51 protein-coding genes (2 of these 51 running past the window's edge) are annotated in these 56,140 nt (G+C 68.1%); 24 read left to right on the top strand and 27 right to left on the bottom strand.

Annotation, left to right across the window (positions count from 1 at the left end; translation table 11 throughout):
- Both ACT9AS_RS07985 and ACT9AS_RS07980 read right to left on the bottom strand, forming a co-directional pair.
- Window positions 1–339: the 5' portion of a GNAT family N-acetyltransferase gene (locus tag ACT9AS_RS07985; RefSeq protein WP_445099587.1), read on the bottom strand. The gene continues 225 nt to the left of window position 1, outside the view; 339 of the gene's 564 nt are visible here — the first part of the coding sequence; it begins with the start codon at window positions 337–339; the stop codon falls past the left edge of the window.
- 209 nt (window positions 340–548) lie between these two features.
- Entirely contained in the window at window positions 549–1,712 is a 1,164-nt protein-coding gene (locus ACT9AS_RS07980) for an acyl-CoA dehydrogenase family protein (protein ID WP_445099586.1), read from the bottom strand.
- 174 nt (window positions 1,713–1,886) lie between these two features.
- On the opposite strand from ACT9AS_RS07980, the gene ACT9AS_RS07975 reads away from it, so the two are divergent.
- Window positions 1,887–3,716: a DUF885 family protein gene (locus ACT9AS_RS07975; RefSeq protein ID WP_445099585.1), complete on the top strand. Its 1,830-nt coding sequence runs from the start codon at window positions 1,887–1,889 to the stop codon at window positions 3,714–3,716.
- A gap of 66 nt (window positions 3,717–3,782) precedes the next feature.
- On the opposite strand, the gene ACT9AS_RS07970 is transcribed toward ACT9AS_RS07975, so the two are convergent.
- Window positions 3,783–4,589 carry a glycine zipper 2TM domain-containing protein gene (locus tag ACT9AS_RS07970; RefSeq protein ID WP_445099584.1) on the bottom strand — a complete coding sequence of 269 codons (807 nt, stop codon included), beginning with the start codon at window positions 4,587–4,589 and terminating at the stop codon, window positions 3,783–3,785.
- A 212-nt stretch (window positions 4,590–4,801) separates the two neighbouring features.
- Here ACT9AS_RS07970 and ACT9AS_RS07965 point away from each other — a divergent pair, with 212 nt between their 5' ends.
- Both ACT9AS_RS07965 and ACT9AS_RS07960 read left to right on the top strand, forming a co-directional pair.
- Window positions 4,802–5,041, top strand: coding sequence for a DUF6116 family protein (locus ACT9AS_RS07965; RefSeq protein ID WP_445099583.1), 240 nt, complete (start codon window positions 4,802–4,804; stop codon window positions 5,039–5,041).
- Between the two features lie 31 nt (window positions 5,042–5,072).
- The gene (locus ACT9AS_RS07960; protein WP_445099793.1) at window positions 5,073–5,840 is read left to right on the top strand and encodes a TatD family hydrolase; all 768 of its coding nucleotides are present in this window, start codon (window positions 5,073–5,075) and stop codon (window positions 5,838–5,840) included.
- A 201-nt stretch (window positions 5,841–6,041) separates the two neighbouring features.
- On the opposite strand, the gene ACT9AS_RS07955 is transcribed toward ACT9AS_RS07960, so the two are convergent.
- A complete protein-coding gene (locus ACT9AS_RS07955) occupies window positions 6,042–6,875 on the bottom strand; it encodes a ThiF family adenylyltransferase (RefSeq protein WP_445099582.1) in 834 nt (277 codons plus the stop codon).
- Between the two features lie 92 nt (window positions 6,876–6,967).
- On the opposite strand from ACT9AS_RS07955, the gene ACT9AS_RS07950 reads away from it, so the two are divergent.
- The 6 genes from ACT9AS_RS07950 to ACT9AS_RS07925 all read left to right on the top strand — a co-directional run bounded on the left by ACT9AS_RS07950 (window position 6,968) and on the right by ACT9AS_RS07925 (window position 12,154).
- On the top strand, window positions 6,968–7,414 hold the full coding sequence (locus ACT9AS_RS07950) for a hypothetical protein (RefSeq protein WP_445099581.1): 447 nt from the start codon (window positions 6,968–6,970) through the stop codon (window positions 7,412–7,414).
- A gap of 95 nt (window positions 7,415–7,509) precedes the next feature.
- Entirely contained in the window at window positions 7,510–7,995 is a 486-nt protein-coding gene (locus ACT9AS_RS07945; RefSeq protein ID WP_445099580.1) for a glycine zipper 2TM domain-containing protein, read from the top strand.
- Window positions 7,996–8,094: 99 nt separating this feature from the next.
- Entirely contained in the window at window positions 8,095–8,580 is a 486-nt protein-coding gene (locus ACT9AS_RS07940) for a DUF456 family protein (protein WP_445099579.1), read from the top strand.
- A gap of 91 nt (window positions 8,581–8,671) precedes the next feature.
- On the top strand, window positions 8,672–9,937 hold the full coding sequence (locus tag ACT9AS_RS07935) for a phospholipase D-like domain-containing protein (protein WP_445099578.1): 1,266 nt from the start codon (window positions 8,672–8,674) through the stop codon (window positions 9,935–9,937).
- Between the two features lie 9 nt (window positions 9,938–9,946).
- The gene (locus ACT9AS_RS07930) at window positions 9,947–11,128 is read left to right on the top strand and encodes a phospholipase A (protein WP_445099577.1); all 1,182 of its coding nucleotides are present in this window, start codon (window positions 9,947–9,949) and stop codon (window positions 11,126–11,128) included.
- A gap of 69 nt (window positions 11,129–11,197) precedes the next feature.
- Window positions 11,198–12,154, top strand: a complete 957-nt coding sequence (locus ACT9AS_RS07925) for a patatin-like phospholipase family protein (protein ID WP_445099576.1) — start codon at window positions 11,198–11,200, stop codon at window positions 12,152–12,154.
- Window positions 12,155–12,292: 138 nt separating this feature from the next.
- Here the strand turns inward: ACT9AS_RS07925 and ACT9AS_RS07920 are convergent, their stop codons facing one another.
- The 5 genes from ACT9AS_RS07920 to ACT9AS_RS07900 all read right to left on the bottom strand — a co-directional run bounded on the left by ACT9AS_RS07920 (window position 12,293) and on the right by ACT9AS_RS07900 (window position 16,570).
- The gene (locus ACT9AS_RS07920; RefSeq protein ID WP_445099575.1) at window positions 12,293–13,846 is read right to left on the bottom strand and encodes a FumA C-terminus/TtdB family hydratase beta subunit; all 1,554 of its coding nucleotides are present in this window, start codon (window positions 13,844–13,846) and stop codon (window positions 12,293–12,295) included.
- Between the two features lie 123 nt (window positions 13,847–13,969).
- Window positions 13,970–14,209: a cation transporter gene (locus tag ACT9AS_RS07915; protein ID WP_445099574.1), complete on the bottom strand. Its 240-nt coding sequence runs from the start codon at window positions 14,207–14,209 to the stop codon at window positions 13,970–13,972.
- A gap of 110 nt (window positions 14,210–14,319) precedes the next feature.
- A complete protein-coding gene (locus ACT9AS_RS07910; RefSeq protein WP_445099573.1) occupies window positions 14,320–15,132 on the bottom strand; it encodes an alpha/beta fold hydrolase in 813 nt (270 codons plus the stop codon).
- Between the two features lie 29 nt (window positions 15,133–15,161).
- The gene (locus ACT9AS_RS07905; protein WP_445099572.1) at window positions 15,162–16,286 is read right to left on the bottom strand and encodes a DUF3182 family protein; all 1,125 of its coding nucleotides are present in this window, start codon (window positions 16,284–16,286) and stop codon (window positions 15,162–15,164) included.
- 104 nt (window positions 16,287–16,390) lie between these two features.
- Window positions 16,391–16,570 carry a hypothetical protein gene (locus ACT9AS_RS07900; RefSeq protein WP_445099571.1) on the bottom strand — a complete coding sequence of 60 codons (180 nt, stop codon included), beginning with the start codon at window positions 16,568–16,570 and terminating at the stop codon, window positions 16,391–16,393.
- A gap of 255 nt (window positions 16,571–16,825) precedes the next feature.
- Between ACT9AS_RS07900 and ACT9AS_RS07895 the strand changes: the two genes are divergently transcribed.
- Window positions 16,826–17,554, top strand: a complete 729-nt coding sequence (locus tag ACT9AS_RS07895) for a BON domain-containing protein (RefSeq protein ID WP_445099570.1) — start codon at window positions 16,826–16,828, stop codon at window positions 17,552–17,554.
- An 18-nt stretch (window positions 17,555–17,572) separates the two neighbouring features.
- On the opposite strand, the gene ACT9AS_RS07890 is transcribed toward ACT9AS_RS07895, so the two are convergent.
- The 3 genes from ACT9AS_RS07890 to ACT9AS_RS07880 all read right to left on the bottom strand — a co-directional run bounded on the left by ACT9AS_RS07890 (window position 17,573) and on the right by ACT9AS_RS07880 (window position 20,914).
- Window positions 17,573–18,445, bottom strand: coding sequence for a universal stress protein (locus ACT9AS_RS07890; protein WP_445099569.1), 873 nt, complete (start codon window positions 18,443–18,445; stop codon window positions 17,573–17,575).
- 10 nt (window positions 18,446–18,455) lie between these two features.
- Complete coding sequence (locus tag ACT9AS_RS07885; RefSeq protein ID WP_445099792.1) at window positions 18,456–19,922, bottom strand: SulP family inorganic anion transporter; 1,467 nt, start codon at window positions 19,920–19,922, stop codon at window positions 18,456–18,458.
- Between the two features lie 428 nt (window positions 19,923–20,350).
- A complete protein-coding gene (locus ACT9AS_RS07880; protein WP_445099568.1) occupies window positions 20,351–20,914 on the bottom strand; it encodes a DUF488 family protein in 564 nt (187 codons plus the stop codon).
- 178 nt (window positions 20,915–21,092) lie between these two features.
- Between ACT9AS_RS07880 and ACT9AS_RS07875 the strand changes: the two genes are divergently transcribed.
- From ACT9AS_RS07875 to ACT9AS_RS07865, 3 genes are all read left to right on the top strand, one after another.
- The gene (locus ACT9AS_RS07875; protein WP_445099791.1) at window positions 21,093–22,766 is read left to right on the top strand and encodes an AarF/UbiB family protein; all 1,674 of its coding nucleotides are present in this window, start codon (window positions 21,093–21,095) and stop codon (window positions 22,764–22,766) included.
- A 99-nt stretch (window positions 22,767–22,865) separates the two neighbouring features.
- Complete coding sequence (locus ACT9AS_RS07870) at window positions 22,866–23,675, top strand: ferredoxin--NADP reductase (protein ID WP_445099567.1); 810 nt, start codon at window positions 22,866–22,868, stop codon at window positions 23,673–23,675.
- Between the two features lie 97 nt (window positions 23,676–23,772).
- Window positions 23,773–26,166: a helix-hairpin-helix domain-containing protein gene (locus ACT9AS_RS07865; protein ID WP_445099566.1), complete on the top strand. Its 2,394-nt coding sequence runs from the start codon at window positions 23,773–23,775 to the stop codon at window positions 26,164–26,166.
- Between the two features lie 142 nt (window positions 26,167–26,308).
- Here the strand turns inward: ACT9AS_RS07865 and ACT9AS_RS07860 are convergent, their stop codons facing one another.
- Both ACT9AS_RS07860 and ACT9AS_RS07855 read right to left on the bottom strand, forming a co-directional pair.
- Window positions 26,309–26,806, bottom strand: a complete 498-nt coding sequence (locus ACT9AS_RS07860) for a glutathione peroxidase (RefSeq protein WP_445099565.1) — start codon at window positions 26,804–26,806, stop codon at window positions 26,309–26,311.
- Between the two features lie 9 nt (window positions 26,807–26,815).
- Window positions 26,816–27,253, bottom strand: coding sequence for a CBS domain-containing protein (locus ACT9AS_RS07855; RefSeq protein ID WP_445099564.1), 438 nt, complete (start codon window positions 27,251–27,253; stop codon window positions 26,816–26,818).
- Window positions 27,254–27,417: 164 nt separating this feature from the next.
- Here ACT9AS_RS07855 and ACT9AS_RS07850 point away from each other — a divergent pair, with 164 nt between their 5' ends.
- Window positions 27,418–29,655 (top strand): M3 family metallopeptidase, encoded by a 2,238-nt coding sequence (locus ACT9AS_RS07850; RefSeq protein WP_445099563.1) that lies wholly within the window; start codon window positions 27,418–27,420, stop codon window positions 29,653–29,655.
- A 117-nt stretch (window positions 29,656–29,772) separates the two neighbouring features.
- On the opposite strand, the gene ACT9AS_RS07845 is transcribed toward ACT9AS_RS07850, so the two are convergent.
- The 4 genes from ACT9AS_RS07845 to ACT9AS_RS07830 all read right to left on the bottom strand — a co-directional run bounded on the left by ACT9AS_RS07845 (window position 29,773) and on the right by ACT9AS_RS07830 (window position 32,565).
- Window positions 29,773–30,675, bottom strand: coding sequence for a PdaC/SigV domain-containing protein (locus tag ACT9AS_RS07845; protein WP_445099562.1), 903 nt, complete (start codon window positions 30,673–30,675; stop codon window positions 29,773–29,775).
- A 69-nt stretch (window positions 30,676–30,744) separates the two neighbouring features.
- The gene (locus tag ACT9AS_RS07840) at window positions 30,745–31,458 is read right to left on the bottom strand and encodes a pseudouridine synthase (RefSeq protein ID WP_445099561.1); all 714 of its coding nucleotides are present in this window, start codon (window positions 31,456–31,458) and stop codon (window positions 30,745–30,747) included.
- Window positions 31,459–31,554: 96 nt separating this feature from the next.
- Entirely contained in the window at window positions 31,555–31,836 is a 282-nt protein-coding gene (locus tag ACT9AS_RS07835; protein ID WP_445099560.1) for an N-acetyltransferase, read from the bottom strand.
- Window positions 31,837–31,863: 27 nt separating this feature from the next.
- Window positions 31,864–32,565 carry a histone H1-like repetitive region-containing protein gene (locus ACT9AS_RS07830; protein ID WP_445099559.1) on the bottom strand — a complete coding sequence of 234 codons (702 nt, stop codon included), beginning with the start codon at window positions 32,563–32,565 and terminating at the stop codon, window positions 31,864–31,866.
- Between the two features lie 289 nt (window positions 32,566–32,854).
- Between ACT9AS_RS07830 and ACT9AS_RS07825 the strand changes: the two genes are divergently transcribed.
- Complete coding sequence (locus tag ACT9AS_RS07825) at window positions 32,855–33,028, top strand: hypothetical protein (protein ID WP_445099558.1); 174 nt, start codon at window positions 32,855–32,857, stop codon at window positions 33,026–33,028.
- A gap of 24 nt (window positions 33,029–33,052) precedes the next feature.
- Here the strand turns inward: ACT9AS_RS07825 and ACT9AS_RS07820 are convergent, their stop codons facing one another.
- The 3 genes from ACT9AS_RS07820 to ACT9AS_RS07810 form a co-directional block, all read right to left on the bottom strand.
- The gene (locus ACT9AS_RS07820) at window positions 33,053–33,658 is read right to left on the bottom strand and encodes a rhomboid family intramembrane serine protease (RefSeq protein WP_445099557.1); all 606 of its coding nucleotides are present in this window, start codon (window positions 33,656–33,658) and stop codon (window positions 33,053–33,055) included.
- A 3-nt stretch (window positions 33,659–33,661) separates the two neighbouring features.
- On the bottom strand, window positions 33,662–35,293 hold the full coding sequence (locus ACT9AS_RS07815) for a POT-type proton-dependent oligopeptide transporter (RefSeq protein WP_445099556.1): 1,632 nt from the start codon (window positions 35,291–35,293) through the stop codon (window positions 33,662–33,664).
- 67 nt (window positions 35,294–35,360) lie between these two features.
- On the bottom strand, window positions 35,361–35,993 hold the full coding sequence (locus tag ACT9AS_RS07810) for a glutathione S-transferase N-terminal domain-containing protein (RefSeq protein WP_445099555.1): 633 nt from the start codon (window positions 35,991–35,993) through the stop codon (window positions 35,361–35,363).
- Between the two features lie 163 nt (window positions 35,994–36,156).
- Between ACT9AS_RS07810 and ACT9AS_RS07805 the strand changes: the two genes are divergently transcribed.
- Complete coding sequence (locus ACT9AS_RS07805) at window positions 36,157–37,953, top strand: M14 family zinc carboxypeptidase (RefSeq protein ID WP_445099554.1); 1,797 nt, start codon at window positions 36,157–36,159, stop codon at window positions 37,951–37,953.
- An 11-nt stretch (window positions 37,954–37,964) separates the two neighbouring features.
- A complete protein-coding gene (locus ACT9AS_RS07800; RefSeq protein WP_445099553.1) occupies window positions 37,965–38,708 on the top strand; it encodes an MliC family protein in 744 nt (247 codons plus the stop codon).
- Here the strand turns inward: ACT9AS_RS07800 and ACT9AS_RS07795 are convergent.
- The 4 genes from ACT9AS_RS07795 to ACT9AS_RS07780 are packed head-to-tail and all read right to left on the bottom strand — an operon-like array spanning window position 38,678 to window position 44,018.
- On the bottom strand, window positions 38,678–40,765 hold the full coding sequence (locus ACT9AS_RS07795; RefSeq protein WP_445099552.1) for a prolyl oligopeptidase family serine peptidase: 2,088 nt from the start codon (window positions 40,763–40,765) through the stop codon (window positions 38,678–38,680). The two genes, ACT9AS_RS07800 and ACT9AS_RS07795, sit on opposite strands and share 31 nt — an antisense overlap.
- A gap of 31 nt (window positions 40,766–40,796) precedes the next feature.
- Window positions 40,797–42,617 (bottom strand): hypothetical protein, encoded by a 1,821-nt coding sequence (locus ACT9AS_RS07790; RefSeq protein WP_445099551.1) that lies wholly within the window; start codon window positions 42,615–42,617, stop codon window positions 40,797–40,799.
- Between the two features lie 36 nt (window positions 42,618–42,653).
- Window positions 42,654–43,574, bottom strand: coding sequence for an ATP-binding cassette domain-containing protein (locus ACT9AS_RS07785; RefSeq protein WP_445099550.1), 921 nt, complete (start codon window positions 43,572–43,574; stop codon window positions 42,654–42,656).
- Window positions 43,575–43,607: 33 nt separating this feature from the next.
- The gene (locus ACT9AS_RS07780; protein WP_445099549.1) at window positions 43,608–44,018 is read right to left on the bottom strand and encodes a GntR family transcriptional regulator; all 411 of its coding nucleotides are present in this window, start codon (window positions 44,016–44,018) and stop codon (window positions 43,608–43,610) included.
- A gap of 236 nt (window positions 44,019–44,254) precedes the next feature.
- Between ACT9AS_RS07780 and ada the strand changes: the two genes are divergently transcribed.
- A complete protein-coding gene (gene ada, locus ACT9AS_RS07775; RefSeq protein WP_445099548.1) occupies window positions 44,255–45,352 on the top strand; it encodes a bifunctional DNA-binding transcriptional regulator/O6-methylguanine-DNA methyltransferase Ada in 1,098 nt (365 codons plus the stop codon).
- A complete protein-coding gene (locus tag ACT9AS_RS07770) occupies window positions 45,349–46,077 on the top strand; it encodes a 2OG-Fe(II) oxygenase (RefSeq protein ID WP_445099547.1) in 729 nt (242 codons plus the stop codon). The genes ada and ACT9AS_RS07770 overlap by 4 nt, the downstream gene beginning before the upstream one ends.
- A 12-nt stretch (window positions 46,078–46,089) precedes the next feature.
- Here the strand turns inward: ACT9AS_RS07770 and ACT9AS_RS07765 are convergent, their stop codons facing one another.
- Window positions 46,090–48,627, bottom strand: a complete 2,538-nt coding sequence (locus tag ACT9AS_RS07765; RefSeq protein ID WP_445099546.1) for an excinuclease ABC subunit A — start codon at window positions 48,625–48,627, stop codon at window positions 46,090–46,092.
- Window positions 48,628–48,842: 215 nt separating this feature from the next.
- On the opposite strand from ACT9AS_RS07765, the gene ACT9AS_RS07760 reads away from it, so the two are divergent.
- The 5 genes from ACT9AS_RS07760 to ACT9AS_RS07740 are packed head-to-tail and all read left to right on the top strand — an operon-like array spanning window position 48,843 to window position 55,948.
- Entirely contained in the window at window positions 48,843–50,114 is a 1,272-nt protein-coding gene (locus ACT9AS_RS07760) for an efflux RND transporter periplasmic adaptor subunit (protein ID WP_445099545.1), read from the top strand.
- 12 nt (window positions 50,115–50,126) lie between these two features.
- Entirely contained in the window at window positions 50,127–53,282 is a 3,156-nt protein-coding gene (locus tag ACT9AS_RS07755; RefSeq protein ID WP_445099544.1) for an efflux RND transporter permease subunit, read from the top strand.
- Window positions 53,275–54,684 (top strand): efflux transporter outer membrane subunit, encoded by a 1,410-nt coding sequence (locus tag ACT9AS_RS07750; RefSeq protein ID WP_445099543.1) that lies wholly within the window; start codon window positions 53,275–53,277, stop codon window positions 54,682–54,684. The genes ACT9AS_RS07755 and ACT9AS_RS07750 overlap by 8 nt, the downstream gene beginning before the upstream one ends.
- The gene (locus ACT9AS_RS07745; protein WP_445099542.1) at window positions 54,681–55,289 is read left to right on the top strand and encodes a TetR family transcriptional regulator; all 609 of its coding nucleotides are present in this window, start codon (window positions 54,681–54,683) and stop codon (window positions 55,287–55,289) included. The genes ACT9AS_RS07750 and ACT9AS_RS07745 overlap by 4 nt, the downstream gene beginning before the upstream one ends.
- Before the next feature lie 17 nt (window positions 55,290–55,306).
- Window positions 55,307–55,948 (top strand): TetR/AcrR family transcriptional regulator C-terminal domain-containing protein, encoded by a 642-nt coding sequence (locus ACT9AS_RS07740; RefSeq protein WP_445099541.1) that lies wholly within the window; start codon window positions 55,307–55,309, stop codon window positions 55,946–55,948.
- 18 nt (window positions 55,949–55,966) lie between these two features.
- Here ACT9AS_RS07740 and thpR read toward each other — a convergent pair whose 3' ends face one another.
- Window positions 55,967–56,140: the final stretch of an RNA 2',3'-cyclic phosphodiesterase gene (gene thpR / locus ACT9AS_RS07735; RefSeq protein ID WP_445099540.1), read on the bottom strand. The gene runs 405 nt beyond the window's last position; 174 of the gene's 579 nt are visible here — the last part of the coding sequence; its start codon lies off the right edge, out of view; its stop codon occupies window positions 55,967–55,969.

Here is a 56,140-nt window from a genome sequence, read left to right as displayed (position 1 = left end):
TTCCATCGCGTAACCGCGGCCCCACGCCGAGCGCTTGAACGACCAGCCCACTTCCGGGCCCGGCCAGCCTTCCGGCTGCCACGGACCGGCCTGGCCGATCCACTCGCCGCTGGCTTTGTCGATCACCGAAAACATCGCGAACCCCTGCACCACCCAGGCCCCGGGCATCTGCAGGAACCTGCGCCACGCGGCGGGGCGCGGCGTCTGGCCGCCGATGTAGCGCGCCGCCTCCTCGTCGCCAACCAGTTCGGCGAAGCCATCGAAGTCCGAGCGCTGCTGCGGGCGCAGGATCAGGCGTTCGGTTTCGAGCGTCGGGCCGAGTTGGGGTGCGTCAGTCATCGGCAACTCCGTCTGTGGGCTCCCTCTGCCGCTTGCGGGAGGGCGCTGGGGTGAGGGTGCGTGAAACCGGGTTGTATCGCGGGCGGAGTGTCGCTTGCCCTCATCCGCCCTGCGGGCACCTTCTCCCGCAGGCGGGAGAAGGGAAAGGCGCGAACTCCGGCTTGTGGGAGAAGGGAAACTGCTTCTCTCCTGAAACCGGTGCGGACTCTCTAGAAGGCGTTGATGCCGGTCAGCTCGCGGCCGACCACGAGTTGGTGCACGGTCTCGGTGCCCTCGTAGGTGATCACCGACTCCAGGTTGAGCGCGTGGCGGATCGCGACGTGTTCGGTGGTGATGCCGGCGCCGCCGAGCAGGTCGCGGCACTGGCGGGCGATGTCGATCGCCATCCGGCAGTTGTTCCACTTGGCCAGCGACACCTGGGTCGGTGCCATCGTGCCGGCGTCCTTCAGGCGGCCGAGCTGCACCACCAGCAACTGCGCCATGGTGATCCGCCGCGCCATGTCGGCCAGCTTCAACTGTGCCGATTGCGTCGCCGCCACCGGGCGGTCGAACAGGATGCGTTCCTTTGAATAGTTCAGCGCTTCGTCGAGGCAGGCGACCGCGGCGCCGATCGGGCCCCAGGTGATGCCGTAGCGGGCCTGGGTCAGGCAACCGAGCGGCCCCTTGAGGCCCTTCACGTTCGGCAGGCGGTTGGCCTCAGGCACGCGGACGTTGTCGAAGAACAGCGACGAGGTCACCGACGCGCGCAGCGACATCTTGTGCTTGATCTCCTGCGCGGCGAAACCGGCCATGCCCTTCTCGACCACGAAGCCCTGGATGCCGTCGTCGGTCTGCGCCCAGACGATCGCGATGTCGGCCAGGTTGCCGTTGGTGATCCACATCTTGGAGCCGTTGAGGACCCAGTCGCCGTCGTCCTTCCTGGCGTTGGTCTTCATGTTGGCCGGGTCGGAGCCGCCGTGCGCCTCGGTCAGGCCGAAGCAGCCGATGACCTTGCCGGCGGCCATGTCGGGCAGCCAGCGCTTCTTCTGCTCTTCGCTTCCGTAGGCAAAGATCGGGTACATGCACAGCGACGACTGCACGCTGACGAAGCTGCGGATGCCGCTGTCGCCGCGCTCCAGTTCCTGGCAGATCAGGCCGTAGGACACCGAGTTGAGCCCACCACCGCCGTATTCCTCCGGCAGCGACGAGCCGAGCAGGCCGAGTTCGGCGATCTCGGCGATCAGCTCCTTCGGGAACCGGCCCTGGTCGAACGCATCGCCGATGATCGGCAGCACGCGCTCGTCGGTGAACCGCGCTACCGTGTCCTGCACCGCGCGCTCCTCTTCGCTGAGCAGGGAGCGGACGTCGTACAGATCGTAGGGGTGCAGGGCCATGGTCGACTCGAACGTTGGAAAGCGGCCATTGTAAGACTGTCCTCGGGACGAAGGCACCCGCCGCACGGCGCCACGGCGCGACGGCGGCAGGAACGGCGGGAACCGCCAATTCCGGCAGTGCCCGCGGTGTGCCGGGAATGCGAAGATGCGGCAACTCCATCTGCCGAGACGCCCGTGAAGACTGTCCTGTCCGTCCTGATCGCCGCCCACCTCGCCCTCGTCGCCGCGCCGGCCGCCGCCTCCGGCCAGGCCACGCCGTCCGCCACGACCACCGGGGCCGGGACCACCGGGGCGATACTCTCCGAAGCCGACCGCCGCTTCCAGGCCATCCACGAACGCGAATGGGCCTGGCGCGAACAGCAGTTCGGCATGGCCGACGAGGACAGCGATGCGCCGCCGCTGCACCACCTGCCCGCGGTCGACGCCGAAAGCCAGGCCGCGCGACTGGCGATGTGGGACAGCGTGCTTGCCGACCTCGACACGATCGACCCGGCCGAACTGTCGCCGGAAAACCGCATCCACCTCGCGGTGTACCGCCCGCAACTGCAGAACCTCGCCGCCGAGGTGCGCTTCCGCAGCTACGAGATGCCGTTCAACTCGGATTCCTCGTTCTGGTCGAACCTGTCGTTCATGGCGCGCGGCGACTTCGAGTCGACCGAGGAGTACCGCGCCTACATCGACCGCCTGGCCGATGTGCCGCGCTACTTCGACGAACAGATCGCCAACATGCGCGCCGGCCTGGCAAGGGGCTTCAGCGTGCCGCGCGCGGTGCTGGACGGGCGCGACGTCTCGATCGCGACGGTCGCCGAGCTCGACGACCCGACCGCCTCGGAGTTGTACGCACCGTTCAAGAAGCTGCCGGCGACGATCCCGGCGGATGTACGGGAACAGTTGCAGGCCGACGCCCGCAACGCGATCGCCGACCACGTCATCCCCGCCCACCAGGAACTGCTGACCTTCTTCCGCGAGGAATACGTGCCGCAGGCGCGCACCACCCTGGGCGCCTCGGAGATGCCCGACGGCGAGGCCTGGTACCGCCAGCAGATCCGCGAGTACACCACCTTGGACCTCGGCCCCGACGAGATCCACCGGATCGGCCTGGACGAGGTCGCGCGCATCCGCGCCGAGATGGACGAGGTGATCGAGCAGACCGGCTTCGAGGGCAGCTTCCCCGAGTTCCTGCACTTCCTGCGCACCGACCCGCAGTTCTACGCCAAGACCCCGCAGGAACTGCTCAACCACGCCGCCTGGATCGCCAAGCGCATCGACGCGGTGGTCGGCGACTACATCGGCACCCTGCCCCGCGCCCGTTTCACCATCGTCCCGGTGCCGCCGTCGATCGCGCCGTTCTGGACCGCCGGCCGTGGCGGCAGCAACACCTACTGGCTCAACACCTACGACCTGCCGTCGCGGCCGCTCTACAACCTGCCGGCGCTGACCCTGCACGAGGCCTCGCCGGGCCACGCGCTGCAGGGCGCGCTGGCGGAGGAGCAGGACGCGCTGCCGGCCTTCCGCCGCAATACCTACATCTCCGCGTTCGGCGAAGGCTGGGGCCTGTACGTCGAGAAGCTCGGCGAGGAAATGGGCATCTACGAGACGCCCTACCAGCAGTTCGGCCGCCTGACCTACGAGATGTGGCGCGCCTGCCGGCTGGTGATCGACACCGGCGTGCACGCCAAGGGCTGGACCCGCGAGCAGGCGCTGGCCTACCTGCGCGACCACACCGCGTTGAGCGAGCATGAGGTCACCACCGAGGTCGACCGCTACATCTCGTGGCCGGCGCAGGCGCTGAGCTACAAGCTCGGTGAACTCGCGATCGTGCGCCTGCGTGGCGAGGCGGAGCAGGCCCTGGGCGCCGACTTCGACATCAAGGCCTTCCACGACATGGTGCTGGCGCTCGGCTCGGTACCGTTGCCGGTGCTGGAGACGCAGGTGCGGGCCTTCATCGCCGACTCGGAGGCCACGGCCGCGCAGGCGAAGAAGGTCGCGGACACCGCCGGCTGACATCGCGGCGACAGACAAAAAAAGGGGCGGGATAAACCCGCCCCTCCTGGTACATCAGCTGATGGCTCAGCCCTTGGTCGTCGCGTCGGCGTCGGCCGAAGCGGTCTGCGTGACCACTTCACCATTGATCACCGGCAGGCGGTCGCCGCTCGGACGCTCGTCAAGACGCACGGTCTGCTCCTCGCCCTTGTAGCTGTAGGTCACGTCGTAACCGACCACCTGGTCCTCGGTGCCCAGCGAGATGCGCTCGCCCGGCTTGCTATCGGTGCGCATGGTGCCCGTGGTGCCATCCGGGTTGCGGTAGGTCACGTCGTAGCCGACCACGGTGGACGACTCGGAGGTATCCGAGACGGTGCGGCAGTTGGTCTCGACCCGCTCGACCACCTGGCCGCCGACATGGCGCTTGTCGATCTTGTTGCCGACATAGCCACCGGCGATCGCGCCGGCCACGGTCGCGGCCTTCTTGCCGTTGCCGCCACCGACCTGGTTGCCCAGCGCGCCGCCGACCAGGGCACCGACCACGGTACCGCCCACGTTGCCGTCACGCTCCGGCAGCCGCTCCTGCACGACCACGTCCTCGCAGACCTGGCGCGGGGTCGAGGTGGTGCTGGTCTCGCGCACCGCGTCGGTACCGATCACGGCGGCGTAAAGCTCCTGCTTCTCCTTGACCGGCTCGACACCGACCACGTCGGCGAATTCGACGCCACCGATGCTGCCATCGGCGGCGAAGTCGCCATCAAGGCCGGCAGCCAGCTCCGGGTTGCCGGCCAGTGCGGCGTCCTGCGGGTCGTCCTGGAAGCCCTGGTACGCGGCCACTGCCACGCCGCCAACAACCAGCGACGCCAGTGCCACAGCAATCATGTTCTTGTTCATGGGTAGCCTCCTCGGCGGAATTGCCCGGCTTTCGGTTGGCAGCATTGCACCACCGCCAACCTGAACGGGTTGCCAATTTTTTAACGAACACTGTCGCCCGAGTAAACAAACCTGCCGTGGTAGCGTGATTGGCGTACCACTAATGCCTGATCGACATCGCAATTGTCGGACCTTTCCGATCGCATTTACCGATCGCACCTGGAGGATCGCCCATGGCCAACCCGATGTTGCTCCCGCTGCTCGGCTGGGCGCGCAAGTTGCGCTACCCCACCCTGTTCAAGATCACCGCGCTGGTGTTCGCGGTCGACGTGTTCGTGCCCGACATGATTCCGTTCGTCGACGAGATCCTGCTCGGCTTGGGCACCCTGTTGCTGGCCAATCTCAAGGACCGCAAGGGAGCCGACCGCGAGCCGATCGAGGGCGAGGCCAGCCGGCCCGGACCGCGGCGCTGACATCGTGTCGAGGGATGCGGGGCGGGTCGATCTGCTAGTGGACAGCCACTGCCACCTCGATGCCGGCGAGTTCGATGCCGACCGGTCGATGGTGGTCGAACGTGCGCGTGATGCCGGGGTGCGCCGCCAGGTCGTCCCGGCCGTCACCGCCGCGTCCTGGCCGAAGCTGCGTGATGTCTGCGCCGCCCACGACGGCCTGTTCCCGGCCTATGGTCTGCACCCGATGTTCCTCGACGACCACCGCGAGGCGCACCTCGACGACCTGCGCGAATGGCTGGAGCGCGAACGCCCGGTCGCGGTCGGCGAATGCGGCCTCGACCATTTCATCGACGGCCTCGACCCCGCCGCACAGACGATCTATTTCGAAGGGCAACTGCGGCTCGCCCGCGAGTTCGACCTGCCGGTGATCGTGCACGCACGCCGCGCGGTGGATGCGGTGACCGCCGCGATCCGCAAGGTCGGCCAGCTGCGCGGCGTGGTCCACAGCTTCTCCGGCAGCCGCCAGCAGGCGGAGCAGTTGTGGGACCAGGGCTTCATGCTCGGGCTGGGTGGCCCGGTGACCTACGAACGCGCCAGCCGCCTGCGCGAACTTGCGGCGACGATGCCGCTGGAATGGCTTCTGCTGGAAACCGACGCCCCCGACCAGCCCGACGCCGCGATCCGCGGCCAGCGCAACGAGCCCGCGCGGCTGCCCGTGGTGCTGGAAACCATCGCCCGACTGCGCGGGGTCACGCCGTCGGAAGTGGCCGCTGCCACCTCCGAGAATGCCGAACGCCTGTTTGCCCTGCCAAGGCTTTGAGCTGCCCGCTGGACTGCTTTGACCTGTCGCAGCTACCGCTCCGAACCGTACGTCGCTCCCGGTCTGGATGTAGGAGCGACGTAAGTCGCGACCGCACGGCGAATCCGGGATTCAACGCAGTCGCCCCGCGTATTGCCAACTGGGAAGGCCGGGTCTTCCTGCAATCGGCCAGCGCTATCGCGACTTACGTCGCTCCTACAGTCAGGACTCCGGCGTGGGTTCCACGGGCGCCTTGGGCGGCTTCAGCAACAACTCCAGCGCCTTGCCCGCCATGACGAACGCGAATGCGCCGGTGATATGCGTCGCAGCCCCCAGTCCGCCGCCGCAATCGAGCTTCAACGCCGCGTCGCCCGCCACCTGCGGGCGCACGCCACAAACGCTGCCGTCGGCCTGCGGGTAGCGCACATTCTCCAGCGAGTACACCGCCGGCACGCCGAAGTAGCGCTGCGGGCTCTTGGGAAAGTTGAACTCGCCGCGCAGCTTCTTGCGGACCAGCGCCAGCATCGCGTCGTGCTCGGTGCGCGACAGGTCGCGCACGCGGACCAGGGTCGGGTCGATCCGCCCGCCCGCCGAGCCGCACACCACCAACGGCTGCTTGCGGCGCCGACACCAGGCGATCAGCTCGACCTTGCTGCGGAAACTGTCGCAGGCGTCCAGCACCAGGTCGTATCCCGGCCCCAGCAGTTCACCGAGGTTGCCGGCGACCAGGAAGCTCGGCACCGCCACCACGTCGACCAGCGGATTGATCGCGCGGCAGCGCTCGGCCATCGCCTCGACCTTGGCCCGGCCGAACTGGCCTTCATGGGCGGGCAACTGGCGGTTGCTGTTGGACACGCAGATGTCGTCCGCATCGATCAACGCCAGATGGCCGACGCCGCTGCGCACCAGCGCCTCGACCACCCACGAGCCCACTCCGCCCATGCCGACCACCGCGACCCGCGAGCCGGCCAGCCGCGCCAGCGATCCCGCGCCATAGAGGCGGTCGATGCCGGCGAAACGCGCTTGCAGGATGGGGTCGAGGGCGGCGGTATCCATGCCGTCCATTGTAAGCGTCGCGCTCGTTCCCGGCCGCCGTGGTGTCGCGGATCGCATGCTATGTTTCGGCCAACTTCGACGGAGTCCCGACCATGAGCGATCCCCAGCCCCACGGTTCCCAGGCACACGGCAACGGCGCCAAGTACATCGCCCTGCTGCTGCTCGGGCTGGTCATCGGCGCGATCTGCACGGTCATGGCGCTGCGTGCGATCGAGGCCCGCAAGGACCACTTCCACGGGAGCGTGATGCACGTGCAGGCGTGGCACCTGGGCCAGATCAGGGCCGGGATCGAGCAGAACCGCTGCGGCGCGACCGACAGCCTGCCGCACCTGCAGACATTGCGGACGATGGCCAACGACCTCGAGCCGGCCTTCCCCGAGCTGCGCGACGACGAGCGCTTCGTCAAATATTCCAGCCAGATGCGCGCCACGCTCGACGCCGCACTGGCACAACCGCCGCTCAACTGCGAAAGCCTGGGCGCCACCGCCAAGAAGATCGGCGAGGACTGCAAGGCCTGCCATCAGGATTTCCGCGGCTGAACGGACCGCTCCGCGATTGATCGATTGTTCACGGGGCAACGCCTAGCGTTCGGCGCATGGCACCCACGCCACTCGCGCCCCGACAGGAGACCCGCATGAACATGACCCACCGCTTCAACAAGCTGGCCATCGCCTCCACCGCCGCCGGCGTGCTTGCGCTGGCCGGTTGCGCCACCGGCGGCTACGGTTCCACCGGCGCCGGTTACGGCACCAGCAACTCCTACGGCAGCACCACGGCCAGTTGCTACGACTGTGGCGTGATCACCAGCATCCAGCCGTTCGACACCCAGGGCCGTGCGCCCAACGCGACCGGCGCCGTGCTCGGCGGCCTGGTCGGTGCCGCCGCCGGCCGCGAACTGGCCGACGACAAGAGCGACGGTCGCCAGAACACCGCAACGGTGGCAGGTGCCGTGGCTGGCGCGGTCGCCGGCAACGCGATCCAGAACGCCAACCAGCGCAAGTACAACGTGCAGGTACGCATGGACAACGGCCGCACTACCACGGTCACCATGAACAACGTCAACGGCTTACAGGTCGGCTCCGCTGTCCGCGTCTCCAACGGCCGGGTGATCGCCCGCTGAGTGCAGGCGACCTGACCGACCACAGGACCGGCCCGTCATTGCGGGCCGGTTTTTTATTGCGGATAGGATTGCCGAACCGCCCTTCAACGGACCCGCCCCTTGGACATCCAGACCCTGTACTACGTACTCGCCGGCATCCTGATCCTGGTCGGCGTGGCCGGCACCGTGCTGCCCGCCCTGCCCGGCGTGCCGCTGGTGTTCGTCGGCATGTTGCTGGCGGCCTGGGCCGGTGGTTTCGAGCAGGTTGGCGGCTGGATGCTGCTGTTGCTCGGCGTGCTGACGGTGTTGTCGATCGGCATCGACCTGCTGGCCACCGCGATGGGCGCCAAGCGCGTCGGCGCGAGCAAGCTGGCCCTGGTCGGCGCCGTGGTCGGAACGTTCGCGGGATTGTTCTTCGGACCGGTCGGCCTGTTGGCCGGCCCCTTCATCGGCGCACTGGCCGGTGAACTGATCCACGGCCGCGAGGTGCGCAAGGCCACCCGGGTCGGATTCGGCACGTGGCTCGGGATACTGGTCGGCACGGTGCTGAAGATCGGGCTGGCGTTCGCGATGCTGGGGCTGTTCGCGTTCGCCTGGTTCGTCTAGCGGGGCGCTTTCACACCGCTGTCGTGCCGCCGCGGCGAAAGTATCGGGCCTGAACGGGGGAAATCCCATGCCACGCTGGAGCCGGAAGCGCATGACCTGGATCATCGTAGGGACCATCCTCGCCACCATCGTGGTGGTGGTGGTCGCGATCAACTTCGCCACGCCCGAGAAAAAGCTCGAACGCACCGTCACCCACCATTACGCGATCGGCGACCCGCAGTTCCGGCGCGAGATGTCGGTGATGATGGGGCCGTCGGTGCTGCCCGGGAACGAGGTGACCGCGCTGGACAACGGCGACGAGATCTTCCCGGCGATGCTGGAGGCGATCCGCGGCGCGCAGGTGTCGATCACCTTCGAGACCTACATCTACTGGTCCGGCGAGATCGGCGAGGAGTTCACCGAGGCACTGTCCGAACGCGCCCGCGCCGGCATCCCGGTGCACGTCACCGTCGACTGGGTCGGCAGCATCAAGATGGACCAGGAGCTGCTGGACCGGATGGAGGACGCCGGCGTCGAGCTGGAGCGTTACCGCCCGCTGCACTGGTACAACCTGGGCCGCATGAACAACCGCACCCATCGCAAGCTGCTGGTGGTGGATGGCCGGATCGGCTTCACCGGCGGCGTCGGCATCGCCGACCTGTGGAGCGGCGACGCGCAGGATCCCGAACACTGGCGCGACATGCATTTCCGCATCGAGGGGCCGGTCGTGGCGCAGATCCAGGCCGCGTTCAACGACAACTGGATCAAGACCACCGGCGAGGTCCTCAACGGCCCGAAGTACTTCCCGCCGCTGCAGCCCGTGGGCGAAATGGACGCCCACCTGTTCATCGCCTCGCCCGCCGGTGGCAGCGAAAGCATGCACCTGATGTACCTGATGGCGATCGCCGCGTCGGAAGAGTCCATCGACCTGGCGGCGGCCTACTTCGTGCCCGACGAACTGATCATGCATGCCCTGCTCGCGGCGCGGAAACGCGGCGTCCGGATCCGGGTGCTGTTGCCGGGCAAGCACATCGATTCCGATGCCGTGCGGATGTCGTCCAAGGCGACCTGGGGGCCGCTGTTGCGCAACGATGTCGAGATCTACGAGTACCAGCCGACGATGATGCATACCAAGCTGCTGATCATCGACCAGGAACTGGTGTCGGTCGGTTCGACCAACTTCGACATTCGCTCGTTCCGGCTCAACGACGAGGCCAGCCTCAACATCTACGACCACGCGTTTGCCGCGCGGATGACCGACGTGTTCAACCGCGACCTCGAGTCCGCCAGACGCTACACCTACGAAACGTGGGGCGACCGGCCATGGACCGAGAAAGTCGCCGAGCGGGTGCTGTTGCCAATCAAATCGCAGCTGTAAGGTGGGCGCATGACACGACTTCCGCGCTCCGGCGCCGACGCATTCCGATTGCTTCCGATCGCCGCCGCGCTGGTGCTGGCGTCCGTGCCGGCGCATGGACAGGAAGCCGCGCCCGCCACCGTCGAGGCCTGCACCGCGGTCGAGGTCGATGCCGCGCGACTGGCCTGCTACGACGCCGCGATGAAGCGCGAGGGCACCAGCCCCCAACAGGCCGATGCCCAGGCCGCCGATGCCCGCGAGTTCAAGCAGGCCGTCGCCGAGTACCGGAAGCTCGACCGCAAGGCCCTGCCCGCGGGCGAGCGCGCCCGCCGCGTGGTCAGCGACCTGTTCGGTTCCGAACATGGCGCGGCCTCGCTCAACGCCAGCATCGCCAACGCCGGCAAGGGTGGCCTGCTCGACAGCCGCTGGGAGCTGGCCAGGGACTCCAAGCTCGGCACGTTCAACTTCCGTGCCTACAAGCCGGTGTACCTGATGCCGGCCTTCTGGAGCAGCGACCCCAACGAGCAGCCCACGTCCTCCAATCCGGAGATGCCGCCGCAAAGCGGGGAGCTCAGCGACGTCGAGGCCAAGTTCCAGCTGAGCTTCAAGACCAAGGCGGTGGAAAACCTGTTCGGCGACAACGGCGACATCTGGATGGGCTACACCCAGACCTCGCGCTGGCAGGTCTACAACAGCGAGAACTCCCGGCCGTTCCGCGAGACCAACTACGAGCCGGAAGTCATGCTCGTGTTCCGCAACGGCTACAGCCTGGGCGGCTGGCGCGGCCGCATGCTCGGCATCGGCATCAACCACCAGTCCAACGGCCGCGCCGATCCGCTGTCGCGCAGCTGGAACCGGGTGGTGGTGAACGTCGGCCTGGACCGCGACAACTGGGCGCTGATGCTGCGCCCGTGGTGGCGCCTTTCCGATGGCGACGAGGACGAGAATCCCGGCATCGAGAACTACATCGGTCGCGGCGACGCCACCCTGGTCTACACCCGCGGCGGCCACGAATTCTCGCTGATGGCGCGGCATTCGCTGCGTGGCGGCGAGGACTCGCGCGGCGCGGTGCAACTGGACTGGGGCTTCCCGCTCACCCGCACCCTGCGCGGCCACCTGCAGGTGTTCGACGGTTACGGCGAGAGCCTGATCGACTACGACCACCGGGCCACCTACATCGGCCTGGGCGTGTCGTTGCTGGAGTGGTTCTAGGCTGCACGTCCCGGCATCCGCGACGCGCCCGCGCTAGGCTCGGGACATCCCCGGCACGGAGAGGCGGCCATGCAGGCACGACGCATCCTTTCGCTCGACGGCGGCGGCATCCGCGGCCTGGTCAGCTGCATCTGGCTGGGCGGGGTCGAGGACGCCCTGCTCGCGGCCGGCAAGCCCGGCCTGCTGAAGAACTTCGACCTGGTATCGGGCAGCTCCACCGGCGCCATCGTCGCCTGCGGGCTCGGCATGGGCCTGTCGCCCGCGAGCATCTGCGAGCTCTACCGTGCCCAGCGCCACGAGATATTCCCCGGCATGGCCGGACGCCTGTGGTCACGCGCCGGGCGGTTCTTCAGCGCAGGACCGTCGGCGCCCCGCTACGACGCCAAGGGCCTGGAGAAGGTGCTGAAGAAGGTCTTCGGCAAGACCACCTTCGGCCAGTTGCAGGTGCCGACGCTGGTCACCAGCTACGACACGATTTCGCGCAAGCCGGTGATGTTCAAGAATTTCAACCCTGCGCACCGCGACCTGCCGGTGTGGGAAATCTGCCGCGCCTCGAGCGCCGCGCCAACCTACTTCCCCGCCCACGCCATGAAGATCGGCGGCAAGGTGCATTCCTTGATCGACGGCGGCGTGGTCGCCAACAACCCGACCGCCTGCGCGATCGCCGAGGCGATGCGCAAGGACCGCCGCGTCGACAACAGCCGCAACCTCGTCGTGCTGTCGGTCGGCACCGGCGAGCGCACCCGCCCGATCAGCCTTGAGGCCGCCCGCGAGTGGGGTGCGCTGGAGTGGGCGGTGCCGATCATCGACGTGCTGTTCGATGGCAACACGGATTCGGTCGACTACATCGCCCGGCAACTGGTGGGCGACGGCTACTTCCGGATGCAGGCCGAATTGCTGGCCGGGCTGGATGACCTCGACGATGTCAGCGCGACCAACATCGCCGCGCTGGAGAAGCTGGCGTCGGATTACCTGCAGGCCGCAGCGACGCGCAAGAAGCTGAAGGACCTGGCGAAGCGCCTCTAGCGCCGGGCAGCTTCGTTGTAGGAGCGATGTAAGTCGCGATTTCACTGATACCCGGGATCGCCGTGCAATCGCGACTTACGTCGCTCCTACATCAAAGCCAATCCCACGGCGCCGATCGACTCAAGCGCCAACCGCGCCTCAGGCCACCACCACCGGAATCTTCCCGATCCGTGCCTGCCACTCCCGCGGCCCGCTCTCGTGCACCGACGCGCCGGTGCTGTCGACCGCCACCGTCACCGGCATGTCCTGCACGGTGAACTCGTAGATCGCCTCCATCCCGAGGTCCTCGAACGCCACCACCCGCGCCGCCTTGATCGCCTTCGACACCAGGTACGCCGCGCCGCCCACCGCCATCAGGTAGGCCGACTGGTGCTCGCGGATCGCCTCGCGCGCGATCGGGCCGCGCTCGGCCTTGCCGACCATGCCGAGCAATCCGGTCTGCGCCAGCACCTGCCCGGTGAACTTGTCCATGCGGGTCGCCGTGGTCGGGCCGGCCGGGCCGACGACTTCGTCGCGCACCGGGTCGACCGGGCCGACGTAATAGATGAAGCGGCCAGCGAGGTCCACCGGCAGCGGCTCGCCCTTGTCCAGCATGCCGACGATGCGCTTGTGCGCGGCATCGCGGCCGGTCAGCAGCTTGCCGTTGAGCAGCAGGGTCTCGCCGGGTTTCCACGAGGCGACGTCGTCCCGCGTGATCGAATCCAGGTCGACGCGGCGCGCGTTCTGCGGGCTGTAGGTCAGTTTCGGCCAGTCCTCCAGCGACGGCGGTTCGAGCATCACCGGGCCGCTGCCATCCAGCGTGAAGTGCGCGTGCCGGGTCGCCGCGCAGTTCGGGATCATCGCCACCGGCAGGTTGGCCGCGTGGGTCGGATAATCCTTGACCTTGATGTCGAGCACCGTGGTCAGCCCGCCCAGCCCCTGCGCGCCGATGCCGAGCGCATTGACCTTGTCGTACAGCTCCAGTCGCAGCTCCTCGGCGCGGTTGGACGGTCCGCGGGCCTGCAACTCGGTGATGTCGATCGGCTCCATCAGCGATTCCTTGGCCAGCAGCATCGCCTTCTCGGCGGTGCCGCCGATGCCGATGCCGAGCATGCCCGGCGGGCACCAGCCGGCGCCCATCGTCGGCACGGTCTTCAACACCCAGTCGACGATAGAGTCGGACGGGTTGAGCATCGCGAACTTCGACTTGGCCTCCGAGCCGCCGCCCTTGGCCGCGACGATGACGTCGACCGTGTTGCCCGGCACTACCTTGACGTTGACCACGCCGGGCGTGTTGTCCTTCGTGTTGACGCGCTTGCCGGCCGGGTCGGCCAGCACCGAGGCGCGCAGCTTGTTGTCGGGGTGCGCGTAGGCGCGGCGTACGCCCTCGTGGACCATGTCCTCGACGCCCATCGTGGCATCGTCCCAGCGCACGTCCATGCCGATCTCGAGGAACACGGTGACGATGCCGGTGTCCTGGCAGATCGGCCGGTGGCCTTCGGCGCACATGCGCGAGTTGATCAGGATCTGCGCGATCGCGTCCTTCGCCGCGATCGATTCCTCGCGCTCGTACGCCGCCGCGAGGCTCTTGATGTAGTCGACCGGGTGGTAGTACGAGATGTACTGCAGTGCGTCGGCGATGGACTGGATCAGGTCCTCCTGCCGGATGGTGACGGGCTGGCGGACGGCGGACGGGCTTGCAGTGTGGCTCACGGCTGGCTTCGGTCTGGCGGTGGGGCCGCCATTCTACCGGCGCGCCCGGCCCGGGGCATTGCGCCCCGGGGAACACTATGTCCGGCTGGCGTACGGCCAGCCGCGACCGTCAACTCCGCAGCCTCATGAGCAGCCGCCGCAGCAGTCACTGCCCTCGCCGCTGTGCGGTGCGGCTTCCGACGCCGGGTAGCCCGCCGCCGCCAACGCCGCCATCGCCTGCGCGGCGGTCAGCACCCCTTCCACCCGCACCCGCTTCTCGTCGGTTTTGACGGTGACCTGCGCGGTCGGGTCGGCGGCGCGGATGGCCTGCTCGATCTTGTCGCTGCACTTGTCGCAGCTGATGTCTTCCACTTCAAACAGCATGGCGTGCCTCCTGTGGGCGTCCGGCCGGTGCCGGGGTGGAGACAGCTTCGACCAGCCGGGCTGGCGTCGCCTTGATCGAGATCAGGCGCGGTGGGTTCGGGACGCCCGCCTCAACCCTGCCCGCCCCGCTCCGGCGGCGGCGGGGTCGACTGCCGGTGCCGTTCCACCTGCGACGCCGCGTCACCAGCGCGGGCGCCGACGATCATCTCGGTCAGCCACTTCAGCAATACGGCGTTGTAATCGCTCTGGAAGTTCTTCTCGCTCAGGCCGTGGTCGGCGCCCGCGAGCTTGCGCGAGGTCAGCGACTGCGGCTGGCGGAAGGCGGCGACGTAGTTCTGGATCACCTGCGCCGGTATGACTTCGTCCTTTTCGGCCTCGACGATCAGCGTGTCGCCGGTGAACTCCGCGGCCGCGCGCAGGGCGCGGTTGTCGCGCCACTTGATGCGGCTGCGACGGTAGGCGCCGAGGTCGGTTTCCTCATGCAGCTGGCGCTTGGGCAGCTCCCAGCCTTCGTCCTGGTACAGCGCGGGCGAGCGCAGCACCAGCCAGCGCACCTTGCGCATGGCGGTCAGGATCGACGCGAGGTAGCCGCCGTAGCTGATGCCCACCACCGCGATGGCACTGGCATCGACGTTGGGCTCGGCGGCCAGCCAGTCGTAGGCGGCGCACAGGTCGGCGAGGTTCTGCGCGCGGTTCACCGTCTCCCACTGCCGGGCATTCTGCTCGTGGCCGCGCAGGTCGAATGTCAGGCAGACCGCACCAAGGCCCGCCACCTCACGCGCGCGGCTGAGATCGTGTTCCTGGCAACCGCCCCAGCCGTGCACGAACAGCACGCCGGGAAAGTGGGTGGTCGGCGACAGCACGGTGCCTTCCACGTGCTGGCCGTCGACCGGGATCTCGATGGTGTCGAGACGGATGCTCACGGCTCGCGTCGTTCTTCGGTCATGTCGGGCTACTCGACCAGGCTGTACTTGCACAGCATGCCGGCGCGGGCGTCATGGCCGCGAAAATGCACGGTGGCGCCGGCCGGTGGTGGTTCGTCCGAATAGGTCTCGTGGCAGGACGCGCGTACGTGCTGCAGGGCGGGGTCGGCGCGCAAGGCCATCAGCGCCGCGAGTTCGGCGGGACTGGCGCCGCCGATGCGCCAGGACTGCTCGAGCACGCCGCAGCGCCGCGCGCCGGAGCCGTCGTACCCGGCCACCACGTCGTAGTTGCGACGCGATGCGAAAAACCCCGGGTAGACCTCCGCCACCGCCTCGTCATAGCGGCAGGCGTGTTCGATCGCGGTGCGTTGCTCGGGCGGCAGCGGCAGCTTCAGCAGCGCATCGAAACCGCCGCGCACGACGGTCAGTTCCGAGCCACCGTAGACCTCCCGCCCCTGGTGGTCGGCGGTCACCCGCTGGGTGCCGTGGTACGCCAGCGTCCAGTCGCCCACCCGCAGGCAGCCGATGCTGTAGGTCACCGGGTCGGCCAGGTTCTGCTCGACCACCACCCCGTGCCGGAGTATGTCGGCAGGCACCAGCGCGGCGACGACCTCGCCCAGTTGCCGGTGGTCGGACACGGCAACCTGGCCGGTGCCGCCGATACCGTCGCCGTTCTTGATGCGGATGTCGCCCAGGTCCAGCAGCAACTCACCGGCGCGCTGCACGTCCGCCGGAGTGAACGCCGAGTAGCCCGGCAGCACCGCGTTGCCGATCCGTTCGCCGAGCGCATGCGACCAACCTTCGGGAACGCGGGCGGCGGAATCGACCGCCGGATGGCTGATGGTCTTGGTGGTGAGGAACGCATGCGGCACCACACCACCGAACAGATCGCGCTCGTCGCGGATGCCCAGCGCGCGTGCCTCGCCGTCGAGCAGGGTGTCGGCGGGAATGAAATAGACCGGGCCGTGCGTTGGCTCGCCGGGCCGATGATCACCGCCGAAGGTGTAGCCCAGCAGCGTGGCCAGACGGCGACCGAGGTCGCGCCGGGTCCACGCACCGTGGTCGTCGACACTGCCGCCACCGGTTTCGCCAGCGACAAGGAACACCGTGCCGACGGTGCCGGCGGAAGGCTGCTGTTGGAGTGCTGCGCTCATTGCGGGCTCCGGTCGGACCACCTGTCACGACGACGCCCCGGTCGAAGGCCGGGGCGCCTGTTGCATGTCACTCATGCGCCGGTTCACGCGTGGCGCATCGCGTTTCAACGTTGCTGGTCGCGTCCCTGCTGGCGCTGGTTGTTGTTCTGGCCGTCCTGCTGCTGGGCGCGGGTCTGCTGGCCCTGTCCCTGCTGCTGGTTCCGGGCCTGGCCCTGGGCTTGCTGATGCTGTTTGTCCTGGCCGGTGCCCTGGCGCGGCGCGTTCTGTTCGTTCGGGTTTTTCACGGTGGTTACTCCTTGGGGGGAGGGAGCCGGCGTACCGGCGGGTGTTGCGTCATGGGGCAAGCAGACACCCGCCGCGGTTACGCAGCCGTGAGCCGTACGGGATGAAAACATTGGTGCTCACGCATTCATTTATTTGACTGCGCGCAATCGGTGCCAACCGCTCCGGGACTCATGGCGACCGGGCCTCGCCGCCCATTGCCGCGGCACTAACGCGAGGGGGAATACGGTCGATCCTCCCGTCTGCGGAGACACGCAATGAAACGTGAAAGCCCGCGCGCCCCGCGCGACAGCCAGTACGCCGCCGCGCGCCACCATCACCAGGACAACCCCGCCGATCGCGATTACCACGACCTGCATTCGCTGACGGATCGCCAATGGGGCGAACGGCAACGCGACGATTCATTCGGTTACCGCGGCCAGGGCGGCTACGGCGATTTCACCCAGGGCGGCTATGGCGAGAGCCAGGGTCGCCACGCGCAGAGCGGAAGTGGCCGGGGTGGTTCGGCCACGGCCGATACCGGTCGGGTTTCGGCCGGAGTCAGCCATCGTGGCCGCGGACCGCGCAACTACACCCGCTCCGACGAAAGCATCGTCGACGAGTTGATCGCCCGGATGACCGACCACGACCAGCTGGACGCCACCGAGATCCTGCTGATGGTCGAGGATGGCGTGGTGACCCTGACCGGCGAAGTGCCGGAACGACGGATGAAGCACATCGCCGAGGACCTTGCCGATGCCGTACACGGCGTCAGGGACATTGAAAACCGCATCCGGGTCGACAACGGGCTCGCATCGTTCGGCCCACGCGGTGAAGCCGTCCGCAGCGGCAACAACCAGGTCGGCAGCGGGTTTTCCAGCTCCGGCCGGATCAACGATCCGCTGGATGACGATTCCGTGCGCGTCGGACGTGCCGGCACCGAGCCGGACGCCCCCGAGCTTCGCCAGGCCAACCTGGACGCACAGGCAACGCGCGGGAAGAACTGACGCGGGGCTGCGGTGCGATCAGCGCAGCAGCAGGACCGGGACGAGGCAGTTGCGCAGCATCGCCGTGGTGGTGCTGCCGACGATCAGCCGGCGGATGCGCGAGTGCCCGTAGGCGCCCATCACCAGCAGGTCGACCCGTTGCTCGCGGACATGGGCGGCAATCGCTTCCTCGGGATCGCCGGGGACGATGCTGGCGACCGGGGTGAAGCCGGCAGCGGCCAGCACGCCGCTCGCCCAATCCAGCCCGCGACTGCCCTCGCCGTCGCCCACGGTCAGCACGTGGATTTCGAGGCCGCGGAACAGCGGACTGGCGGCCACCATCTGCACGCATTTGCGCGTGGTCTCGCTACCGTCGAATGCAACCAGCACGCGCCGCACCGGGCGGAATTCGCGCGATGCGACCAGCAGCGGGCGGTGCGCCTCGCGCATGAGGCGCTCGACTTCCCGGCCTAGGTGGCCCTTCGCGAAATCCGCGTGCTCGCCGCGCTTGCCGACCACGAACAGACGCGCGTCGTCTTCGAATTCGATCAACGTGTCGACCAGTCCGCCGTGGCGCAGCCGGACGTCGATATCCTCCGCACCGCCCCCCGCGGCCAGCTGGCGGGCCTGCTGCAACAGCAACCGGCCGCGTTGCTGTGACAGCGTTGCGCGCTTTTCGTCGAGCGCGCTGAGTTCCGACAACAGGGATTCCTGTTCACCGAGGCCCAGGCTTCCGCTGAGATCGATCGGCGCCGCGCGCTCGACCGGGTCGATGACGTGGACGAACTCCAGCGGCGCGCCCAGTCGTCCCGCCGCCCAGGCCGCATGGTGGCAGACGCTTTCGGTGTAGACGGAGGTGTCGATGGCGGCGAGCACGTGGCCGTCGTGGAGGATGTGCGGGGTGTTGGTCATGTCGGACTCCTCAGTGGTCGCCCATCAGCCGCTCGGCATGGGGTTTGTCGTGCACGCCGAGACGGGTGACCAGCGTAGCGCTGGCCTCGTTGAGGCCGACGACCTCGACCTGCGTGCCCTCGCGCCGGAACTTCAGCACGACCTTGTCGAGCGCGCCGACCGCGGTCAGGTCCCAAAAATGCGCGTGGCCGACATCGATGCGCACGCGCTCGACCGCCTCCTTGAAGTCGAACCGGTTGACGAACGCCTGGGCGGAGGCGAAGAACACCTGCCCGGTCACGGTGTAATGCCGCGCCCGCCCCTCGTCGGCCGATACCGAACCGACGTGCAGCACCTGCCCGACCTTCCGCGCGAAGAACAGCGCCGACAGCAGCACGCCGGTGAGCACGCCCTTGGCGAGGTCGTGGGTGGCGACTGTGACCACCACCGTCGCCACCATCACCACGCTGGAGGTCGGCGGGTGCTTGCGCAGGTCGCGGATCGACGACCAGCTGAAGGTGCCGATCGACACCATGATCATCACCGCCACCAGCGCGGCCATCGGTATCCGCGCCACCCACGGCCCGGCGAACACCACCAGGATCAGCAGGAACACGCCCGCCACCAGCGTCGACAACCGCCCGCGACCGCCGGACTTCACGTTGATCACCGACTGTCCGATCATCGCGCAGCCGGCCATGCCGCCAAGCAGGCCCGCGGCGACGTTGGCGATGCCCTGCCCGCGCGCCTCACGGTTCTTGTCGCTGGGGGTGTCGGTCAGGTCGTCGACAATCTGCGCGGTCAGCATCGACTCCAGCAGGCCGACCACCGCCAGCGTCGCCGACACCGGCAGCACGATCCACAGCGTTTCCAGCGTCAGCGGCACCTGCGGCAGCAGGAACACCGGCAGGCTGTCGGGCAGCTCGCCCATGTCGCCCACCGTTGGCACCGTGATATCCAGGGTGATCGCCAGCACCGTCAGCACGACGATCGCGACCAGCGGCGACGGCACCGCCCGGGTCAGGCGCGGCAGCAGGTAGATGATCGCCAGGCCGCCGGCCACCATCGGGTAGACCATCCACGACACGCCGACCAGCTGCGGCAGCTGCGCCATGAAGATCAGGATCGCCAGCGCGTTGACGAAACCGGTGATGACCGAGCGCGACACGAACCGCATCAGCACCGGCAGCCTGGCGACACCGGCGAGGAACTGCAGCACGCCGGTCAGCAGGGTCGCCACCAGCAGGTACTGCAGCCCGTGGTCGGCCACCAGGTCGACCATCACCAGCGCCATCGCCCCGGTCGCCGCCGAGATCATCGCCGGCCGGCCACCCGCGAACGCGATCACCACCGCGATGCAGAACGAGGCGTACAGGCCGATCTTCGGGTCGACGCCGGCGATGATGGAAAACGCGATCGCCTCGGGAATGAGCGCAAGTGCGACGACAAGGCCGGAAAGCACGTCGCCGCGGATGTTACCGAACCATTGCTGGCGCAGCGTCTGGGTATTGATCAAGGGGAAAGCTCCTGCGTCCCGCATTCGCGGGTCGCCACTGTCGAGAATCGGACACGCACTACCCCGCGCAGGAAGCGCGGCTTCGTAATCTACGGAGCGTCTAGGGTGGCGTGGACACGACGGGATTCCGGATGGGGCGACGCAGGAGGCGCGGCCCGATGAGCGGGCGCGACATTGTAGCCCCGCCGCCGCTCCACGCCTGCCGGCGCGGCCCACCCCGTTGTAGGAGCGACGTAAGTCGCGAACTCCTCGAGGCAGCCGGAACCCGGTGAGCGGGCTTGCGACGGGGCTTCACGAAGGACCGCCTCGGGGCCTGCGAGGCAAGCGGATCCTTTCGTTCCATGCGGGCGCAGTGAAATCGCGACTTACGTCGCTCCTACACACGGGGTTAGTGGGGGTTTGCGGTGGCCTTAGAACAACGACGGTTGCGGCGGTTCCGGGGCGGAGTAGTCCAGCTTGCCGTCGACGATCCGTGCGGCGGAGGTGTACGGGTGGACGTCCTCCTTGCCGGGCGCCATCAGGTGGATCACCTCCCAGCCATGCGCCTTGAAATCGTCGGATATCAGCCCGCGGTGGCACTGCCACCACAGCGCCTCGGCGCACATGATGGCGACACGCGTGGTTGCAGCGCGCTTCGCCAGCCGGTCGCGCGCGGCTTGCCAGGGCGGCGTCTCCATATAGTCGGCGTAACCGCGGAAACTCGCGTTGCGCCAGGCGGTGTTGCGGGTGTCGGGGTCGGCCTTGCGTCGGCCGCCGAGATCGGGGGCGGCGACGTACTCGATGCCGGCGACCGGCAGTTCGCGCGCCATCGTCTCGCCGGAGAACTGCGGGTTGCGCCGCGAGCCGGCGAACCGCCGCACGTCCACCAGCGTCCCGATGCCGGCATCACCGAGCATTTCCAGGAACACCTCCCACGGCCGGGTGGAATGGCCGATGGTCCACAACCTGCCCTTGCCGTTGTCGTCGATTGCCATGCGCGCATGGTGCCGCACCGGCAGTGAAGCGGCGTTGACGCGGCAGCGTCTAGGCTGCGGGGATTCCCGTGGAAACCGAGCGCAGAGCGAGATGAATCCGATCGATGCCACCGACGCCACCGACTCCGGCCCCGCGGGCGACGGGTACGCGAAAGACCCCTACACACCGCAAAGCGGAATGGCGCGTACCGCGAAGATCCTGCAGTTCCTGCTCAAGTACCGCAAAGCCGGCGTCTTCAACGGGCTCGACCTGGATGCCGCGACCGTCGAACACGATGTCGCGGTGCCGACGGACGGCAAGCCCGAGCAGTTCGTCACCGACCTGGAGGCGCTGGGCCCTACTTTCGTCAAGATCGGCCAGGCCCTGTCGACCCGGCCCGACATGGTTCCGCCCGAGTACCTCACGGCACTGGAGCGCATGCAGGACCACGTCGCCCCGCTGGACTTCCCGGTGATCCGCCAGGCGGTCGAGGACGCGCTCGGCATGCGCCTGAGCCAGGCCTACGCGAGCTTCGACGAGACGCCGCTGGGTTGTGCCTCGCTGGCGCAGGTCCATCGCGCGACCCTGCGCGGCGGACGCGAGGTGGCGGTCAAGGTGCAGCGACCGCACGCGCTGGAACAGATCCGCGCCGACCTGGATGCACTCGCCTCGATCGCCGGCAGGGTCGACCACGCCACCGACATCGGCCGCCGGCTGCGCTTCGCCGACTGGATCCACGAGTTCCGCAAGACCCTGATGGCGGAACTGGACTACCGCACCGAGGCGGAAAACCTCGACCGCTTCGCCCGGCACTTCGAAGGCTACCCGCAACTGCTGGTGCCGGCCCCGGTGTGGGACCTGACCCGCACCCGCGTGCTGACGATGGACCTGGTGACCGGCACCAAGGTCACCGAGATCAGCGGCGTGCGCCGCACCGAGCAGCCGATGGGCGAGCTGGCCGAGGCGCTGATGCGCGGCTACCTCGACCAGACCTTCGTCCACGGCGAGATCCACGCCGACCCGCACCCCGGCAACCTGCTGGTTACCCCCGACGGCCGGCTGGCGATCTTCGACCTCGGCATGGTCGCGCACGTGCCGCCGCGGCAGCGCGACCGGCTGCTGAAGCTGCTGTTCGCGGCGGTCGACGGACGCGGCGAGGAGGTCGCCGGCGAAGGCATCGCGATGGGCACCCGGCTGGAGGATTTCGACGAGGAAGGCTATCTGCGCGAGGTCGGCCAGCTGGTGTCGCGCTACGCCGCCCACCATGCGATCCGCAGCGGCTCGCAGATCCTGTCGGAAGGGAGGCTGGTGCTGGACCTGACCCGAATCGCCACCGCCTGCGGCCTGCGCACGCCACCGGAACTGAGCCTGCTGGGCAAGACCCTGCTGACGCTGGAATCGGTGTGCCTGGCGCTGGACCCGGCCCTCGACGTCAAACAGGTGGTCGAGCACCACCTGGAACACGTCATGCGCGAACGCCTGAAAAAATCGCTGTCGCCGACCAACCTGGCCGGCGAACTGATCGAGATGCAGGCGCTGCTGCGCGAGGCCCCGCGGAAAGTGTCCGACGTGCTCTCGCTGCTGGCCGACAACCGCATGCAGGTGCGCGTGTGCGGGTTCGAGGACTCGCAGATCCTCGAAGCGCTGCAGAAGATCGCCAACCGGGTCGCGGCAGGCGTGGTCACCGCCGCGCTGATCATCGCCTCGGCGATGATGATGCGGGTCGACACCGCCGGCCCGACCCTGCTGGGCTACCCGGCGATCGCGCTGGTACTGTTCCTGGTCGGCGCGGTGCTGGGCATCACCATCGTGGTCAGCGCCCTGCTCCGCGACCGTCGCGCCAAGCCGCACGAGGAACGCGGCCCGCGCTGACACATTGCGGAGTGGTTTTGCCGGGATCTTTGGCCCGCCCGGGCCGCCTGCGCGCCACTCCGCTAAAATAGGCGGTTCCCCGCACTGCCCGACTCTGCAATGTCATCCGCCTTCGGCACCGAAACCGTGCTCGACGTCCGCCACTGGACCGACGACTACTTCAGCTTCACCACCACCCGCGATGGCGGCTTCCGCTTCGACAACGGCCAGTTCGTGATGATCGGGCTGCAGGTCGAGGATGCGGAGGGTCGCAGCAAGCCGCTGCTGCGCGCCTATTCCATCGCCAGCGCCAACTGGGAAGAGCAGCTGGAGTTCTTCAGCATCAAGGTGCCCGACGGCCCGCTGACCTCGCGGCTGCAGCACATCAGCCCGGGCGACACGGTGCTGATAGGTCGCAAGCCGACCGGCACGCTGCTGATCCACGACCTCCACCCGGGTCGCAACCTGTACCTGCTGGGCACCGGCACCGGCTTCGCGCCGTGGCTGTCGATCATCAAGGACCCGGAGACCTACGAGCGCTTCGAGCGCGTGATCCTGTGCCAGGGCGTGCGCCATGCCCGCGACCTCGCCTACCGCGACTACATCGAGAAGGAACTGCCGCACCACGAGTTCCTCGGCGAGGTCATCGGCGACAAGCTGCGCTACTTCCCCGCCGTCACCCGCGAAGCGTTCACCTACGAGGGCCGCGACCATCGTGGCCGCATGACCGACATGATGGCGACCGGCCAGATGATGCAGCACCTTGGCATCGAGCCGCTGGACCCGGAGCACGACCGCGCGATGATCTGCGGCAGCCCGCAAATGCTGGCGGACTTCCGCGCGTTGCTGGACGGCCGGGGCTTCACCGCCGCGCCGCGGATCGGCACGCCGGGGCAATACGTGTTCGAGCGCGCGTTCGTCGAAAAATAGCCGGCTGTCAACGGGTTCCCGGCGCGGCCCGGCATCGCCACAATCGACCGGCCCCGCATCGCGGGGACCCCGTATTTCCGCAAGGTCGAACATCGCAATGTCCAAGCCCGCCACGCCCGCCGCCGCCCTGGCCGACCAGATCGCCCGCACCATTGCCGCCGAGATCGGCGCGCAACCCGAACAGGCCCGTGCGGCGATCGGCCTGCTCGACGAGGGCGCGACCGTGCCGTTCATCGCGCGCTACCGCAAGGAAGTCACCGGCGGCCTCGACGACACCCAGCTGCGCGACCTCGAGGTCCGCCTGATCTACCTGCGCGAGCTGGAGGACCGCCGCGCCGCGGTGCTGGCGAGCATCGACGAACAGGGCAAGCTGACCGACGAACTGCGCGCCGACATCGAGGCCGCCGACAGCAAGGCGCGGCTGGAGGATCTGTACCTGCCGTACAAGGTCAAGCGCCGGACCAAGGCCCAGATCGCCCGCGAAGCCGGGCTGGAGCCGCTGGCCGACGGCCTGCTGGCCGACCCGACGCAGGTGCCGGAGGAATTCGCCGCCGGTTTCGTCGACGCCGACAAGGGCGTGGCCGATGCCAAGGCCGCGCTGGAAGGCGCCCGGGCGATCCTGATGGAGCGCTGGGGCGAGGACGCGGCGCTGGTCGGCGAGTTGCGCGAATGGCTGCAGGACATCGGCCGCATCCATGCCCGCGTCGTCGAGGGCAAGGAAGCCGAGGGCGCCAAGTACCGCGACTACTTCGACCATGCCGAGCCGCTGGCGAAGATCCCGTCGCACCGCCTGCTGGCGCTGTTCCGCGCGCGTCGCGAGGAGATCGTGACGCTCGACCTGGAACCCGGCGCCGATGCCGAGGCCGGCCACGCGCAGGCGATGGGCCGGGTCGCCCACCATGCCGGCATCCGCGACGCCGGCCGTCCGGCCGATGCCTGGCTGCTCAACGCCTGCCGCCTCGCGTGGAAGGCCAAGCTGCATTTGCACCTGCTGCTCGACCTGTTCGGCCAGGCCCGCGAGAAGGCCGAGGCCGAGGCGATCGCGGTGTTCGGCGACAACCTCAAGGATTTGCTGCTGGCCGCGCCGGCGGGGCCGAAGGTGGTGCTGGGGCTCGACCCGGGCCTGCGTACCGGGGTCAAGGTCGCGGTGGTCGACCGCACCGGCAAGCTGGTCGCGACCGACACGATCTTTCCGCACCAGCCGCGCAACCAGTGGGACGGCTCGCTGCACGTGCTGCGCAAGCTGTGCGCGCAGCACGCGGTCGAGCTGATCGCGATCGGCAACGGCACCGCCAGCCGCGAGACCGACAAGCTGGCCGGCGACCTGATCAAGCTGGCGCCGGAACTGAAGATGCAGAAGATCGTGGTCAGCGAGGCCGGCGCGTCGGTGTACTCGGCGTCCGAGTTCGCCGCGAAGGAGTTCCCCGACCTCGACGTGTCGCTGCGCGGCGCGGTCTCGATCGCGCGGCGCCTGCAGGACCCGCTGGCCGAGCTGGTCAAGATCGAGCCCAAGGCGATCGGCGTCGGCCAGTACCAGCACGACGTCGACGGCCACCGGCTGGCGCGCGCGCTCGACGCCAAGGTCGAGGACTGCGTCAACGCGGTCGGTGTCGACGTCAACACCGCCTCCGCCGCGCTGCTCACCCGCGTGTCCGGGCTGTCGTCGACGGTGGCCGGCAACATCGTGGTCTACCGCGACGCCAACGGCGCGTTCACCAGCCGCAAGCAGCTGCTGAAGGTGCCGCGGCTCGGCGACAAGGCCTTCGAGCAGTGCGCCGGCTTCCTGCGCATCGCCAACGGCGAGCAGCCGCTGGACGCCTCCTCGGTGCACCCGGAGGCCTACCCGGTGGTCGAGCGGATCGTGGGCGACTGCGGCCGCGAGGTGCGCCAGCTGATCGGCGACGCCGCCTTCCTGCGCGGCATCCGGCCGGAGCAGTACACCGACGAGAAATTCGGCGTGCCGACCATCCGCGACATCCTCAAGGAACTGGAGAAACCCGGCCGCGACCCGCGCCCCGAGTTCAAGGCCGCGCGCTTCGCCGAGGGCGTCGAGGAACTGAAGGACCTGCAGGTCGGGATGATCCTGGAAGGCGTGGTCAGCAACGTCGCCGCGTTCGGCGCGTTCGTCGACATCGGCGTCCACCAGGACGGCCTGGTCCACATCTCCGCGCTGGCCGACCGCTACGTCAAGGACCCGCGCGAGGTGGTCAAGGCCGGCGACGTGGTCAAGGTCAAGGTGCTGGAGGTCGACATCCCGCGCAAGCGGATCGCCCTGACCTGCCGGCTGGACGACAGCGCGCCGGCGCCGCGACCGGCGCGGGATGGCGGACGGGATGCGGGGCGTGGCGCGGACCGGCCGGGCGCCCCGCGGGGTGGCCGTGACCAGCGGCCGAACGGCCAGGCCAAGGCGGGTGCGATGCGGACGGGTTCAGCGCCGCCGGCCAACAATGCGCTGGCCGCCGCGTTTGCACGGGCGAAGGGGAACGGGTGAAGGATGGCTTCGTTGTAGGTGCGACGTAAGTCGCGATTTCACGGCGATCCCGGATATCGGTGAAATCGCGACTTACGTCGCACCTACATGGGGTGTGTGGCGCAACCGTTGAACCCGGGACGACGGTCAAACCCGCACCACATCACGCCAACGCCGCCTCGATGTCCCCGGCGATCGACTCCGGCGCATCCTTCGGCGCATACCTCCGGATCACCTGCCCGTCCCGCCCAACCAGGAACTTGGTGAAGTTCCACTTGATCGCATCGATGCCGAGGATCCCGCCCTTCTCCCGCTTCAGCCATTTCCACAGCGGGTGCGCGCCATCGCCATTGACCTCGACCTTGGCGAACATCGGAAAACTCACGTCGTAGCGCAACGAGCAGAACTGCCGGATCTCGTCGGCGTCACCCGGCTCCTGGTGACCAAATTGGTCGCACGGGAACCCCAGCACCACCAGCCCGCGCGGGCCGTACTCGCGCCAGAGCTTCTCCAGCCCGGTGTACTGCGGGGTGAAGCCGCATTGCGAGGCGACGTTGACGATCAGCAGCACCTTGCCGCGGAACTCGTCCAGCGCGCGCGGCTGGCCGTCCAGGTCGATGGCACTGAAGTCGTGGACGGTTTGCGGGTTGGCGCTGGACATGGTCGTGGCTCAGTGACTGGTGGGTTGCGAAACCTTCTGCACCACCTCGGCGGTCTTCTCGTCGCGACCGGTGCGGGCGATATCGGCCTGGGCGACGATACCGCAGACCGCGCCCGCATCATCGACCACGACGACGCGCCGGATCCGGTTCTGCTCCATTGCCGTGCAGCAATCGGCCAGCGAGGCGCCCTGCCCGACCGTGGTGACCGGCGTGGTCATGCAGTCGGACGCCGTGGCCGAGCCCATATCGCGGCCTTCGGCCACCATCCGCACGACGATGTCACGGTCGGTGACCACGCCAACGGGCTTGCCGGATTGGTGGCTTTCGACCACCGGAATCTGTCCGCAATCGTTCTGCATCATCATCCTGGCGACCTCGGCCAACGAGGTGTCGGCGGTGCAGCAGGCGGGCTTGGCGGTCATGACAGTGCTCAGGGACGTGCTCATGGGGACTCCTTGCTGGAACCGGGCTCAATAACCTGACGCGACGCCGGTGGCGGGTACGTGAATCCCGGCCGCGGCGTCCCGTGGCTTTCGTCATGGGCAGCCGGGACACCCGTGCGGTAGGCTGGGCGTTCCGCCAACGATTCCTTCGACGAGGTCCCTGTCCGATGAAGCACCCCCTCGCGCTTGCGCTTGCCGTCGCCCTTGGCACCGGCCTGGTTGCCTGCAGCCAGACCGACGCCAGCACCCAGAGTGCCGACGCCCAAGCCGCCGATTCCCAAGGTGACGCCGCCGTGGCCGACTCCAATCCGTTCTTCACCGAAAGCCCCCTGCCGCTGCATTTCCCGCGCTTCGACCAGATCAAGGACAGCCACTTCGGCCCGGCCTTCGATCGCGGCATGGCCGACCAGCTGAAGGAAGTCGAGGCGATCGCCGCCAATCCGGAAGAGCCCACCTTCGACAACACCATCATCGCGCTGGAGAAGTCCGGCGAGATCCTGTCGCGCACCGCATCGGTGTTCTTCAGCCTGGTCGGCGCCGACACCAATGACGCGCGCAAGGCGATCCAGGAGGAGTACGCGCCGAAACTGTCCGCGCACAGCGACGCCATCTCGCTGAATCCGGAGCTGTTCGCGCGCATCCAGAAGCTGTACGACAGCCGCGACAGCCTCGGCCTCGACCCCGAAGGCGTGCGCCTGATCGAGCGTTACCACACCGATTTCGTCCGCGCCGGCGCCAAGCTGTCCGATGCCGACAAGACCCGCCTGAAGGAGATCAACGGCGAGTTGGCCTCGCTGGGCACCACCTTCAGCCAGAACGTGCTGGCCGAGGTCAACGACTCGGCGATCGTGGTCGACGACGTCGCCATGCTCGAGGGCCTGTCCGAGCAGGCGATCACCGCCGCCGCCGAGGCCGCCAAGAGCCGCGGCATGGAAGGCAAGTGGGTGATCGCGCTGCAGAACACCACCGGCCAGCCGCCGAACACCTACCTGGAGAACCGCGAACTGCGCGAGCGCATCCACAAGGCGTCGGTCGCCCGTGGCAGCCGCGGCAACCAGTGGGACAACACCGCCATCGTCTCCAAGGTCCTGAAGCTGCGCGCCGAGAAGGCCGGCATGCTCGGTTACCCGACCTACGCCGCCTACGTGCTGGCCGACGAGACCGCTCAGACCCCGCAGGCCGTCAACGACATGCTGCACAAGCTCGCCCCGCCGGCCGTCGCCAACGCCAAGCGCGAGGCCGCCAAGCTGCAGGCGATGATCGACAAGGAACAGGCCGCCAAGGGCGAGCCGAGCTTCAAGCTCGAGCCGTGGGACTGGGCGTACTACTCCGAGAAGGTCCGCCAGGCCGAGTACAACTTTGACGAGAACCAGCTCAAGCCGTACTTCGAGATGAAGAACGTGCTGGAGAACGGCGTGTTCTACGCCGCCAACCAGCTGTACGGGCTGAGCTTCAAGCAGCGCACCGACCTGCCGGTCTACCACGAGGACGTCACCGTCTACGACGTGTTCGACAAGGACGGCAGCCAGCAGGGCATCTTCATCTTCGATCCGTACCAGCGCGAGTCCAAGCGCGGCGGCGCGTGGATGAACTCCTACGTCGACCAGTCCGGCCTGACCGGCAACCTGCCGGTGGTGGCCAACCACCTCAACATCCCGGAGCCGGCCGAAGGCAAGCCGACGCTGATGACCTGGGACGAGGTCACCACCATGTTCCACGAGTTCGGCCACGCGCTGCACGGCCTGTTCTCGGACGTCGAGTACCCGTACTTCTCGGGCACCAGCGTGCCGCGTGACTTCGTCGAGTTCCCGTCGCAGGTCAACGAGATGTGGTCCGACTGGCCGTCGGTGCTGGCCAACTACGCCAAGCACTACCAGACCGGCGAGGCGATGCCGAAAGAACTGCTCGACAAGGTGCTGGCCAGTGCCCAGTTCAATCAGGGCTTCGCCACCACCGAGTACCTCGGCGCGGCGATGCTGGACCAGAGCTGGCACCAGCTGGACGCCGATGCGATCCCCGCGGCCGACAAGGTGATGGATTTCGAGGCCAAGGCGATGGTCGCCAACGGCACCGATTTCGCCCCGGTCCCGCCGCGTTATCGCACCCCGTACTTCAGCCACATCATGGGCGGCTACGCGGCCGGCTACTACGCCTACATCTGGTCGGAGGTGCTGGACGCCAACACCGTGGCCTGGATCAAGGACAACGGCGGCCTGACCCGCGAGAACGGCGACCACTTCCGCGCCAGCCTGCTGTCGCAGGGCGGCAGCAAGGACGCGCTGCAGCTGTTCCGCGACTTCACCGGCCACGAGCCGCGCATCGAGCCGTTGCTGGAGCGCCGCGGCCTGAATGCCCCGGTCGCGGACGACGCCAAGGCGCCCGACGCGCCGAAGCCCGCCAACTGATCGGCAGGCAGCTGTAACAGAAGGCCGCCCGGAGCAATCCGGGCGGCCTTTTTCATGCCGGGTGAAATACTCCCGGGACCATGCCCACGGCGCCAGCCACGAACCCGCAACGGGAATTCACGAGGTCGGGGAACCCTCCGGAGCCGCCACCACGCTGGGATCCCCACCGCTGGCCGCGCCTTCGGCAAACAGGTCGCGATACCCGGGCGCCACGTGCGGCAGCAACACCGACGCCGGGACCTCCGCGGTCTGGATCCCGTCGGAATACGGCGCGACCTGGTACGGCGGGAACACGAAGCGGATCGCGGTGATCCGGCCGTCGACGCCCACCACGGGTTCGAACTGGGAGAAATTGGCCGGGTCGACTCCGGTGCCTTCGTCGATCATCCGGCCGGCACTGCGGGCAAACTCCGCGCGTTCCGCCGGGTCGAGCCCATCGGCCTCGATCCGCTGCGACAGCGCGGTGTGCAACTGCTCTCGCACGTATCCGGCGATGTCCTCCCAGCCCCCGGCCTGTGGCACCAGCGTGCCGGCGGTGAGCAACTGTTGCTGCTGCGGCACCCAGACGAAGCGCGCCAGCAACGGCATGCCGTGGGCGCCGCCGGTATACATGCTGCCGTCGGCCGCGTAGGCCGCCAGTCGCGGGCTGTCCAGCACCTCGGTAAAGGTCAGCGACAGGTCGTACATCGCCGATCCCTCGTTGCCCTCGCCCGCCGGCTGCGACTGCCGGCGTGCCTCCACCGCCCGCATCAGCTCGGCGCGGGCCTCGTCGGCGTATGCCTTCAGTTCGGCCGCCAGTCGGGGATACTTGGCCGCCGATTGCGGATAGCTGATGCCGATCACGTAGTCGGACGTGGTTTCGATGACGTCGTCCAGATCCACTTCGGGCGCTTGGACGGCCGCAGGCGTCGTGGCCACTGCTCCCGCACTCGCCTGATCGGTGGCCGGGCGATCGCAGGCGACCACCGCGGCAAGCATCGCCGCGACGGCGATGAGACGTTTCGCGAACGCAAGTTCCATGGATCGGCCCCTCCTGAATGGGCCGACCTTATCGCCAGCGATGTGATGCCCGGATGCAGGCTGCCGCGCTTACCAGTCGGTGCGCTGGGGCAGCAGGCCACGCAGTTCGGCATCGGTCAGGTTGCGCCACTGGCCGATCTTGAGCCGGCCCAGCTTGACGTTGCCGATCCGCACCCGCACCAGCTGCTTGACCCGGAATTTGAAGTACGCGGCCATCAACCGGATCTGCCGGTTCAGGCCCTGCACCAGCACGATGCGGAAGCCGAAGCGGCCGAGCTTGCCGGTCCTGCATGGCAGCGTGGTCTGGCCGTGGATCGGCACGCCCCGGGCCATCGCCCGCAGGAACTCGGGGGTGACCTCGTGGTTGACCGCGACCAGGTATTCCTTCTCCAGCTTGTTCTCGGCGCGCAGGATCTCGTTGACGATGTCGCCGTTGCTGGTCAGCAGGATCAGGCCCTCCGAATCCTTGTCGAGCCGGCCGATCGGGAAGATCCGACGCTCGTGGCCGACGAAGTCGACGATGTTCTCCTTGACCGACGATTCGGTGGTGCAGACCACCCCGACGGGCTTGTTGAGCGCGATGTAGACGTGCTGCTTCTGGCCCTTGGCCACGGTGCGCGCACGCAGGGACTGCCCATCGACCCGGACCTCGTCACCCTCGCCCACTTCCGAGCCGACGCGCCCGCGCAGGTCGTTGACCGTGACCCGGCCCTCGGCAATCAGGCGGTCGGCTTCGCGGCGCGAGCAGAAGCCGCTTTCGCTGATGAATTTGTTGAGGCGCATGGGGTGGCTGGCACGGCGGGGGGCGCACAGGCTGGCACAAGCCACCCCCATTGGCGAGCGCCGGGGGTGCCTGAGTGCCAACCCGCACCGACCGGTTCACCCCAGCAACTGACTGAACTCCGGATGCCGCTCGGCCCACGCTGCCGCGTACGGGCAGGAAGGCCGGACGTTCATGCCGTCCGCGCGGGCCTGCTCGAACGCCGCCAGGGTCAGCTGGCTGGCGATCCCGCGCCCCCCGATCGCATCGGGCACGGTCACGTGGGTGATGTCCATGAAGCCACCGTCGATCCGGTACTCAAGCTCGGCGTCGTGTCCGTCGACGCGGGTGGTGAAGCGCTGGCGCTCGGGCTGGTGCTGGATATCGGAGGGCGTGGTCATCCGGAGTTCCTGACGGTGGGAGGCAAGTCAGCGATTGTCGCGCTTGCCCTGGTTGTGGCGGTCGTGGGTGCTGTTGCTGCCCTGTATGCCCTGCATCCGGCTTTCGGCGGCGTGCAGTTCCTCGGCCTTGGCCGCGGCGCTGGCGGACTGGAAGCCCGCGTCGGGCTGGTGCCCGTGTGCCGGGTCGAGCGCCTGCCATGGTTGCGGCTGCTGGTCATGCTCCTGCTTGGCCTTGAGCAGCTTGCGGGTATTGGCCAGGGCCTTCGCCGGGGTGATCTTGCGGGGCTTGGTGGCGGCCTTGGAAGCGGTCGTCTTTTTCGTGACCTTCTTTGCGACGGCCTTCTTTGCGGGGGCTTTCTTCGAAACCGTCTTCTTCGCGGGGGCCTTTCGTGCAGTGGTCTTCTTCGCTGCCGGCTTCTTCACGGCCGATTTCTTCGCAACCGACTTTTTGGCTGGCGCCTTGCTGGCTGTCTTCTTCGCAACGGTCTTTTTCGCGGCCTTCGCAGGCGTCTTGCCGGCGGCGGTCTTGCGTACGGCCTTCTTCACCGTCTTCTTGCTGGCGGGCTTCCTGGTCGCGGACTTCTTCGTCGCGGCCTTTCCGACCGCCTTCTTGCTGGCAGCGGCTTTCCGGGCCGGTGCCTTCTTCGCGGCGGTCTTCTTCGCGGCAGCTTTTTTCACCGTCGCCTTCTTCGCGGCAGTCTTCTTGCTGGTTGCCTTCTTCGTGGCCATGCAGTCCTCCGTCGGGGAATCAGGGACGCGCCGGCGAACGTTCGGATGCGCGCCTTCGGGTCACGCCGTCGCGCGACAGGGTTTCGATATCACGCGATGCATTTACGCGGAGTGAGCATCGACGGCCGACGGCGACGGCGGGACATCCGTGGCGAAGTGTGACGCAGCACGTCATTCGTGCCGCCCGCAAAGCCGCCCGACCCACCCGGTTGCCGGGGTGGCATGGAATCTGCGTTGAGTTCCCATGCAGGCACCGGCCGCCGGCGCCCTGCCCGAACAGGAGACTGTCATGACCGACCTGCATTCCCGAGCCTGCGAAACCGACAGCGACGACGCCCTGGTCGCGCGCCTGTACGAACTGGCCTGTGGTGAGGACACCGGCGAGCTGGCCCGGATCGACGCCCTGGTCTACGAACGCCTGCTGCAGGCCTACGGCGACGACGACCAGGCCGCGGCCGCCTGAGGCATCAGCCCGACGATGGAGCCCTCAGCCAAACGAGGGATTCATCAGCCGCTGCAGGAAAACGCCGGCGATCCGCGGTTCCATCAGCAGCATGAACAGCACGCCGTAGATCGCGCCCGAAAGGTGCGCGTTGTGGTTGGTGTTGTCGGTGCCCTGCCGGTCCATCCAGATCGAATAGCCGACGAAGAACGCGCCGTAGACGATCGCCGGCACCGGCAGGAAGAACACGAAGATCAGCGACCACGGCTGCACCAGGATGAAGGCGAACAGCACCGCCGACACCCCGCCCGAGGCCCCGAGGCTGCGATAGCGCGCGTCGTGCCGGTGCTGCAGGTAGGTCGGCAGGATCGCGATGACTATCGCCGACAGGTAGAACAGCAGGAACCCGATCGGCCCGATCATCGACCCGATCACCTGCTCGGCGATCCGTCCGAAGAAGAACAGCGTGATCATGTTGAACAGCAGGTGCTGCCAGTCGGCATGGATGAAGCCGTGGGTCAGCAGGCGGTCGTACTGATTCTGGCGGTCGATCGCGGGCGGCCACAGGATCAACCGGTCCAGCAGGCGCGGGCGGTCGAACGCCAGCCACGAAACCAGCACGGTCACGGCAATCAGGATCAGGGTCAGCATCGGTCAGGCGGTCCTGTAGTTGTCTTGCATGGGATAGCGCGTCGCATACATGGCGAAGGCCAGCGCCGCCACGAACGCGAATGCCGCGAAGAAGAACATCAGGAATGCGTTCTCGCTGTAGCCGGTACCGGCGATGCTCGCGGTCACCGCGTCGTTGCGGACGGCGGCGTTGGTGATCAGCACCCACAGGCTGCCGAAGGTGCTGGTGAGGTACCAGAACGCCATGATCACGCCCTTCATCGACTGCGTGGCCTGGCTGTAGGCGAACTCCAGCGCGGTCGCCGACACCAGCACCTCGCCGAAAGTCAGCAGCGTGTACGGCAGCGTCTGCCAAGCCAGCGACACCTCGTCGCCGCCGTCGATCCACAGCTGGATCACGCCCGCCGCCACCCACGCCACGCCGGAGAACGCGATGCCCCAGCCCATGCGCCGCAGCGCGGTGACCTGGAAGCCCATCCGCCGCAGCGCCGGGTACAGCACGATGTTGTTGAACGGGATCAGCAGCATCACCAGCAGCGGGTTGAGCGCCTGCATCTGCGCCGGCTCCATCACCAGCCAGCTCGGCCACCACCAGCTGTCATGCGGCACCACCATTTCGCGGCCCTGGATGATCCAGGTCGAGGCCTTCTGGTCGAACAGCGACCAGAACGGCGTCACCAGCGCGAACACGATCAACACCCGCAGCACGCCGCGCACGCTGTCGACCGCGGCGTCCGGGTGACGCCCGCGCGCGCGATCAAGCTGCATCGAGGTGCCGACGCCACCGAACGCGATCAACGCGCCCAGTGCCAGGCAGGCGCTGATGACAAAGCCGAAGTCGTCCGGCCACCAGCCCGGCGCCATGCCGCCCAGCGACAGTGCCCACAGCACCAGCAGGCCGACCGCGACAACCACGCCGATGGCGGCAATCACCAGCCCCGGCCGTCCGTGTCCGGCCGCACGCGCCAGCAGCGCCGTGCGCGAGACGGAAAGGAACGAATCCGGGTCCGACCCCGACGGCGGCACGTTGACGTACTGCTTGCGCCCGAGCCAGAACACGAAAGTGGCGATGAACATCAGCACGCCCGGCACGCCGAACGCCACCGACGGCCCGTAGTGCCGCAGCAGCAGCGGCGCGAACAGCGAGGCGAAGAACGAGCCGAAGTTGATGATCCAGTAGAACGCGTCGAAGACGATCTTCGCCTTGTCCTTGTTGCTCTGGTCGAACTGGTCGCCGCAGAACGACACCACCAACGGTTTTATCCCACCCGACCCGAACGCGATCAGGAACAGGCCGCTGAAGAACCCGGCGCGGCTGTCCTCGAACATCGCCAGGCAGGCATGGCCGGCGCAATAGATCAGCGAGAACCACAGGACGGTGTTGTACTTGCCGAAGAACCGGTCCGACAGCCAACCGCCCAGCAGCGGGAAGAAGTACACGCCGATGACGAAGGTGTGGAACACGTCCTTCGCCGCCGATTCGCGGTCGAGTCCCGCCGGGATGTACTGCAACAGCACCGAGCTGATCAGGAACGGCACCAGGATGTTGCGCATCCCGTAGAAGCTGAAGCGCTCGCACGCTTCGTTGCCGATGATGTACGGGATCTGGCGGGGCAGCTTGCCCGGGCGGCCGGGCGTCTCGGTGGCTGTCGTCATCTAGTGCGGATCTTGGAATTCCAAGGGCGCAAGCCTACCGGAAGCGTGATGCTGGCGGGCTGCCGGCTCAATCCCACCCGGACAGGCCTTCGCGCTCGTAGAGCAGTGCGAACGACGGCCGCGCCTTCATCCGCTGCGCGTGCGCGGCCAGGTGCGGCCAGTCGGTCGCCGGCTGTCGCGTCCCGCGCGCCCAGCGCATCAGCATGGTGAGGTAGAAATCGACCGCGCTGACCTGCTCGCCCAGCATGTACGGGGCGTGCGCGGCCAGGTGCGCGTCGAGCCGGGTCCAGGCTGCCTCGAGGCGCGACTGGGCCAGGTCCAGCGCGGCGTCGGTATTCGCCTCGCCCGCGGCCTCGGCCGGGTACCACCAGGTGCGCAGTTGCGGCTGGACCATGTTGGCGAGGTGGAACATCCACTGGTAATACGCGCGGCGACGCGGGTCGCCGGGGGCCGGGGCGAAGCCCGCGTCGGGATGGGTGTCGGCCAGATGCATCAGGATCGCCGCGGCTTCGGACATCGGCTCGCCATCGGTGACCAGGGTCGGCACCACGCCAGCTGGATTGAGCGCGAGGTATTCCGGCGACTTCTGCTCGCGGCTGGCGAAGTCGAGCAGTCGCAGCTCGGGCGGCTGGCCCAGTTCGATCAACAGCCAGTGGACCGCCATGCTGGCGGCGCCGGGCGAGTAGTAAAGCGTATGCATGCGCGGCTCCATGTTCGAAAGGTTGGATGTCGAAGCGCACAAGTCTAGGCGCAAGCCGTGCGTCCGGATGGGATGCTGTGCCCCGTCATCGCCATGACCCTTGTCCCGGGCCGCCGCGCCGGCGCGGCGTTACCATCGACCGATCACCTGACGAGGCCTGCCGATGATCCGCACCCGCGAACTGCGTCCCGCCCTGCTTTCCACGCTGGTGGCGAGCCTGCTGCTCACGCCCGCCCTGCCCGCCGTCGCGCAGGACGCGCCGCTGACCACCGTGTCCGAGCGCAGCGGCTTCATCCAGACCGGCCGCTATGCCGAGGTCATCGAGCTGTGCGACGCATTCGCCGCGCGCTACCCCGATGCCGTGCGTTGCGAAACCTTCGGCACCACCCCGGAAGGCCGGCCGATGAAGCTGCTGGTGGTGTCGCAGACCGGCGCATTCACGCCCGATGCGGCGCGCGAGCAGGGTTTGCCGGTGACGCTGATCCAGGGCGGCATCCACGCCGGCGAGATCGACGGCAAGGACGCCGGCTTCCTCGCCCTGCGCGAGATGCTCGAGGGCACGCTCGCGCCGGGCGTGCTGGAGAAGCAGGTGTTCCTGTTCGTGCCGGTGTTCAACGTCGACGGCCATGAGCGCTTCGGCGCCTGGAACCGCCCCAACCAGCGTGGCCCCGAGCAGATGGGCTGGCGCACCACCGCGCAGAACTACAACCTCAACCGCGGCTACGTGAAGGCCGACGCGCCGGAGATGCAGGCGATGCTGGGCCTGATCAACCAGTGGGACCCGCTGGCCTACGTCGACCTGCACGTCACCGACGGCGCCAAGTTTCGCCATGACGTGTCGATCCAGGTCGAGCCGGTCAACAGCGGCGACAAGGCCTTGCGCGAAGCCGGCACCGAACTGCGCGATGCCACCATCGGCTATCTCGGCGAACAGGGCGCGCTGCCGCTGCCGTTCTATCCGTCGTTCGTGCAGGACGACAACCCCGCCTCGGGGTTCATCGACGGCGTCTCGACCCCGCGCTTCTCGCACGGCTACATGCAACTGCGCAACCGGCTCGGGATGCTGGTGGAAACCCACTCGTGGCGCGACTATCCGCACCGGGTCAAGACCACCCACGACGCGATCGTCGCGGTGCTGCAGCAGGTTGCCGAACACGGCAACGAATGGCAGGCGCTGGCCGAGGCGGCCGACAAGCGCGCGACCCGGCTCGGCGGCGATCCGGTGGCGCTGGACTACAAGGCCAGCGACAACTGCCACACCATCGATTTCCTCGGTTACGCCTACACCCGCACACCGTCGGAAATCTCCGGCGCGACCATGACGCGCTACGACGAAACCACGCCGGAAACCTGGCAGGTGCCGCTGTGCGACGACATCCACCCGTCGCTGGTGGTCGAGGCACCGGAGGCCGGTTACCTGGTGCCGGCCGCGCACGCCGACTGGGTTGCCGAGCGGCTCGACCGGCATGACATCGACTACCGCCGGATCGAGCAGGCCCTGTCGAACGCGAAGGTCGAGACGTTCCGCGCCGACGCCGTGAAGTTCGGCGACGCGTCGTACGAAGGCCACCAGCGGCTGGAACTGGAAGGCCAGTGGAAACCGGAGACCCGCGACGTCGCCGCCGGCGCCCTGTTCGTGCCGATCGCGCAGCCCAAGTCGCGACTGGTGATGCAGGTGCTCGAGCCGAAGGCGGGCGACTCGCTGGCGGCCTGGGGCGAGTTCAACAACGCGTTCGAGCGCAAGGAATACATGGAGGCCTACGTCGCCGAGGAGGTCGCCCGCGAGATGCTGGCGAAGGACCCGAAGCTGAAGGCCGCGTTCGAGAAGCGCCTGCGCGAGGACGCCGAATTCGCCGCCAGCCCACGCGCGCGGCTCGATTACTTCTATCGCCTCCACTCCTCGTGGGACGACCGTTACAACCTCTATCCCGTGCTGCGGACGGACCGCGCCCCACGCTGAAGGAGACCCGGATGAACCTGCCTGCCGCCACTCCACGCCTGACGCTCCCGCTCGCGGTCGCGCTCCTCGCGGTCGCTTGCCAGCCTGAAGCCGGTCGCGAGGCCACTGCGCCCGACGCACCGGCAACGACCGAGCCGGCCGCACCGACGCCCGTGCCCGCCGAAGCCATCGCCGGCACCTTCCATTGGCAATGCGGCGAAATCGGGGTTGCCTCGACCTACCTGGATGACTCCCAGCGCGTCGCCCTCGCCTTTTCCGGCCGCGAGCTGGAATTGCCGATCGCGGTGTCGGGCTCCGGCGCGCGCTATGCCGACGACGCCGGCAACGAGTTCTGGACCAAGGGCGACAGCGGCACCCTGAGCCTCGCCGCCGAGGCCGGCAGCGAAACCGCCAAGCGCGAATGCACCCGCTCCGAGCGGCCGTCGCCGTGGTTCCAGGCCGCGGAGCGCGGGGTCGGCTTCCGCGCCGGTGGCGGCGAACCGGGCTGGTTCGTCGAGGTCGATCGCGGCGAGAGCCCCTCGCTGCGGGCCACACTCGACTACGCGGAACGCACCATCGAAGTAGCGCAGACCGAGGCGCTGCAGGGCGATGCATCCGGCTACACCGGCGCGACCGCGGATGGCACCGACGTGGTCCTGACCATCACCCGCGAATCCTGCCAGGACGGCATGAGCGGCGAATGGTTCGAGGCCGGTGCAAGGCTGAAGGTCGGCGACATGACTTATCAGGGCTGTGGCGCATTCCTGGACGACTGACGCGTACTCCCTGCGATCGCCGCGAACTCGGGCCCGACGAGGCGCAGGTTCTTCTGCAGGTACGCGCGCAACTCCACGCCGGGGGCGTCCGGCTTCGCGCCACCCAGGTGCGAGTGCAGCATCGTTTCCATCAGGTAGACATAGGCCTCGCGTGGCAACGGGTCGACCGGCGAGTGACCACCACCGGGCTCGACGTACAGGCTGACCTGCTTGCCCAGCAATTGCAGTCGAGCGGCGTAATGGATCACTTCACGGATGGCCACCGTGCGATCCGCGCCACCGGCGAGTATCAGCAACGGACGCCGCAGTTTTTCGGCGTTGGCCACGGGCGATTGCGCGTGCAGGCGCGCGTAGGTTTCCGGGTCGGTCGGATCGATCGACAGCGCGCGCAACATTGCAATCAGCGAGCCGTCAGGCCGCGCGCCCTGGTCGCCGGCATCGACCAGCCATTTCATTGACCAGCCGAAATCCGCCGGCGGTGCGCCGGCCACGCCGACCTTGAACAATTCCGGCGAGAACGTCACGCCCAGCAGCGTGGAATAGCCGCCGAAGGAGTGGCCGACGATGCCGACCCGCCCAGGATCGCCGATGCCCTGCGCCAGCAGGTAGCGCACGCCTTCGACGATGTCCTGCTGCACCCGACCGTTGCCGTAGTCGCCATGCGACGCGAACATGTAGTCGCGGCCGTGCCCGGTCGAGCCACGGAAGTTGGACTGGAACACCGCATAACCGCGGTTGGCCAGCAGCTGGGCGATGCCGTCGTAGCCGGGCCGGAAGTGGTTGATCGGACCGCCATGCACCTGCGCCACCAGCGGCACGCGCGCGGGATCGGCTCCCGGCGGCAGCAACAGGAAGCCATGCACGCGCATGCCATCGGAGGCACGGTAGGTGAACGGAATCTTCTGTGCCAAGGCAGTCTCCGGCAGCGGCCGGGATGCCTTCACCTCCTGGGCGAGGATGCGTCGAAAGGCTCCGCTGCGCGGATCGTAAAGATGCCAGCGCGGGTCGCGCAGGGTGCTGTCGCGCTCCGACACCAGCCAGTACGCGCCGGGCCCACGGCCGACATCGATCTCGAGATCACGTCCCGCAAAGTGACTGCTGATCGCGGCCACCCGGCCCTCCGCCGGACCGATGCCATAGCTGGCCGCGACCGTACTGCGGTAGCTGGCGATCAACGGTTGCCCGGTGACAGGGTCGAGCGCGAGCCCGTCCAGATCGGCCTCGCCGCGCGGATCGACGTGCAACGTGTGCAACCCGCCCTCGCGGTCCAGTCGCAACACCCGTTTGAAGTTGCCACCGGTGTCGCCGCGCAGCAGCAGGTCGCCCTGCGCGGTGATGCCCAGCAACGAGGCGCGCGCCATCGGTTCCACGCGCCTCGCGCTGCGCAGCGTGCCGTCCGCGTCGACGCGGTGAATCGCGTTGTGGTCGCCCTCGGACCTGGTCAATGCCACCAGCCGACCACTGGCATCGAAGGCCACTTCATGCACCCAGTGCGGATCCTCCCACAGCGGGGTGCGTCGCCCGTGCGCGTCCAAACGTACAATGCGCCAGCGCTGGCCGCGGGCGTCGCGAACACGCTCGCGTAACACCACCGCGGCAGGTTGTGACGGATCGACCCGCATCACGTCGCGTTGCTCGCTACCTCCCAGCGGGATGCGCATGCCGCCGCCATCGAGGCCGAGGATCGACAGCGTGCGCGGGGCGGTGACGAACAGCCAGCGTCCGTCGCGGGACCAAAGCAACTGCTCGGCCCGGGTCCGCGCCAGCAGTCGACGCGCCTCGCCGCCTGCCTTGGTCGGCAACAGCCACAGGCTGTGCGCTTGACCCTGCGTGCGCAGGTAGGCGACGTGAAGGCCATCGGGTGACAGCCGCACCGCACGTGACGCGTGGTCACTGACGAACGCTGTCCGTGGATGGCGCGGAGCCGCGGGACGGGCGCGTTCGGCGGCGACGGCAGCGTGTAACGCGGCGTCACCGTCGTTGGCGCGCGCGAGGCTGGCGGGCCACAGCAGCGCGCAGCAGGCCAGCGCCCCGATGAATGTCGGGATCGGGATCATCGTGATTCTCCAGAGTTCCTGCCGTCTGTGACTACGCGTTCGCAACCTGTACGAGCGACACCCGGTCCACGACTTCGCGCATCGGGAACAACAACCGCAGGCTGACCAATGCCGGCAGGCCGATGACGCCGCATGCCAGCACCCAGCTCCAGCGCGCCAGCGGCCCATGTGCCTGGCGCCGGGTCAACCAGACCGCGCCGAGCAGCGATAGCAGGCACAGCACGCCGGCCAGCACCACGATGTATCGCGGCGGCGGCGGGATGTCACCGTCGTCGAGCGGATTGGGCGTCGCGAACAGCTGCTGCGCCGCGAGACAGAGCTCGCGCAGCACCGGTGACAGCCACCAGGTGCGCATCGTGTAAGTGCGCGGCAGGTCAAAGCCGAGCGCACGCCGGGCCACCGACTCCACGTTGCCCTCGCCGTCCACGCGCAGCACCTGCTGGTACGGAGTGGCCTCTCCCGCCCAGGCACCGTTGGTGAAGGCGAACGACACCAGATATCCGTCCAGCAACTCGATCAGGTCGACGCTCATCAGCTGCCCGACCGGGCCGGGGAGCGGAACGCGCAGCAGCGGCCGCAGTGGATCGAGCGTGTTGGCAGCCTCGCGCCCGGGATAGAAGTACAGCGCGCGGTTGCTCATCGCGGCAAGGTTCTCGCCGACGGGATGCGGCGGGTCGGCGAACACTTCGCCCGCCGGCAGCGCGACGCGCGGGAACAGGCGCTGCTGTTCCTCGTCGTACTGGTAGGCCACCGTCGGCGTGAACACGATATTGCCGGCGTACGGCAGCGCCGGCCCGGGGAAGTCGCCCTGCGCCGGCCCCGTACCGAGTTCGCCACGTGCCTGTTTGTCCTTCGTGCCGTAGCCGACAAACCGCATGCGATCGTGACTGAACACCCAGCGAATGCTGCGTTCCGGGTCGTCGAACTCCGGCGGCTGCATGGTGTTGGTCAACTGGTGGCGTCGCGGCAGGTTGCGCATCGGGCTGAGCACCGACACATCCGACAGCGCGACCTGTTGGCGCCACAACGGCGCATCCGGATGCCGGCTGTCGGTTATGCCGGCCAGCAACCGGTCCCCGGGTTCGGCACGGTCGGTGGCGATGTAGCCGTCTTCCGACGGCGTACCGCCGTTGAGCGGATGGCTGCCCACTGCGGTCCACGCCAGCTCGTAGCCGATCCCCAGCATCCAGAGCAGGAAGTAAGCGCCCACCTGCGCCGGTAGCGCAGTCGCAACCACGGCACCGACGCCGCGCGGCGCCTCGCCCAGATCGGGCCTGAAGGCGATGCCGACCAGAACCACCAGGTACATCAGCACCGTCAGTTGCACCGCAATCGCGGCGATGCCACCAGCCTGCGCGAACAGGAACAGCGTCGGCAGCATCACTACCGCCACCGAATACCGCCGGTTGGCAAGCATCGCGTAGGCACCGGCGAGGTACCCGCACAGTGCCAGCAGGAGCGCCGCCAGCGGCAGCAGCCAATGGCGCAGGTCGACCACGCGCGCGGTCAGGGTTTCCTGGTAGCTCGCGATCAGCGCAATCGGCAGTGCGACCGCCAGCAACAACACCACGGCGCCAGCGCCGAACAATGCGGAGGCGATCCTGTAACGATGCAATGGCCGATGCAGCAGGTTCAGCCAGTGGCTCGGCCGGCGGTAGCTGCCCATCTGGTACAGGCCCAGCAATGCGCCGCCGACCACGTAAACCATGCCGAACACCTGGTAAACCATCCTGGGCTGCTGGGCCAGGTCGACCAGGCGGCTCATGAAACCGAGCGCTATCAGGTGAACGATGGCGGCGGCAATGGCCCAAATGCGGAAACGCAGCAGCTCGGCCTTGAACAGGTCTTTCATGTCGATAATTCCCCGTCGTGCTGGTGTCTGGCGCGCTCAGGCGACGCCAGCGGACGCCATAGGCGCCGCATGGTTCTTGGCCAGGAAGCCATTGACCGCCCGGTCCAGGCTTACCGGCATGCTCTGTACCGAACGCGCACCACAGGCCCGCAGGAACTCGGCAAAATCCTCGTCCTGGTCCAGCACCAGGTAGTGCTGCAGGCCGTCTATGCGTTGCAGTTCCAGCAACCCCGGCACGATTTCCGGCTCTGGTCCCTTGAAGGGGATGTCGGCGACCCAGTAGCTGACACGGTCGCGGAAGTCGTCGGGCGCCGACATGTTCTTCAGCTGCCCCCGTTCCAGGATGATCAGGTTGTCGGCGACGCGTTCGATCTCCTCCATCTGGTGCGAGCAATAGACCACCGTGATGTCATCGGCGGCATTGCTGTACAGCAGCGATTCGAGGAAGGCGCGCTTGGCGACGACGTCGAGACCCAGGGTGGGTTCGTCCAGCACCAGCAGTTCCGGCGCCTGCGCAAGCGCGAGGGCGAGATTGAAGCCGGCACGTTCGCCGCGTGAAAGCTGGCCGACCTTCTGTTCCGGCAATACGTGGTAATGGCCGATGACACTGTCGAAGGCCTGCTGGTTCCAGCGCGGATAATGGTGCTGCTGCATCGCGGTCACCGCCGATACCTTCATCCAGCCCGGCAATGTGTGTTCCTCGTTGACGAAGCCGATGCGACCGCGGACGTCCGGGGTGAGGTGCCGGCTGTCCTGGCCGAGGATGCGCGCCTCGCCCGAACTAGGCGGCAGGAAGCCGAGCAGGACGCGAAACAGGGTCGACTTGCCGGCGCCGTTGGCCCCGACGATGGCGTGGATACGCCCGCGCGGGATGTTCAGGTCGAGGTGATCGAGCGCGAACCTGGAGCCGTAGCGCCTGGTGAGGGCGACGGTCTCGATGACGTAGTCGGTGGACATGTTGGATTCCGGTGTGTGGCGGCTCAATGGGAATCAGGCGGTTTTTCGCGGCGACAGCGCTTGAAACCCGTGGCGCAGGCGGGCCTGTACCTCCTCGGGCGGGTAATCGAGCACGACCACGTCGTTGAGGAAGCGCGCGATGGCGTCATCAAGCCGGCGTTCGCGCTCGCCGTCGCTGAGGCGCTGGCGCGGCGGGGCCACGAAAAGGCCCAGTCCCTGGCGCGATTCCAGCCAGCCCTCGGTGGTCAGCTCGGCATAAGCCTTGGCGACGGTGTTGGGATTGATGCCCAACTGTTGCGCCAGCCCACGCACGCTCGGCAGTTGTCCGCCGGGCGTAAGCTCGGCAGTCGCGATCTTCATCCTCACCGCATCGACGATCTGCTTCCCGATCGGGCGCGGATCGCCGGTGACGATCTGGATCATCAGGGCCTGGGTACGGGGCATGCGGGCCTCCCATCTGTACTGTTACAGATAGTACAGTTGATCCGACCGCAGGATGTCAAGCCCTTTTTTCATTGGGCCACGAAGGGCTCCGGCATCATGGATAACGGGCATCCGCAAAGCTCGGCTGCAACACAATTGCCGAATTCAGCCGCAAGACCCGGATATCGGAGGCAGCCCGGCCTCTCTACATTGACCCCAACGGAAGGCTCCGGCCTCCTGGTCAACGAGGAATCCGCATGAACGCCATTGCCCGCAACCGTGGCCTTGAACCCAGACAGACGGCCATCACCGCGACCGAAATCGACCCGCGCTGGGCGAGCATCGTCGGCCGCGATGCCGAGGCCGATGGGCGCTTCTATTACTCCGTAAAGACCACCGGCGTGTACTGCCGGCCCTCCTGCGGTGCGCGCCGGGCGCGGCCGGAAAACGTCGCCTTCCACGCGACCATCGCGGATGCCGAACGAGCGGGCTTCCGGCCGTGCAAGCGCTGCAAGCCCGACCAGCCATCGCTGCATGACACCCACGCCGCCACCGTGGCCGATGCCTGCCGTTTCATCGAGGCGTCGGAACAGGCACCCGCGCTGGAGGTACTGGCCAGGCGGGCCGGGCTGAGCCCCTACCACTTCCACCGCGTGTTCAAGTCGATCACCGGCGTCACGCCGAAGGCCTACGCCACGGCCCATCGCAGCCAGCGCGTGCGGACCGAACTGACGCGCAGCAACAGCGTGACCGACGCGATCTTCGACGCGGGCTACAACTCCAATGCGCGTTTCTACGAGAAGGCCGGCGAGGTCCTCGGCATGACCCCGAACCGCTATCGCCGAGGTGGCATGGACGCCCGCATCGTCTTCGCGATCGGCCAGTGCGCGCTCGGCGCGATCCTGGTCGCGCGCAGCGATCGCGGCATCTGCGCGATCAGTCTGGGTGACGATCCGGACGTGTTGGCGCGCGAGCTGCAGGACCGCTTCCCGAATGCGGAGCTGGTCGGCGGCGACGCGGAGTTCGAGCGGCTGGTCGCGACCATCGTCGGCTTCGTCGAAGCGCCGCAGCTTGGCCTGGACCTGCCGCTCGACGTGCGCGGCACCGCATTCCAGCAACGCGTGTGGCAGGCGCTACGGACGATCCCGGCCGGCAGCACCGCCAGCTACAGCGAGATCGCCCAACGCATCGGTTCGCCAAACTCGGTGCGCGCGGTCGCCGCGGCCTGCGCCGCCAACACCCTCGCGGTCGCCATCCCCTGCCATCGCGTGGTCCGCAACGACGGCGCATTGTCCGGCTACCGCTGGGGCGTGGAACGCAAGCGCACCCTGCTCGACCGCGAGGCCCAGGCATGAACGCGCAGTTGCAGGCATTGCCGGGTGTTCCGGATATGCAATCGCTGGACTGGGCCCGTGTCGCCACCGACCTCGACGCCCGCGGCAATGCGGTGCTGCCGAGATTGCTGTCGGCGCGGCAATGCGATGAGCTGGCGAAGCTGTACCCGCACGACGCCCTGTTCCGCAGCCGCGTGGTGATGGGGCGCCACGGCTTCGGGCGCGGCGAGTACAGGTACTTCGCCTATCCGCTTCCGGACCTCGTCGGCGGTTTGCGCGAGGCGTTCTACACGCGACTGGCACCGATCGCCAACCGCTGGAACGCGGCGATGGGCATCGATGTCCGTTATCCCGACCGCCACGCCGAATTCATCGACCGCTGCCACCGCGCCGGCCAGCGACGCCCCACTCCACTGCTGCTGCAATACGGTGCCGACGACTACAACTGCCTGCACCAGGACCTCTACGGCGAACACGTGTTTCCGTTGCAGCTCGCGGTGCTGCTGTCTCAACCGGGGCGCGACTTCGATGGCGGCGAGTTCGTCCTGACCGAGCAGCGCCCGCGCATGCAGTCACGCCCGGAAGTGGTGCCGTTGCAGCAGGGGGACGCGGTTGTTTTCGCGGTCCACCAGCGGCCGGTGCAGGGCAGCCGCGGCATCTACCGGGTCAACCTGCGACACGGGGTCAGCCGGATCCGCCGGGGCCACCGGCACACTTTGGGCGTGATCTTCCACGACGCCGCCTGACGCGGCCGTCGCTCAGCCGTGCGTGGCCAGCTCCGTCGCCAAGTAGCGCGCGGTGCGACTGTCTTTCGACGCCACGACGGCTTGCGGCGTGCCCTGCGCGACCACCCGCCCACCCTCGTCGCCCGCACCGGGGCCGATGTCGACGATCCAGTCGGCGGCGGCCGCCACGCGCATGTCGTGCTCGACGACGATCACGCTGTTGCCGGCCTCGACCAGGCCGTCGAGCTGGCGCATCAGCAGCTCGACGTCGGCCGGATGCAGGCCGGTGGTCGGTTCGTCGAGCAGGTAGATCGTGCCGCTGCGCTGCACCCGCTGCAGCTCGGTCGCGAGCTTGATCCGCTGCGCCTCGCCACCCGACAGCTCGGTGGCCGGCTGGCCGAGGCGCAGATAGCCCAGCCCGACTTCACGCAGCGCCGCCAGCGGGCGCGCGACCTGCGCATCCCCGGCGAAGAAGTCGGCCGCGCTGTCGACGGTCATGCCGAGCACGTCGGCGATCGTCCTGTCGCGATAGCGGATCTCCAGCGTCTTGGCGTTGTAGCGCGCGCCATGGCAGACCGGGCACGGCGCGTAGACGCTCGGCATGAACAGCAACTCGACGCTGACGAAGCCCTCGCCCTCGCAATTCCCGCAACGGCCCTTGGCGACGTTGAACGAGAAGCGGCCGGCGTCGTATCGCCGCTTGCGCGCTTCCGGGGTCGCCGCGAACAGCTTGCGCACGTGGTCGAACAGGCCGGTGTAGGTCGCCAGATTGGAACGCGGGGTGCGTCCGATCGGTTTCTGGTCGACCCGCACCAGTCGCCGCACGCGATCCAGCCCGGCGACGATGCGCCCGTCCGTGACCGGACCCGCCTCGTCCGGCAGTTCGCTCTCGTCGGATTCGGCCGGCGCCTCGTGGCCCAGATGCTCGCCAAGCAATTCGACCAGCACCTGGCTGACCAGACTCGACTTGCCGGAACCCGACACGCCGGTGACGACGGTCAGCACACCCAGCGGGAATGCCACGTCGATACCGTCGAGGTTGTTGCGGCGCACGCCCTGCAGTTCCAGCCAGCCGTCCGGCTCGCGCGGAGCGCGCGGCGGCTGCGGACTGCGGTCGAACAGGTAGCGCGCCGTCGGCGACGCCTCGATCTCCGCCAGTCCGGCCGGCGGACCGCTGTAGAGCACCTGCCCGCCCTGCTCGCCCGCCGCCGGACCCAGCTCGACCAGCCAGTCGGCGCGGCGGATCACCTCGGTCTCGTGCTCGACCACGAACAGCGAGTTGCCGGCGCCCTTGAGCTGCTCCAGCGCGACCAGCAACGCCTCGGTATCGGCCGGGTGCAGACCGGCGGACGGCTCGTCGAGCACGTAGACCACGCCGAACAGGTTGGAGCGGATCTGCGTCGCCAGCCGCAGGCGCTGCAGTTCGCCGGGCGACAGCGTCGGTGTGCTGCGCTCCAGCGACAGGTAGCCCAGGCCGAGGCCGATGATGATTTCGATCCGCGCCAGCAGGTCAGTCGCGATGCGCCGGGCTACCTCGGCCTGCTCGGGATGGTCGTCGTGCCCGGCGGCCTCGCCGGCCGCGACCGGGCGCAACAGCTCGGCCACCTGTTTCAGCGGCAACCGCGACAACTCGCCAATATCGAGCCCGGCGAACGTCACCGCCAATGCCTCGCGCCGCAATCGCTTGCCGTCGCACGACGGGCATTGCGTGCCGACCATGTACTGCCCGACCCGCTTCTTGATCAGCGCGCTCTGGGTGCTGGCGAAGGTATGCAGCACATAGCGCTGGGCGCTGCTGAAGGTGCCCTTGTAGCTGGGGTTGTCGCCGCGCTCGACCGCCGCGCGGGTCTGCGCCGGGGTCAGGTCGCGATAGACCCCGACCGTCGGCTGCTCCTCGGTGAACAGGATCCAGTCGCGCTGTTCCTGCGGCAGCTCGCGCCATGGGATGTCGATGTCGTAGCCGAGCGTGACCAGGATGTCGCGCTGGTTCTGCCCGTGCCATGCCGGTGGCCAGGCTGCGACGGCGCGCTCGCGGATGGTCAGCGAGTCGTCCGGCACCATCGACCGCTCGGTGACCTCGTAGATGCGGCCGAGCCCATGGCACTGCGGGCAGGCGCCCTGTGGCGTGTTCGGCGAGAAGCCGTCGGCATAGATGATCGGGGCGCCTTCCGGGTAGCTGCCGGCGCGCGAATACAGCATCCGCAGCGAGTTCGAGACCGTGGTGACGCTGCCGACCGAGGACCGCGTGGTCGGCGCGCCGCGCTGTTGCTGCAGCGCGACCGCCGGCGGCAGGCCCTCGATAGAGTCGACGTCGGGCACCCCCGCCTGGTCGATCAGCCGCCGCGCATACGGCGCCACCGAATCCAGATAGCGCCGCTGCGCCTCCGCGTACAGCGTGCCGAACGCCAACGACGACTTGCCCGAGCCGGACACGCCGGTGAACACCACGAGCGCCTCGCGCGGGATGTCGACGTCGATGTCCTTCAGGTTGTGCTCGCGCGCGCCGCGCACCTGGACATGGCCGGCGCGATCGCGGTCCGGATGGGCTTGCGGCGTACGGCGATCGGGCATGGCGAACGGCGGCTCCTGAAAAGACGGGGTCGCCATGGTGGACCATGAATCCGCAACTGACGATGCCGTAACCCTCACGGGTGCACGCTGCGGCGGTCCTGTTGCCGACTTTGGCGGGACGTCCGTTGCTTTGACAAAAAAAGAATGATCGTTCATTCTTCCGCGCCTGAACTGGTCCGTCCAGCCCAACCCCATTTCCGATCCGAGCCTCTCCCATGTCCAAGACCCCTCGCCTGGTCCGCCGTTGCCGCGTGCTCGTCCTGCCGCTGGCCCTCTCCGTCGCACTGGCCGCCTGCGGTGGCGACGAAGCGCAGCAGCAGATGCCGCCCGCCCCGGTCACCGTGGTCACCCTGCAGGCCCAACCGGTCACGCTGACCCGCGAACTGCCCGGCCGCACCGCACCGTTCCTGGTCGCGGAAGTCCGGCCGCAGGTGAACGGCATCGTCGAGCGCCAGCTGTTCGACGAAGGCGGCCTGGTCAAGGCCGGGCAGCCGCTGTACCAGCTTGAGGACGCCGCCTACCAGGCCGACGCCAGCAGCGCCAAGGCCGCCCTCGCCCGCGCCGAGGCGACCCTGAAATCCGCGCAGCTGACCGCCCGCCGTACCGCCGAGCTGGCGAAGATCGACGCCGTCAGCAAGCAGGACAACGAGAACGCCGTCGCCGCGCTGCGCCAGGCCGAGGCCGATGTCGGCGTCGCCCGCGCCGCTTTACAGGGCCGCAGCGTCACCCTCGACTACGCCCGCATCAGCGCGCCGATCAGCGGCCGCATCGGCAAGTCGTCGGTCACCCGCGGCGCGCTGGTCACCGCCAACCAGGCCACGCCGCTGGCGACCATCCAGCAGACCGACCCGATGTACGTCGACCTGACCCAGTCCAGCAGCGAGTTGCTGGCCCTGCGCAAGAGCCTCGCCGCCGGCACCGCCGAGCAGGCCGACCTGCCGGTGACGATCCTGTTGGAAGACGGCACCGAGTACGCGCACGACGGCAAGCTGGCGTTCTCCGAGATCACCGTCGACCCGTCCACCGGCAGCTACCTGCTGCGGGTCGAGGTGCCAAACCCCGACCACCTGCTGCTGCCCGGCATGTACGTGCGTGCGGTGGTCGGCTCGGCGGTGCGCCAGGACGGCCTGCTGGTGCCGCAGAAGGGCATCACCCGCGATCCCAAGGGCAACGCGACCGCGATGGTGGTCGGCAAGGACGGCACGGTCGAGCCGCGCGCGGTCAAGGTCAGCCGCACCGTCGGCGACCAGTGGCTGGTCGAGGATGGCCTGGCGGCCGGCGACAAGGTAATCGTCGAGGGCCTGCAGAAGATCCAGCCGGGCGCCCCGGTGCAGGCGACCGAAGCCGGCGCGGACAAAGCGGCCGGCACCGAGGCCGCACCGGCGGAAGGCCAGCCCGCGGGCGCCGAACCGGCGGCCGCGGACAACCCCGATGCAGCCGAGCCTGCCGCTCCCGCCGACGCCGACGCCGACGCGTCGAAGCAATAACGGACCCCAGACATGGCACGTTTCTTCATCGATCGACCGATCTTCGCGTGGGTCATCGCGATCATCATCATGCTCGCCGGCGCGCTGGCGATCTTCACCCTGCCGATCTCGATGTACCCGACCATCGCCCCGCCGACGGTCGCGATCAACGCGGTGTATCCGGGCGCGTCGGCCAAGGCGGTGCAGGACTCGGTGACCCAGATCATCGAGCAGGACATGAAGGGCCTCGACGGCCTGCTGTACTTCTCCTCGACCAGTGAGGGCAATGGCAGCGCCGCGATCACCCTGACTTTCGCCAACGGCACCGACCCCGACACCGCGCAGGTGCAGGTGCAGAACAAGCTGCAGTCGGCGATGCCGCTGCTGCCGCAGGAAGTGCAGCGCCAGGGCGTCAACGTCAGCAAGTCGGCCAGCGGCTTCCTGCAGGTCATCGGCTTCGTGTCCGAGGACGGCAGCATGTCCAAGGACGACATCTCCGACTACGTCGGCGCCAACCTGGTCGACCCGCTCAGCCGCGTCCCCGGCGTCGGCAACCTGCAGGTGTTCGGCGCCAAGTACGCGATGCGGATCTGGCTGGACCCGAACAAGCTCGACACCTACCGGCTCACCCCCGGCGACATCAGCGCCGCGATCCAGGCCCAGAACGCGCAGGTCGCGGTCGGCGCGCTGGGTGCGGCGCCGTCGGTCGAAGGCCAGCAGATCAACGCCTCGATCACCGCGCAGTCGCGCCTGCAGACCCCGGAGCAGTTCCGCGACATCGTGCTGCGCAGCAACTCCGACGGCTCGGTGCTCAAACTGGGCGACGTCGCGCGGGTCGAGATGGGCGCTGAGAACTACGAGTTCATCACCCGCTACAACGGCCAGCCGGCCACCGGCGTCGCGATCTCGCTGGCCACCGGCGCCAACGCGCTGGACACCGCGGCCGGGGTCAAGGCGACCCTGGACGAGATGGCGCCGTTCTTCCCGCCGGGCCTGAAGTCGGTGCTGCCGTTCGACACCACGCCGTTCGTGCAGGTGTCGATCAAGGGCGTGATCGTGACCCTGCTCGAGGCGATCGTGCTGGTGTTCCTGGTGATGTACCTGTTCCTGCAGAACTTCCGCGCCACCCTGATCCCGACGATCGCGGTGCCGGTGGTGCTGCTGGGCACGTTCGGCGTGCTCGCCGCGCTGGGCTTCTCGATCAACATGCTGACGATGTTCGCGATGGTGCTGGCGATCGGCCTGCTGGTCGACGATGCGATCGTGGTGGTCGAGAACGTCGAGCGCATCATGAGCGAGGAAGGCCTGTCGCCGCTTGAGGCGACGCGCAAGTCGATGGACCAGATCACCGGCGCGCTGGTCGGTATCGGCCTGGTGCTGTCGGCGGTGTTCGTGCCCATGGCGTTCATGTCCGGCTCGACCGGCGTCATCTACCGGCAGTTCTCGGCGACGATTGTCTCGGCGATGGCGTTGTCGGTGCTGGTCGCGATCGTGCTGACCCCGGCGCTGTGCGCGACCATGCTCAAGCCGCTGCACAAGGGCGAGCACCACGGCGAGAAGGGCTTCTTCGGCTGGTTCAACCGCAAGTTCGACGCCGGCAGCAGCAAGTACCGTCGTGGCGTGCGCGGCATGATCGGCCGTCCGAAACGCTTCATGGCGATCTTCGTGGCGCTGTCGCTGGTGATGGGCCTGCTGTTCATCCGCCTGCCCAGCTCGTTCCTGCCGGCCGAGGACCAGGGCGTACTGTTCTCGCAGATCCTGGCGCCGGTCGGTGCCACCCAGGAACGCACGATGGAGTCGATGGAAAAAGTCGAGCGCTACTTCCTGGAAGAAGAGAAGGAAGCGGTCGAGTCGGTGTTCAGCGTGCAGGGATTCAGCTTCGGCGGTTCCGGCCAGAACAACGGCATGGCGTTCGTGAAGCTCAAGGACTGGAGCGAGCGCGAGTCGGACGAACTGGGCGTCGATGCGGTCGCCGGTCGTGCGATGGCCGGGCTCAGCCAGATCAAGGACGCCCTCGCGTTCGCGTTCGCACCGCCGGCGATGCCGGAACTGGGCACCGCGGCCGGATTCACCTTCTACCTGACCGACAACGCCGGCGTGGGACACGACGCATTGCTGGCGGCACGCAACCAGTTCCTCGGCGCCGCGGCGCAGAACGAGATGCTGGTCAACGTGCGCCCGAACGGCCAGGAGGACACCCCGCAATTCCAGCTCGACATCGACACCGAAAAGGCCGCCGCACTGGGCCTGTCGATCGCCTCCATCAACTCGGCGCTGTCAACGGCATGGGGCGGCCAGTACGTCGACGACTTCATCGACCGCGGCCGGGTCAAGCGGGTGATGATGCAGGCCGACGCGCCGTTCCGGATGGTGCCGGAGGACTTCAACCTGTGGTCGATCCGCAACGACCAGGGCGAGATGGTGCCGTTCAGCGCGTTCGCCGGTTCGCACTGGGAGTACGGCTCGCCGCGGCTTGAGCGTTACAACGGCGTGCCGGCGATGCAGATCCAGGGCGAGAGCGCCCCGGGCGTGAGTTCCGGTGACGCGATGCTCGAGGTCGAGCGGATGATCGGCGAACTGCCAGCCGGCGTTGGCATCGAGTGGACCGGCCTGTCCTACCAGGAACGCCAGGCCGGCGCACAGACGCCGCTGCTGTACGCGCTGTCGCTGCTGATCGTGTTCCTGTGCCTGGCCGCGCTGTACGAAAGCTGGACGATCCCGACCGCGGTGCTGCTGGTCGCGCCGCTGGGCATCCTCGGTGCGGTGCTGGCCAACAGCCTGCGCGGCATGGAGCGCGACGTCTACTTCCAGGTCGCGATGCTGACCACGGTCGGCCTGAGCAGCAAGAACGCGATCATGATCATCGCCTTCGCCAAGGACTACATGGCCGAAGGCATGGAACTGGTGCAGGCGACCATGCAGGCCGTGCGCGACCGACTGCGCCCAATCCTGATGACTTCGCTCGCGTTCGGCATGGGCGTGTTGCCGCTGGCGATCGCCACCGGCGCGGGTTCCGGCGCGCAGCGTGCGATCGGCACCGGCGTGCTCGGCGGCATGGTCATGGGCGCCCTGCTCGGCCTGTTCTTCGTTCCCTTGTTCTTCGTGGTCGTGCAGCGCCTGTTCGGCGGCAAGCGCGCGGCCAACGAGCCGGCCCTCGATGCACCGGCAGGAGGTTCCACCCATGACTAAGCCACTGATCACCTCCCTGGCGATTGCGACGAGCCTGTTCGTCGCCGGTTGCTCAACCCTGCAACCGCCGTTGCCCGAGGCCGCGCCGTCGATCCCGGCCGAGTGGCCGCTGCCGGCGACCACCCCGGTCGCGACGGATGGCACCGGAACGATCACCGCCGACATCGGTTGGCGCGATTTCTTCGCCGATCCGCGCCTGGACGAACTGGTCGCGCAGGCGCTGGCCAACAACCGCGACCTGCGGGTGGCCGTGCTCAATGTCGAACGCGCGCGCGCGCAGTACGGCATCCAGCGCGCCGATCGCCTGCCGTCGCTCGGCGGCGAGGTCAGCATGACCCGCAGCGGTGGCGACAACCTCGAGGTCAGCGAGAGCTACTCCGCCGCCGCCGGCGTCGCCGGGTTCGAGCTGGACCTGTTCGGCCGCGTGCACAACCTCAGCCAGGCCGCGTTGCAGCGCTACTTCGCCACCGACGAGGCACGTCGCAGCGCACAGCTCTCGCTGATTGCCGAAGTCGCCAACACCTGGCTGACGCTGGCCGCCGACCGCGAACTGCTGTCGATCGCGCAGGCCACGCTCGCCAGCCAGGAAGCGTCGTTCAAGCTGACCGAGCAACGCCATGACCTCGGCGCGGTGTCGGGGCTGGACGTGAGCCAGGCCCGCACCGTGGTCGAGACCGCACGTTCGGACGTGGCCCGCTTCGAAGGCCAGGTCGCACAGGATCGCAACGCGCTGGCGTTGCTGGTCGGCGGCCCGGTCGAGCCGTCGTTGCTGCCGGACGCGTTCACCCCGGAGGTCAGCGGGCTCGCCAGCCTGCCGGCCGGCTTGCCGTCGGAGGTGCTGCTGCGCCGGCCCGACGTGCTCGCCGCCGAGTACCGCTTGCGTGCGGCCAACGCCGACATCGGCGCTGCGCGTGCCGCGTTCTTCCCGTCGATCACCCTGACCGGCAGCGTCGGCAGCACCAGCGACGAGTTGTCGGGGCTGTTCAATGGCGGCAACGGTATCTGGAGTTTCATCCCGCAGATCAACATCCCGATCTTCCAAGGCGGCCGGCTGACGTCGGCGCTGGGCATGGCGACGGCCGATCGCGACATCGCGCTGGCGGAGTACGAGAAATCGATCCAGTCCGGCTTCCGCGAGGTCTCCGACGCGCTGGCGCTGTCCCGCACGCTGGCCGAGCAACGCACCGCGCAGGAAGCGCTGGTCGCTGCCGCCACCCGCGCGCACGAGCTGTCGCAGGCGCGCTACGACGCCGGCCAGGACAGCTACCTGATCCTGCTCGATGCGCAACGCACGCTGTATGCCGCGCGCCAGTCGCTGGTGGCCACGCAACTGGCCGAACAGGCCAACCGGGTGACGTTGTACCGGGTGCTGGGCGGAGGCTGGAACGAATCCGGGACATGAACACGACGAACGAGCCGACCAAGGCGCAGGAACGCGCCGAGGTCCAGCGCCACCGCATTCTCGACGCGGCGCAGCAATGCTTCATCGCGCACGGCTTCCACGCCGCCAGCATTGCCAGCATTGCGGAAACCGCCGGCATGAGTGCCGGGCTGATCTATCGCTATTTCGAGAACAAGAACGCGCTGATCCTGGCGATCGTCGACCGCCAGTTGCAGTTGTTGCGCGAGGACATCCGGCTCAACCGACGGATCGACCTGGCCGCCGAGATGGTGCAGAACTACGGCCGCTCGTGTGCCGACGAGGCCAAGGGCATGAACGCGGCGCTGCTGCTGGAAATGTCCGCCGAGGCGACCCGCGACCCGCAGATCGCGGCCGCGCTGGACCGCTACGACGCCACCGTCCGTGCCGCCCTGGTCGACTGGCTGACCCGCGGCGGCGAGACGGGCGGCCATGATGTTCCGGCCGCGGGCGCCCCGGGTCGCGCGCTACTGCTGCAATGCCTGTTCGAGGGGCTGAAGTTGCGCGAGACCCGCGAACCCGACCTCGATCGCAGCCTGCTTTCATCGGCGCTGCACGAGTTCGTGCCGATGCTGTTGAAACCATGACCGCCGAGGACGCGCCCGTGAAACCGGACCTGCCGCCACCCATCATCGGCGAAATCCGGCGCGGCCGTCCGACCGACACCGGCAAGCACGACGCCATCCTCGAGAACGCCCGCCGGATGTTCACCCGGCTCGGCTTCGACGGCACCAGCATGGACGAGCTCGCCCAGCACGCCGGCGTCTCCAAAGCGACGATCTACAACCACTTCGCCAGCAAGGAGGCATTGTTCGACGCGACCTTCGAGCGCCTGCTGCTGCAGTTGCCGTCACCGGCCGAACTGATCGACGAACCGCGCGGCAACCTGGCCGAGCGCCTGCACACGATCGGCTGCGGGCTGTACCGGCTCGCGACCAGCCCGTTGATGGTCGACATCCAGCGCATGCTGATCCTCGCCCGCGACACCCCGCAGTCGGTCCAGCACTCGTTCTGGCAGCAGTCCATCGCGCCGTACCAGCAGGCGTTTTCGAGCCTGCTGCGCGAGCAGGCCGATGCCGGCCATCTCGCCGTCGACGACTTCGATCGCGCCACCTCGCAGTTCTTCAGCCTCAGCGCCAGCGAGCCCTTCATTCGCCTGCTGATGGGCGAGACCGGCGAGCCCGACAAGGCAACGGCGCATGTCGATGCCGCGGTGCGGACGTTCCTGCTGGCGCATGCGCGCTGATCGCGAAGCGTAAAAGCGTCAGCGCAACGACCATCGGCCGACCTGGGTGTAGGCGTTGCGCGCGCCCAACTCGCTGTGGATCAGCACGAAGGAGTCGACCGGCCAGTGCAGCGGTTCGATCCCTTGTGCGGGCAGCGGTTCGCGTGCATCGCGCAACACGGTCACGTGCGGCACCAGCGCCTTTCCAGACTG

Source organism: Lysobacter sp. F60174L2, from assembly GCF_052547135.1.
This window is presented reverse-complemented; position numbering and strand designations above follow the sequence as displayed.

Excerpts from the sequence above, each read along its gene's own strand:
- ACT9AS_RS07810 (WP_445099555.1), bottom strand. The coding sequence starts at position 35,993 with ATGCATACGCTTTACTACTCGCCCGGCGCCGCCAGCATGGCGGTCCAC.
- ACT9AS_RS07780 (WP_445099549.1), bottom strand. The coding sequence starts at position 44,018 with ATGCCCCGTACCCAGGCCCTGATGATCCAGATCGTCACCGGCGATCCG.
- ACT9AS_RS07800 (WP_445099553.1), top strand. The coding sequence starts at position 37,965 with ATGAACCTGCCTGCCGCCACTCCACGCCTGACGCTCCCGCTCGCGGTC.
- ACT9AS_RS07875 (WP_445099791.1), top strand. The coding sequence starts at position 21,093 with ATGGCGCGTACCGCGAAGATCCTGCAGTTCCTGCTCAAGTACCGCAAA.
- ACT9AS_RS07980 (WP_445099586.1), bottom strand. The coding sequence starts at position 1,712 with ATGGCCCTGCACCCCTACGATCTGTACGACGTCCGCTCCCTGCTCAGC.
- ACT9AS_RS07765 (WP_445099546.1), bottom strand. The coding sequence starts at position 48,627 with ATGCCCGATCGCCGTACGCCGCAAGCCCATCCGGACCGCGATCGCGCC.
- ACT9AS_RS07760 (WP_445099545.1), top strand. The coding sequence starts at position 48,843 with ATGTCCAAGACCCCTCGCCTGGTCCGCCGTTGCCGCGTGCTCGTCCTG.
- ACT9AS_RS07915 (WP_445099574.1), bottom strand. The coding sequence starts at position 14,209 with ATGCTGTTTGAAGTGGAAGACATCAGCTGCGACAAGTGCAGCGACAAG.
- ACT9AS_RS07930 (WP_445099577.1), top strand. The coding sequence starts at position 9,947 with ATGACACGACTTCCGCGCTCCGGCGCCGACGCATTCCGATTGCTTCCG.
- ACT9AS_RS07925 (WP_445099576.1), top strand. The coding sequence starts at position 11,198 with ATGCAGGCACGACGCATCCTTTCGCTCGACGGCGGCGGCATCCGCGGC.
- ACT9AS_RS07965 (WP_445099583.1), top strand. The coding sequence starts at position 4,802 with ATGGCCAACCCGATGTTGCTCCCGCTGCTCGGCTGGGCGCGCAAGTTG.
- ACT9AS_RS07820 (WP_445099557.1), bottom strand. The coding sequence starts at position 33,658 with ATGCTGACCCTGATCCTGATTGCCGTGACCGTGCTGGTTTCGTGGCTG.
- ACT9AS_RS07865 (WP_445099566.1), top strand. The coding sequence starts at position 23,773 with ATGTCCAAGCCCGCCACGCCCGCCGCCGCCCTGGCCGACCAGATCGCC.
- ACT9AS_RS07845 (WP_445099562.1), bottom strand. The coding sequence starts at position 30,675 with ATGGAACTTGCGTTCGCGAAACGTCTCATCGCCGTCGCGGCGATGCTT.
- ACT9AS_RS07880 (WP_445099568.1), bottom strand. The coding sequence starts at position 20,914 with ATGGCAATCGACGACAACGGCAAGGGCAGGTTGTGGACCATCGGCCAT.
- ACT9AS_RS07860 (WP_445099565.1), bottom strand. The coding sequence starts at position 26,806 with ATGTCCAGCGCCAACCCGCAAACCGTCCACGACTTCAGTGCCATCGAC.
- ACT9AS_RS07805 (WP_445099554.1), top strand. The coding sequence starts at position 36,157 with ATGATCCGCACCCGCGAACTGCGTCCCGCCCTGCTTTCCACGCTGGTG.
- ada (WP_445099548.1), top strand. The coding sequence starts at position 44,255 with ATGAACGCCATTGCCCGCAACCGTGGCCTTGAACCCAGACAGACGGCC.
- ACT9AS_RS07795 (WP_445099552.1), bottom strand. The coding sequence starts at position 40,765 with ATGATCCCGATCCCGACATTCATCGGGGCGCTGGCCTGCTGCGCGCTG.
- ACT9AS_RS07745 (WP_445099542.1), top strand. The coding sequence starts at position 54,681 with ATGAACACGACGAACGAGCCGACCAAGGCGCAGGAACGCGCCGAGGTC.
- ACT9AS_RS07835 (WP_445099560.1), bottom strand. The coding sequence starts at position 31,836 with ATGACCACGCCCTCCGATATCCAGCACCAGCCCGAGCGCCAGCGCTTC.
- ACT9AS_RS07935 (WP_445099578.1), top strand. The coding sequence starts at position 8,672 with ATGACCTGGATCATCGTAGGGACCATCCTCGCCACCATCGTGGTGGTG.
- ACT9AS_RS07770 (WP_445099547.1), top strand. The coding sequence starts at position 45,349 with ATGAACGCGCAGTTGCAGGCATTGCCGGGTGTTCCGGATATGCAATCG.
- ACT9AS_RS07890 (WP_445099569.1), bottom strand. The coding sequence starts at position 18,445 with ATGACCAACACCCCGCACATCCTCCACGACGGCCACGTGCTCGCCGCC.
- ACT9AS_RS07895 (WP_445099570.1), top strand. The coding sequence starts at position 16,826 with ATGAAACGTGAAAGCCCGCGCGCCCCGCGCGACAGCCAGTACGCCGCC.
- ACT9AS_RS07850 (WP_445099563.1), top strand. The coding sequence starts at position 27,418 with ATGAAGCACCCCCTCGCGCTTGCGCTTGCCGTCGCCCTTGGCACCGGC.
- ACT9AS_RS07815 (WP_445099556.1), bottom strand. The coding sequence starts at position 35,293 with ATGACGACAGCCACCGAGACGCCCGGCCGCCCGGGCAAGCTGCCCCGC.
- ACT9AS_RS07970 (WP_445099584.1), bottom strand. The coding sequence starts at position 4,589 with ATGAACAAGAACATGATTGCTGTGGCACTGGCGTCGCTGGTTGTTGGC.
- ACT9AS_RS07825 (WP_445099558.1), top strand. The coding sequence starts at position 32,855 with ATGACCGACCTGCATTCCCGAGCCTGCGAAACCGACAGCGACGACGCC.
- ACT9AS_RS07955 (WP_445099582.1), bottom strand. The coding sequence starts at position 6,875 with ATGGATACCGCCGCCCTCGACCCCATCCTGCAAGCGCGTTTCGCCGGC.
- ACT9AS_RS07905 (WP_445099572.1), bottom strand. The coding sequence starts at position 16,286 with ATGAGCGCAGCACTCCAACAGCAGCCTTCCGCCGGCACCGTCGGCACG.
- ACT9AS_RS07945 (WP_445099580.1), top strand. The coding sequence starts at position 7,510 with ATGAACATGACCCACCGCTTCAACAAGCTGGCCATCGCCTCCACCGCC.
- ACT9AS_RS07950 (WP_445099581.1), top strand. The coding sequence starts at position 6,968 with ATGAGCGATCCCCAGCCCCACGGTTCCCAGGCACACGGCAACGGCGCC.
- ACT9AS_RS07840 (WP_445099561.1), bottom strand. The coding sequence starts at position 31,458 with ATGCGCCTCAACAAATTCATCAGCGAAAGCGGCTTCTGCTCGCGCCGC.
- ACT9AS_RS07830 (WP_445099559.1), bottom strand. The coding sequence starts at position 32,565 with ATGGCCACGAAGAAGGCAACCAGCAAGAAGACTGCCGCGAAGAAGGCG.
- ACT9AS_RS07870 (WP_445099567.1), top strand. The coding sequence starts at position 22,866 with ATGTCATCCGCCTTCGGCACCGAAACCGTGCTCGACGTCCGCCACTGG.
- ACT9AS_RS07750 (WP_445099543.1), top strand. The coding sequence starts at position 53,275 with ATGACTAAGCCACTGATCACCTCCCTGGCGATTGCGACGAGCCTGTTC.
- ACT9AS_RS07855 (WP_445099564.1), bottom strand. The coding sequence starts at position 27,253 with ATGAGCACGTCCCTGAGCACTGTCATGACCGCCAAGCCCGCCTGCTGC.
- ACT9AS_RS07790 (WP_445099551.1), bottom strand. The coding sequence starts at position 42,617 with ATGAAAGACCTGTTCAAGGCCGAGCTGCTGCGTTTCCGCATTTGGGCC.
- ACT9AS_RS07785 (WP_445099550.1), bottom strand. The coding sequence starts at position 43,574 with ATGTCCACCGACTACGTCATCGAGACCGTCGCCCTCACCAGGCGCTAC.
- ACT9AS_RS07755 (WP_445099544.1), top strand. The coding sequence starts at position 50,127 with ATGGCACGTTTCTTCATCGATCGACCGATCTTCGCGTGGGTCATCGCG.